At 35.9% G+C, this 57,671-nt stretch carries 44 protein-coding genes (1 of these 44 running past the window's edge); 23 read left to right on the top strand and 21 right to left on the bottom strand.

Features of this window, described 5'->3' with window-relative positions; all coding sequences use genetic code 11:
• The 7 genes from B0A80_RS09365 to B0A80_RS09335 all read right to left on the bottom strand — a co-directional run.
• Positions 1-433, bottom strand: the start of a protein-coding gene (locus tag B0A80_RS09365; protein ID WP_017498807.1) for a TonB-dependent receptor. It extends 2,114 nt beyond the left edge of the window; the window shows 433 of its 2,547 coding nt (coding positions 1-433); it begins with the start codon at positions 431-433; its stop codon lies off the left edge, out of view.
• A 251-nt stretch (positions 434-684) separates the two neighbouring features.
• Entirely contained in the window at positions 685-1,098 is a 414-nt protein-coding gene (locus B0A80_RS09360; RefSeq protein ID WP_070908800.1) for an RrF2 family transcriptional regulator, read from the bottom strand.
• Positions 1,099-1,234: 136 nt separating this feature from the next.
• Positions 1,235-2,062, bottom strand: a complete 828-nt coding sequence (locus tag B0A80_RS09355) for a TPM domain-containing protein (protein ID WP_017498656.1) — start codon at positions 2,060-2,062, stop codon at positions 1,235-1,237.
• Between the two features lie 3 nt (positions 2,063-2,065).
• Positions 2,066-2,503 carry a TPM domain-containing protein gene (locus tag B0A80_RS09350; RefSeq protein WP_070905536.1) on the bottom strand — a complete coding sequence of 146 codons (438 nt, stop codon included), beginning with the start codon at positions 2,501-2,503 and terminating at the stop codon, positions 2,066-2,068.
• Between the two features lie 56 nt (positions 2,504-2,559).
• Complete coding sequence (locus B0A80_RS09345) at positions 2,560-3,147, bottom strand: LemA family protein (protein ID WP_017498654.1); 588 nt, start codon at positions 3,145-3,147, stop codon at positions 2,560-2,562.
• A 40-nt stretch (positions 3,148-3,187) separates the two neighbouring features.
• Positions 3,188-3,520, bottom strand: coding sequence for a MerR family transcriptional regulator (locus B0A80_RS09340; protein ID WP_017498653.1), 333 nt, complete (start codon positions 3,518-3,520; stop codon positions 3,188-3,190).
• Positions 3,521-3,568: 48 nt separating this feature from the next.
• The gene (locus tag B0A80_RS09335) at positions 3,569-4,546 is read right to left on the bottom strand and encodes a M23 family metallopeptidase (protein WP_070905535.1); all 978 of its coding nucleotides are present in this window, start codon (positions 4,544-4,546) and stop codon (positions 3,569-3,571) included.
• A gap of 264 nt (positions 4,547-4,810) precedes the next feature.
• On the opposite strand from B0A80_RS09335, the gene alaS reads away from it, so the two are divergent.
• From alaS to B0A80_RS09320, 3 genes are all read left to right on the top strand, one after another.
• Entirely contained in the window at positions 4,811-7,441 is a 2,631-nt protein-coding gene (gene alaS, locus B0A80_RS09330) for an alanine--tRNA ligase (RefSeq protein WP_089077109.1), read from the top strand.
• A gap of 114 nt (positions 7,442-7,555) precedes the next feature.
• On the top strand, positions 7,556-7,933 hold the full coding sequence (locus tag B0A80_RS09325; protein ID WP_089077108.1) for a GxxExxY protein: 378 nt from the start codon (positions 7,556-7,558) through the stop codon (positions 7,931-7,933).
• Positions 7,934-8,082: 149 nt separating this feature from the next.
• On the top strand, positions 8,083-8,835 hold the full coding sequence (locus B0A80_RS09320; RefSeq protein ID WP_089077107.1) for a hypothetical protein: 753 nt from the start codon (positions 8,083-8,085) through the stop codon (positions 8,833-8,835).
• A 225-nt stretch (positions 8,836-9,060) separates the two neighbouring features.
• Here the strand turns inward: B0A80_RS09320 and B0A80_RS09315 are convergent, their stop codons facing one another.
• Entirely contained in the window at positions 9,061-10,806 is a 1,746-nt protein-coding gene (locus B0A80_RS09315; protein ID WP_017498648.1) for an ABC transporter ATP-binding protein, read from the bottom strand.
• A gap of 376 nt (positions 10,807-11,182) precedes the next feature.
• Here B0A80_RS09315 and B0A80_RS09310 point away from each other — a divergent pair, with 376 nt between their 5' ends.
• The 4 genes from B0A80_RS09310 (at position 11,183) to tamL (ending at position 21,185) form a co-directional block, all read left to right on the top strand.
• Positions 11,183-11,938, top strand: coding sequence for a hypothetical protein (locus tag B0A80_RS09310; protein ID WP_070905531.1), 756 nt, complete (start codon positions 11,183-11,185; stop codon positions 11,936-11,938).
• Between the two features lie 635 nt (positions 11,939-12,573).
• A complete protein-coding gene (locus B0A80_RS09305; RefSeq protein ID WP_089077106.1) occupies positions 12,574-13,530 on the top strand; it encodes a GSCFA domain-containing protein in 957 nt (318 codons plus the stop codon).
• A 262-nt stretch (positions 13,531-13,792) separates the two neighbouring features.
• A complete protein-coding gene (locus B0A80_RS09300; RefSeq protein ID WP_165769239.1) occupies positions 13,793-18,883 on the top strand; it encodes a translocation/assembly module TamB domain-containing protein in 5,091 nt (1,696 codons plus the stop codon).
• Entirely contained in the window at positions 18,867-21,185 is a 2,319-nt protein-coding gene (gene tamL, locus B0A80_RS09295) for a translocation and assembly module lipoprotein TamL (RefSeq protein ID WP_089077104.1), read from the top strand. Before B0A80_RS09300 ends, tamL begins: the two co-directional genes overlap by 17 nt.
• 91 nt (positions 21,186-21,276) lie before the next feature.
• On the opposite strand, the gene B0A80_RS09290 is transcribed toward tamL, so the two are convergent.
• Genes B0A80_RS09290 through B0A80_RS09280 form a run of 3 tightly spaced genes read right to left on the bottom strand, consistent with a single transcriptional unit; the run spans position 21,277 to position 28,788 of the window.
• A complete protein-coding gene (locus B0A80_RS09290; RefSeq protein ID WP_089077103.1) occupies positions 21,277-23,214 on the bottom strand; it encodes an OmpA family protein in 1,938 nt (645 codons plus the stop codon).
• 11 nt (positions 23,215-23,225) lie between these two features.
• Complete coding sequence (locus tag B0A80_RS09285; protein WP_089077102.1) at positions 23,226-24,149, bottom strand: PorP/SprF family type IX secretion system membrane protein; 924 nt, start codon at positions 24,147-24,149, stop codon at positions 23,226-23,228.
• A gap of 58 nt (positions 24,150-24,207) precedes the next feature.
• Complete coding sequence (locus tag B0A80_RS09280) at positions 24,208-28,788, bottom strand: Ig-like domain-containing protein (protein ID WP_089077101.1); 4,581 nt, start codon at positions 28,786-28,788, stop codon at positions 24,208-24,210.
• 548 nt (positions 28,789-29,336) lie between these two features.
• On the opposite strand from B0A80_RS09280, the gene B0A80_RS09275 reads away from it, so the two are divergent.
• The gene (locus B0A80_RS09275; protein ID WP_089077124.1) at positions 29,337-29,966 is read left to right on the top strand and encodes a DUF4230 domain-containing protein; all 630 of its coding nucleotides are present in this window, start codon (positions 29,337-29,339) and stop codon (positions 29,964-29,966) included.
• A gap of 243 nt (positions 29,967-30,209) precedes the next feature.
• Here the strand turns inward: B0A80_RS09275 and B0A80_RS09270 are convergent, their stop codons facing one another.
• The 7 genes from B0A80_RS09270 to B0A80_RS09240 form a co-directional block, all read right to left on the bottom strand.
• The gene (locus tag B0A80_RS09270; protein ID WP_089077100.1) at positions 30,210-31,967 is read right to left on the bottom strand and encodes an aromatic amino acid hydroxylase; all 1,758 of its coding nucleotides are present in this window, start codon (positions 31,965-31,967) and stop codon (positions 30,210-30,212) included.
• Positions 31,968-32,107: 140 nt separating this feature from the next.
• The gene (locus B0A80_RS09265) at positions 32,108-32,548 is read right to left on the bottom strand and encodes a hypothetical protein (RefSeq protein ID WP_070905524.1); all 441 of its coding nucleotides are present in this window, start codon (positions 32,546-32,548) and stop codon (positions 32,108-32,110) included.
• A gap of 107 nt (positions 32,549-32,655) precedes the next feature.
• Positions 32,656-33,042: a group III truncated hemoglobin gene (locus B0A80_RS09260; protein ID WP_070905523.1), complete on the bottom strand. Its 387-nt coding sequence runs from the start codon at positions 33,040-33,042 to the stop codon at positions 32,656-32,658.
• A gap of 141 nt (positions 33,043-33,183) precedes the next feature.
• Positions 33,184-34,428, bottom strand: coding sequence for a threonine ammonia-lyase IlvA (ilvA, locus tag B0A80_RS09255; protein ID WP_089077123.1), 1,245 nt, complete (start codon positions 34,426-34,428; stop codon positions 33,184-33,186).
• A gap of 322 nt (positions 34,429-34,750) precedes the next feature.
• Positions 34,751-35,290 carry a DUF4136 domain-containing protein gene (locus B0A80_RS09250; RefSeq protein ID WP_017496687.1) on the bottom strand — a complete coding sequence of 180 codons (540 nt, stop codon included), beginning with the start codon at positions 35,288-35,290 and terminating at the stop codon, positions 34,751-34,753.
• Between the two features lie 129 nt (positions 35,291-35,419).
• On the bottom strand, positions 35,420-37,396 hold the full coding sequence (locus tag B0A80_RS09245; RefSeq protein WP_089077099.1) for a urocanate hydratase: 1,977 nt from the start codon (positions 37,394-37,396) through the stop codon (positions 35,420-35,422).
• A 413-nt stretch (positions 37,397-37,809) separates the two neighbouring features.
• Complete coding sequence (locus B0A80_RS09240) at positions 37,810-37,989, bottom strand: DUF5522 domain-containing protein (RefSeq protein WP_066032608.1); 180 nt, start codon at positions 37,987-37,989, stop codon at positions 37,810-37,812.
• A 112-nt stretch (positions 37,990-38,101) separates the two neighbouring features.
• Between B0A80_RS09240 and B0A80_RS09235 the strand changes: the two genes are divergently transcribed.
• The 5 genes from B0A80_RS09235 to B0A80_RS09215 all read left to right on the top strand — a co-directional run bounded on the left by B0A80_RS09235 (position 38,102) and on the right by B0A80_RS09215 (position 44,359).
• The gene (locus B0A80_RS09235) at positions 38,102-38,443 is read left to right on the top strand and encodes a hypothetical protein (protein ID WP_089077098.1); all 342 of its coding nucleotides are present in this window, start codon (positions 38,102-38,104) and stop codon (positions 38,441-38,443) included.
• A 3-nt stretch (positions 38,444-38,446) separates the two neighbouring features.
• On the top strand, positions 38,447-39,343 hold the full coding sequence (locus tag B0A80_RS09230) for a 1-aminocyclopropane-1-carboxylate deaminase/D-cysteine desulfhydrase (protein WP_089077097.1): 897 nt from the start codon (positions 38,447-38,449) through the stop codon (positions 39,341-39,343).
• Positions 39,336-40,232, top strand: a complete 897-nt coding sequence (locus B0A80_RS09225) for a glucosaminidase domain-containing protein (protein WP_089077096.1) — start codon at positions 39,336-39,338, stop codon at positions 40,230-40,232. The genes B0A80_RS09230 and B0A80_RS09225 overlap by 8 nt, the downstream gene beginning before the upstream one ends.
• A gap of 88 nt (positions 40,233-40,320) precedes the next feature.
• Positions 40,321-41,607, top strand: a complete 1,287-nt coding sequence (hemL, locus tag B0A80_RS09220; RefSeq protein WP_089077095.1) for a glutamate-1-semialdehyde 2,1-aminomutase — start codon at positions 40,321-40,323, stop codon at positions 41,605-41,607.
• A 277-nt stretch (positions 41,608-41,884) separates the two neighbouring features.
• A complete protein-coding gene (locus tag B0A80_RS09215; RefSeq protein ID WP_089077094.1) occupies positions 41,885-44,359 on the top strand; it encodes a zinc-dependent metalloprotease in 2,475 nt (824 codons plus the stop codon).
• 49 nt (positions 44,360-44,408) lie between these two features.
• Here B0A80_RS09215 and B0A80_RS09210 read toward each other — a convergent pair whose 3' ends face one another.
• The gene (locus B0A80_RS09210; protein WP_089077093.1) at positions 44,409-44,846 is read right to left on the bottom strand and encodes a hypothetical protein; all 438 of its coding nucleotides are present in this window, start codon (positions 44,844-44,846) and stop codon (positions 44,409-44,411) included.
• 241 nt (positions 44,847-45,087) lie between these two features.
• Between B0A80_RS09210 and B0A80_RS09205 the strand changes: the two genes are divergently transcribed.
• From B0A80_RS09205 to B0A80_RS09190, 4 genes are all read left to right on the top strand, one after another.
• Complete coding sequence (locus B0A80_RS09205; RefSeq protein ID WP_089077092.1) at positions 45,088-46,011, top strand: DUF4274 domain-containing protein; 924 nt, start codon at positions 45,088-45,090, stop codon at positions 46,009-46,011.
• A gap of 78 nt (positions 46,012-46,089) precedes the next feature.
• Positions 46,090-46,506, top strand: coding sequence for a hypothetical protein (locus B0A80_RS09200; protein ID WP_089077091.1), 417 nt, complete (start codon positions 46,090-46,092; stop codon positions 46,504-46,506).
• Between the two features lie 88 nt (positions 46,507-46,594).
• Positions 46,595-47,620 (top strand): 2-hydroxyacid dehydrogenase, encoded by a 1,026-nt coding sequence (locus B0A80_RS09195; RefSeq protein WP_089077090.1) that lies wholly within the window; start codon positions 46,595-46,597, stop codon positions 47,618-47,620.
• A gap of 56 nt (positions 47,621-47,676) precedes the next feature.
• On the top strand, positions 47,677-48,279 hold the full coding sequence (locus B0A80_RS09190; RefSeq protein ID WP_089077089.1) for a hypothetical protein: 603 nt from the start codon (positions 47,677-47,679) through the stop codon (positions 48,277-48,279).
• A 111-nt stretch (positions 48,280-48,390) separates the two neighbouring features.
• Here the strand turns inward: B0A80_RS09190 and lysS are convergent, their stop codons facing one another.
• Entirely contained in the window at positions 48,391-50,091 is a 1,701-nt protein-coding gene (lysS, locus tag B0A80_RS09185; RefSeq protein WP_070905511.1) for a lysine--tRNA ligase, read from the bottom strand.
• Between the two features lie 270 nt (positions 50,092-50,361).
• Here lysS and B0A80_RS09180 point away from each other — a divergent pair, with 270 nt between their 5' ends.
• From B0A80_RS09180 to B0A80_RS09155, 6 genes are all read left to right on the top strand, one after another.
• On the top strand, positions 50,362-51,117 hold the full coding sequence (locus B0A80_RS09180; protein WP_089077088.1) for a hypothetical protein: 756 nt from the start codon (positions 50,362-50,364) through the stop codon (positions 51,115-51,117).
• A gap of 5 nt (positions 51,118-51,122) precedes the next feature.
• The gene (gene lipB / locus B0A80_RS09175; protein ID WP_089077087.1) at positions 51,123-51,821 is read left to right on the top strand and encodes a lipoyl(octanoyl) transferase LipB; all 699 of its coding nucleotides are present in this window, start codon (positions 51,123-51,125) and stop codon (positions 51,819-51,821) included.
• 28 nt (positions 51,822-51,849) lie between these two features.
• A complete protein-coding gene (locus tag B0A80_RS09170; RefSeq protein WP_089077086.1) occupies positions 51,850-52,671 on the top strand; it encodes a helix-turn-helix domain-containing protein in 822 nt (273 codons plus the stop codon).
• Positions 52,672-52,753: 82 nt separating this feature from the next.
• Positions 52,754-53,344, top strand: a complete 591-nt coding sequence (locus B0A80_RS09165) for an NAD(P)H-dependent oxidoreductase (RefSeq protein WP_089077085.1) — start codon at positions 52,754-52,756, stop codon at positions 53,342-53,344.
• Between the two features lie 94 nt (positions 53,345-53,438).
• The gene (locus B0A80_RS09160) at positions 53,439-54,020 is read left to right on the top strand and encodes a Crp/Fnr family transcriptional regulator (protein ID WP_070905507.1); all 582 of its coding nucleotides are present in this window, start codon (positions 53,439-53,441) and stop codon (positions 54,018-54,020) included.
• A 67-nt stretch (positions 54,021-54,087) separates the two neighbouring features.
• Positions 54,088-56,463, top strand: coding sequence for a TonB-dependent receptor (locus B0A80_RS09155; protein ID WP_089077084.1), 2,376 nt, complete (start codon positions 54,088-54,090; stop codon positions 56,461-56,463).
• A gap of 105 nt (positions 56,464-56,568) precedes the next feature.
• Here the strand turns inward: B0A80_RS09155 and B0A80_RS09150 are convergent, their stop codons facing one another.
• Complete coding sequence (locus B0A80_RS09150; RefSeq protein ID WP_089077083.1) at positions 56,569-57,579, bottom strand: OmpA family protein; 1,011 nt, start codon at positions 57,577-57,579, stop codon at positions 56,569-56,571.
• Positions 57,580-57,671 lie beyond the last annotated feature (92 nt).

Genomic DNA, 57,671 nt, shown 5'->3' with positions numbered 1-57,671 from the left:
CTTTAATTCGGTTCACATTAAAAGCTCCGGTTTGTTCTGCTTGTTTACCGGTAATTACCGATACGGCGATTGGCACGTCCTGAACTTTTTCGATTCTTCGTCGCGAAGAAACCACTACTTCAATAAGTTCGTTTTCTTCTTTAATAGTTATTTGTAGGGGGGCTATAGGTAAATCGGTAAGTTCGATCTCAGTAGTTTTATAGCCTACATATTGAACTAATAAGGTTAGCGGAAGTTTTCCTCTGCTGTCGATGCTGAATTTTCCGTTTTGATCGGAAGTAGTATTTGAGGTTGTCCCTTTTATAACAATGTTTGCCGCTTCTAAAGGGATGTTTTCACTTGTTTTAACAACACCTTCAATGTTTTGTGCAAATGCTATAGAGAAGGTTAAAAAAGATAAGATTGTAAGTATATTTTTTGTCGAATTTTTCATTTTTACATTAAGTATATGTGATTAGTAGAATTTAAAATAAATTTTTTTTACCAACACATACACATTGTAGAAGAATAGTTTTTCACAGTTGTGAATGGAATAATATAATTTCTTTGCAAAAGATTTTTCGATACATCGATTGGTTGTGAATGTACTCTCATAGTTAAAACTTTAGTAAATGATTTGTTAATTATTTTTTGCAAATATATATATAAATTCTATCGATTTACTAGGAATTAGAAAATATTTTTTTATTTCTTGATGAGAGAGGCGATTGTGATGCCTTGCATGGCCTTAAGAGTCTCATCACGAATGATCATTAAACCATGTCTTAAGCTGCATTCTTCCTCGGTTTTACAATCAGAACATGGTTCGTAAAAGTTTAATGATGCACAAGGCAATAAGGCAATTGCACCGTCAAATAAACGGTGAATTTCTGCCAGAGTGATGTCATTTTTGGAGCGTATCAGATAATATCCGCCAAATTTTCCCTGCTTACTGCTTACCAAACGTCCTCGTTTCAGGTCTAATAAAATCTGCTCCAGGAACTTTTTAGGAATATTGGCTCCATCAGCGATTTCAATAGTTCTTGAAATGTGATTTTCTTCTTGTTCTGCTAAATAAAGTAAGGCCTTAAGGGCGTATTTTGCTTTATGTGATAACATCTTTTTTTAATTATGAATTATAAATTGTGAGTTGTAAGTTGTGGGTTTTGAGTAGTTAAATTTAAATTTTATTTTAAAATTTAAATTTAAGGGGAAACCTGAAACCTGAAACCTGAAACCTGAAACCTGAAACTGTTTACCAGCCTCCGCTAGAACCTCCTCCAGAGAAGCCTCCTCCGCCAAAACCTCCGCCAAAGCCACCTCCACCTCCGGATGATCCTCCGCCGAAGCCTCCAAATCCGCCTCCGCCGCTTCTTCCAAGATTGCTTAGAATGATGACATCGAGCAGGCTGGGGCCGCCGCCTCCGCTATTATTGCCTGAATTACCTCCGCCGCCTCTTTTGTTTCGGGACAGTAAAATTAATACAATTACGACAATTATAATAAAAGGCAGGATTGGAAAATCTTTTCCTTTGGTTTGTTTGCGCTCGCCTTTGAATTTTCCTTTAAAAACATCAATGATAGCATCTGTTCCTTTGTCAAGTCCGTTGTAAAAACTTCCGGCTTTGAATTCCGGAATAATTATATTTCGGATGATTGTTCCGCCAATTCCGGCAGTCAATCGGTCTTCGAGACCATAACCGGGATTTATGGCAATTTTTTTCTCCTTTTTTGCCAGCAGGATAATAACACCATTATCGTCTTTTGCAGTTCCTCCAATTCCCCAGGTTTGTCCCCATTTGGTTGCTAACTGACTTACATCTTCGCCTTTTAAACTTTCGATCGTAATCACTACAATTTGAGTAGTAGTGGAGTCAGAATAACGAATTAGTTTTTGTTCCAGCTGAGATTTTTCAGATGCATTTAAGATGTTGGCATAATCGTAAACCGAAGTTTGTAAACTTGGTTTTTCAGGTATTGTAAATTGTGCAAAAATACTGTTGCAGGTAACAAGCGCGATAAACAAAAGAGTAAACTGAAAAATTCTGTTGGAATTTGAGATTTTGTATTTTGAAATTTTCATTATTTATCCTTTTGATATTTCGTTTGATAATTCATTGCTGTCACCTTCAGACCACGGAAAGTACTTTTTCAATTGTTCGCCGGCATTCAAAATGCCATCAACAATACCTTGTTTGAAGTTTCCTGATTTAAATTGTAGAATCATGGCATCTTTGGTACAGTCCCAAAAATCAGGAGTAACCACATCATTTATACCTTTGTCTCCACAAATTGCAAAATTTTTATCAGCAACGGCAAAGTAAAACAAAACCCCATTTTGAAGCTGGGTTTCGTGCATTTTTAATTCATGAAAAACTTCCAAAGCCCTGTCAAAAGGAGCTTTAGAAGTTGTTTGTTCTATATGTACTCTAATTTCGCCAGAAGTATTATTTTCGGCCACACGAATAGCTTCAACAATATCTTGTTCTTCTTCTTTGGATAAAAAATCTTCTACTTTTGACATTGAAATAATTTTAGAGTTTAGATTGTTGATTTTAGATTATGATCTAAAAAATGTTTTTAGAATTTTACTTCAACCGGTTTGTCTGCACCTTCAACAGCATTAAAGTATGCTTTTTCTTTAAATCCAAACATACCTGCAAATAAACTATTTGGGAATGTTTTGATGTGGTTGTTGTATGGTTTTACCGCTTCGTTGAAACGTGTTCTTGCCGTTAAAATCTGATTTTCAGTACTAGCCAGTTCGTCTTGTAATTTCAAGAAGTTTTCGTTTGCTTTTAATGTTGGATATTGCTCAACAGAAACCAATAATCTTGATAAAGAAGAAGATACGCCGCTTTGAGCTTTGTTGAATTCAGCAAGTTGTTCCGGTGTAATATTCGTAGGATCTACGGTTACGCTTGTTGCTTTTGCACGAGCTTCGATAACAGCTGTTAAAGTTGATTTTTCGAAATCGGCAGCGCCTTTTACGGTGTTTACTAAATTTCCAATAAGGTCATTACGTCTTTGGTAAGCTGTTTGAACATCTCCCCAGGATTGCTCTACAGTTTGGTTTAATGTTACCGCAGTATTGTTAATCCCTTTAACCCAGCTGTAAATTCCAATAAGTACAACTGCTCCAATAATCCAAGGCAAAAATCTTTTCATGTGTATTTAATTTAAGTTTGTTTCTGATTTAATTAATAGGTTATAATTCGTTCTTAATATCGATTAATTGTGTTTTGATGGTCTCTAATTTACGTATTATTTCGAATTTATCTAATGTTTTCTTTTGTCCTTCTTTCAAATGTGTTTTGGCCCCTTCAAGCGTAAAACCTCTTTCTTTAACCAAATGATAGATCAATTGTAAGTTGGTGATATCTTCGGGCGTAAACATTCTGTTGCCTTTGGCATTCTTTTTTGGTTTCAAAATGTCAAATTCGCTGTCCCAAAACCGAATCAATGATGCATTGACATTAAAAGCTTTGGCTACTTCGCCAATGCTGTAATATCGTTTATCTTTTGAAAGCTCAATATGCATGTTTCTTAATTTTCTATATTTATTCCAAAAATACTACTTTTTGCAGTATTAATCTAATGACTGATTTTCCTGGTTTGCCATTTGTGAAATGGCCACATATTCGACTGCCGAAATATTGCCGTAATAGAAGTTCAGCGGATTTACGACTTTGCCGTCTTTGTGTACTTCATAGTGACAATGCGGTCCTTCAGATCTCCCTGTGCTTCCCACATAACCAATAACATCACCTCGTTTTACACGTTGTCCGGGTCTGCAATTGTATTTGCTTAAATGCGCATATAAACTTTCGTAGCCAAAACCATGCCTGATGACCACATGATTTCCAAATCCTGATGCCGAATTATCGGCCCGCTCGATAACGCCATCTCCTGTAGCATAAACGGGAGTGCCTGTTTTGGCGGTGAAATCCATTCCGTTATGCATTTTTCGTACTTTCGTGAACGGGTCGGTTCTGTATCCAAAACCTGAAGCCATACGTATTAGATTCTCATTTCGTACAGGCTGAATGGCCGGAATTGCCAGCAATAAAGTGCCTTTTGTACTGGCTAATTTTAAAATTTCATCTAACGATCGAGACTGAATCGCTAATTCTTTAGAGAGACGATCTATTCGTTTTGTGGTGTTTAAAACCAGTTGAGAATTGTTGTACCCCTCTAAATCTTTGTATTTTCTGGAATCTCTAAAACCTGCTTTTCGAATAGAATCCGGAATCTCGGCTTTATTAAAATAGACTCTGTAAATGTTATTGTCTCTGTTTTCCAATGTCTCGGCTACAGCATCGATTTCATCCATTTTTCTGTTTAGAATGGCGTATTGTAATTTCAGATTTTCAATTTCGCGTGCCTGTAAACGATCTTTTGGCGTTTCAAAATAAGGAGTATTGATTAAAAGTATAAAAACTAAAAAGCCAAATAATGCCGAAGCCAATAAAAACAGCAATGCATAGCCAACTTTAGCCCTTTTTCGGGTCTTTATTTTTGTATAAGCCAGATTTTCTGAGTCGTAATAATATTTTACTTTCGCCATATTTTAAAATACCCTATTTTTGCAGCTTGTAAAATAAGTTAGTCGAACAAATTTAATAAATGTTTCATGATGTTCGAAGCTTTTTTCAGGAATAAAACAGTTAGATAATGTGTCAATTTGATAATTAGATAATGTCTTAAATGCGAAATTTATTGTTTGGAACTTTAATTTTTGTATTAAAAAGAGGTAAGTATCACATTTTCAGATTAACATGTTTCTAATTAAGTATCACATTTTCAAATTGACACATTTTCTAATTTTAATATGAAATCACAAGACGTACGTAAACAATTTTTAGATTTTTTTGAGAGTAAAGGACACACTATTGTTCCTTCGGCTCCTATTGTACTTAAAGACGATCCAACCTTAATGTTCAACAACTCGGGAATGGCCCAGTTTAAAGAATACTTTTTAGGAAACGGAACGCCAAAAAGTCCAAGAATTGCCGATACACAAAAATGTCTTCGTGTTTCAGGAAAGCATAATGATTTAGAGGAAGTAGGTATCGATACCTATCACCACACCATGTTTGAGATGCTGGGGAACTGGTCTTTTGGAGATTATTTCAAAAAAGAGGCTATCAACTGGGCTTGGGAATTGTTGACAGAAGTGTACAAAATTCCAAAAGAAAATCTTTATGTTTCGGTTTTCGAAGGAAGCAAAGAAGATAATGTGCCGTTTGATCAGGAGGCTTGGGATATCTGGAAAGAATTAATTGATGAAGATCGTATTATTCTGGGAAATAAAAAAGACAACTTCTGGGAAATGGGAGATCAGGGACCATGTGGACCTTGTTCTGAAATTCATGTTGATTTGCGTACTCCGGAAGAAAAAGCAGCCGTTTCAGGTAAAAGTTTAGTAAACAACGATCATCCTCAGGTGGTTGAAATCTGGAATAATGTATTCATGGAATTCAATCGTAAAGCTGATGGTTCGTTAGAAAAACTTCCTGCACAACACGTTGATACCGGAATGGGATTTGAGCGTTTGTGTATGGCATTACAAGGAAAAACATCCAATTATGATACCGATGTTTTCATGCCTTTGATTAGAGAAATTGAAACTATCACCGGGGCAAATTATACCGTTAAAGCATCAAACGAAGCGGAAGAAAAAGTAAATATTGCGATTCGTGTAATTGCAGACCACGTTCGTGCGGTAGCTTTTGCTATTGCGGATGGACAGTTGCCGTCAAATACCGGTGCAGGTTATGTAATTCGTCGTATTTTGCGTCGTGCTATTCGTTACGGATTTACTTTCCTGAATATAAAAGAAGCTTTCATCTACAAATTAGTAGAAACTTTAAGTGAGCAAATGGGAGATTCTTTCCCGGAAATCAGAACTCAAAAAGCACTTTGCTCGAATGTGATTCGTGAGGAGGAAAACTCTTTCTTACGTACTCTTGATCAGGGATTGGTACTTTTAGATGCTGTGATTCTGAACAATTCAGGAGATACTATCGATGGTAAAAAAGCTTTTGAATTGTATGATACTTACGGTTTTCCGATCGATTTAACAGCTTTGATTCTTTCTGAAAAAGGATTGAAATTAGATGAAAAAGGATTTCAGGAGCAGTTGCAATTGCAAAAAGAGCGATCCCGTGCCGCTTCAAAAGTAACTGCAGGGGACTGGAATGTTTTGGTAGAAGATGATATTCAGGAGTTTGTAGGTTACGACAGATTATCACATCAGGTAAAAATTACGAAGTACCGAAGAGTAGATAGTGTAAAAGATGGTGAAATTTATCAATTGGTTTTCAATGCGACTCCATTTTATGGTGAAAGCGGAGGACAAACAGGAGATAAAGGATATTTGGAAGCTCAAAACGGTGATATCGTTTACATTATTGATACTAAAAAAGAAAATAATCAAACAATTCACCTGGCAAAATCGTTACCTGAGAATTTAACAGGAACATTTAATGCGGTTGTGGATGCCAATCAAAGAGCAAAAACATCGTCAAATCACTCGGCTACGCATTTATTGCACCAGGGATTGCGTAAAATATTAGGAACACACATTGAGCAAAAAGGATCTATGGTTCGAAATGCTTCTTTGCGTTTTGACTTCTCTCACTTTTCAAAAGTATCCGATGAGGAATTAAAAGAAGTAGAAAATTTTGTGAATGCAAGAATCCGTGAAAGTTTACCTTTAATCGAAAAAAGAGCCATTCCAAAAGATCAGGCTCTTGAAGAAGGAGCAATTGCTTTGTTTGGAGAGAAGTATGGTGATCTGGTTCGTATGATTAAATTTGGTGATTCTGTCGAATTATGTGGAGGAACTCACGTGGCAAATACGGCTGATATCTGGCATTTCAAAATTATTTCAGAAGGAGCTGTAGCGGCAGGAATCAGAAGGATCGAAGCTATCACAAGTGAAGCTGCAAAAGATTATTTTGAGTCTCAATTGCTTTCTTATGAAGAAATTAGAGAGACCTTGAAAAATGCTCAGGATCCTGTGAAAGCGATTCAGTCTTTACAGGAAGAAAATATTCAGTTGAAAAAACAATTGGAAATCTTGTTGAAAGATAAAGCCAAAAACATGAAAGGTGATTTGGCTAAAGAATTGCAAGAAATCAATGGTGTTCAGTTCTTAGCAAAACAAGTAGATTTAAATCCGGAAGGAGCAAAAGATTTAGCTTATGAATTGGGTAATTCTTATAATAATCTGTTTGTAGTTTTTGCAACTGCACAGGAAGGAAAACCTATGTTAACTTGCTACATCTCTAAAGAAATTGTCGCAGAGAAAAATCTAAACGCAGGACAAGTAGTTCGTGAATTAGGAAAATACATCCAGGGAGGAGGAGGAGGACAGCCTTTCTTCGCTACCGCAGGAGGTAAAAATGTGGATGGAATTGATGAGGCGCTGGCTAAAGCAGTTGATTTCGTGAAGTAATTTTTTTAGTCTCGGAAAGACACAGAGTCGCAAAGTTTTTTTAAGCTTTGCGACTTTTTTTTTAACGGAATAATCTTTTATAGGTTTTTTCTTTGATTTTGCAAAAAGGAAAAAATGACAGAGAATGAAATTTCAGCTATCGTAGTCGATGTTTGTTATAGAATACATGTAAAACTTGGACCAGGATTATTAGAATCAGTTTATGAAGCAATTTTGTATTATGAATTAACGAAGAGAGGTTTACGTGTGGAAAGGCAAAAGCCCTTACCCGTAGTTTGGGATCAAATGAAATTAGACATCGGATTTAGAGCTGATTTAATAGTAGAAAACAAAGTGATTTTAGAAATTAAATCAATTACACAGATTTCTGATGTTCACGCAAAGCAAGTTTTGATTTATCTCAAAATCACGAAAATGAAATTAGGATTATTAATTAACTTTAACGTTCCAATTATTAAATATGGTATTAAAAGAGTAGTGAGTAATCTGTGATAAAAAGCTTAAAAAAACTTTGCGACTCTGCGTCTTTTCTAGATTAGCGCATTCAAAAATAAGAGTTTTTTTATAGATAAAAAGAGATAGGTTTTTAAGTTTTGTTTTGCTTTATTTGTGGGATTAATGAACAAATAAATTTACCACACATGAAAAGAATTCTATGTTTTTTTAGTATTTTATCACTTATTTTAGCTTCTTGCTCCAGTAATGTTGAAAGTGCTGTCAATGCAGAAAATGTACTTTTGCCCATGACAGAAAAATACACAAATGCCTCTTATCCGGAAGATAGCAGTACTGTGACTTATGCTTATGATGGAAACAAAATTACCAGTTTAACATACGACAATGGATCTGCAGTTGTATTTACGTACACCGGTAATTTAATCACAAAAGCAGTATATACAGAAACTTACGAAGGTACAACTCATACAAGTACCACTACTTTTACATATGAAAATGATAAACTTAAATCTACTTTAAAAGTTAACTCGGGAAATTCTTTGCATAAAAAAAGAACTTATAGCTACAATGCAGACGGAACAATTTCGACGATTACACTTCTAATTAATCCACAAACCCTTGAAGAAACTGAAGATTCATCCAGCATTCTTACTTTGGATGTTAATGGTAATATTATTAAACAAGAATCAGACGGTTTTACAACTGTAGTAGAATATGATACTAAAAACAGCCCTTTCAAAAGTATATTAGGATATAGCTCGTTGCTGGATTCCGATGTTTTTGATCAGGATGCTAACTCTTCAAATAACCTGACAAAAGTGACTGATATATCTGGCGATGGTAGTCAGGATATAAACACTTATGTGAATACATACAATAGTGATAATTATTTAACTAAATCGGTAAATGGCAGTGAAACAAAAGAGTATACCTATTAAAAAAACAATTAGAAAAATAGAAGTACTCTCACAAGCTTATTTGAAAACAAACGAGTTCCGGTAAGAAAAAAGTAAATCCGACAGATTTTTAAAACCTGTCGGATTTTATATTTTATAGTATTTCGGGCGAAAAGAGAAACCCTAGTTCGAAATGACAAATAGTTTTCTTTAATAATGATTTAAGAAAACTCAGAACCTTAGCAGCTTAGTACCTTAGCCCCTTAACTATTTTCGTTCCCCAATCTGCTGGCGCCACATCGCATAATAAAGCCCTTTTTCAAAAATTAAATCTTCGTGTTTTCCTTGTTCGATGATTTTTCCTTGCTCCAGTACAAATATTTTGTCCGCGTGCATTACGGTTGACAGACGGTGCGCAATCAGAACCGTGATCCTGTTTTTATCGGATATATTACGAATAGTGGTATTGATTTCTTCTTCGGTAATAGAATCCAGGGCAGAAGTGGCTTCGTCAAAAATCAATAAATTCGGATTTCTTAAAATAGCACGGGCAATCGACAAACGTTGTTTTTCACCACCGGATACTTTAATTCCGCCTTCACCAATTGTGGTGTTTAAACCGTCTTCGGCACGTTGCAGCAGTTTTTCGCAGCTCGCTCTCTTCAAGGCATCGTATAAGTCTTCATCGGTAGCGCTAGGTCTTACGAATAATAAATTCTCGCGAATTGTTCCTGAGAATAACTGAGCGTCCTGAGTAACGAATCCTAATTGTTTTCTTAGATCCAGTAAATCAATTTCTGTAGAGTCGATGTCGTTGTAAAATACCTGACCTTCAGCTGGGGTGTACAATCCAACCAGTAATTTAACCAAAGTTGTTTTTCCTGACCCTGACGGGCCCACAAATGCAACGGTTTGTCCCTGTTTAATTTCGAAATTGATATTCTCAACCGCTTTAAATTTAGCGGTTTTGTGTTGAAAACTTACATTGGAAAAGAGTAAAGACTGAATAGCTCCGACATGCTTTGGGTTTTTCGGACGAAATTCTTTCGGAGCGCTCAATAAGGTCTTAAAATTCTCCATCGAAACCTTAGTTTCATTTAAGGCAATAATGAAATTTCCAAGTTCCTGAAGCGGTCCGAAAATGAAAAAAGTAAAGAAAACCATCGTTAGCAAATCACCCACAATAATTTTTCCTCCAAATAAGAAATAATACAAAGTAAAAACCACACAAGTTCTCAAAAAGTGTACGGTCGTTCCCTGAATAAAGCTCAAACTTCTGATGAAACGGATTTTTTGAAGTTCCAGCTGTAGAATTTTAAACGTATTTAAATTCAGACGTTTTTCTTCCTGATAGGTCAATCCAAGACTTTTTACAAGTTCAATGTTTCTTAAACTTTCAGTGGTGGAACCGGCTAAAGCATTGGTCTGATTTACGATTTTTTTAGAGACAATTTTGATCTTTTTACCCAGATATGAACTAACCAGAGCTATGATTGGCGCCGTGATCAAAAAGATAATCGAAATACGATAATCGATTCTGGCAACATAAACAATCACAAATACAAAACCAATCACGGTCTGAAAGATTAAAGAAATCGATAGTGTGATTAATTTCTCAGAATCGGAGCGTACTTTGGTGAGTTTGCTTAACGTTTCACCGCTTCTTTGGTCTTCAAATTCGGCAAACGGCAGGTCCAGTGATTTTTTAATTCCGTCTGTGTACATCTGCGCTCCGGTACGCTGAATGACAACATTGGTAAAATAATCCTGAAAGTTTTTGGTAATTCTCGATACCATGGCCGCACCAAGCGAAAGTCCTAACCAGAATGCTAATGATTTGATAAAACCAACTGGGTTTCCGTCATATTTATGTAAACCAACACCACAATCCTGCATTAATTTACCGGTAATAATAGAGTCTGATAAACTGAAACAAATATTGATCGAAGCCATAATCAAAGCAAAAAACAGTAACATTTTATGTTTGATTATATAAGAATACAGTAATTTCATAAGTGAATTTGAATTTATGGAAGATGTAAAAGTAGTGAATTGTTTAACACTGTTAAATGGATTTTTGTTATTAAAAATGTAAATTTTTTTACAGTTGAAATTGCTGGTGTTTTTTTAGATGTAGCGTGTTTTAATTTTCTGCAAGACCTCTTTTTTATAGGAGAACAAAATGGAAACTTAAGAAAAAAGCTAAGTATTGATCTCGCATTTTAGTTTTTTATTAAACTTTATTATTAATGGATTTGCTATATCTTTCTTGTTACTAATGTGTTGGAGACTGTTTTTGATTATGGTGTGTTTTTAAATGTGGAATCCCGTAAGGTTTTAGTTTTGGGGTGTATTAAGTTTGCAGCAAAATAAATTTAACCAAATCAAAATGAAAAAAATTTTATGCCTTTTTAGTGCTTTGGCTCTAGTAGTTTCTTCTTGTTCAAGTGATGATGCCGCAGATGCATCAGCTTCAGTAAAACCATCAAAAATTGCTTTTTCTTACTCTGATCCTAAAGAGAATTATTTTACTGAGGTGAAATATGAAGGAGATAAATTAGTAAGTGAAACAGATGATGACGGTTACACAATTAAATATTCTTATGTAGGTGATTTAATCGCAAAAACAGAAGAATTCGGAGCAGATAAAGTACTTAAAACGACTACTGAATACAGCTATTCTGCAGGAAAGCTAGCTTCTGAAACTGTAAAAAATGTGGGTGCAACTCAATTTTACAAAACGAAATATACTCAAAATGGAGACGGTACTGTTTCTTTTGAAGAGTTTAATATAAATGCTGCAACTGGAGCTGAAGCAGAAGGTGGAAAAGTTGGAAAATATACGTACAAAGACGGTAACTTAGTGAAGTATGAAAGTTCTTATTATGGTAAACCTAATTCTACGTATACGTATGAATATGATTCAAAAAAGAATCCTAATACTAACGTTACTGGTCTTAAACTTTTAACTGGTATGGAAGAGAGTGCTTCAGCTAACAATGTTGTTAAAATAACAGGTACTTCAACAGGATTAGCTTCAGTTAGTACTTTCTCTTATCTTTACAATAACAATAATTTTCCAACTGAGAAAAAACATTTTAGTGACAATGGAACGTTAACGGAGACAGCTCAGTTTACATACTAAAAGCAAAATTACAATTTATATGAAAAACCAAATACTCTTGTATTTGGTTTTTTTATTGCCCAAAACGGGCAAAACTCGTGTTCAAATTAAACCTCATGTAATTCAGAGCACCCTTTCCAATTTTTTTAGCCGCGGGGAATAAGCAAATACAAGAAAATAGCTAGGTATTTATACGGTTTTTTGTTTTTTAGTTATTTTTTTTCTAAAATGTTTTTTAGTGTATGTTGTTTATTATCAGTGTCTTAGATTTATTTTGGATTGAGTTCTGTGTTTTCGATGTGGAATCCCGTAAGGTTTTGATTTTTAGGTGTGTTACGTTTGTAATGCTAAAAATAATACTGCTAAGAATATTTTAGGATTTGATAAAATTTCTTTTGTGGATGGAGAAGGAAGCGGAGTTTTTGACAATGAAATTGCAGATACTTTAGAAAGAATATATGTTCTATCTATAAGTTAGGCGTATAATACAGCCGGATATCCTGAAAAAAGCATTGATAATGCTGAAGGATTAAAAATATACATCTGAATATTTCTATTAGTAGAAAGTTTAAAATTTGGGGGCGAAAAGTCGGGGACATTTTGTTTTCGGCTTTTTTGTTTGTGAAAAATAATCGAAATTTACACAAAACAACTTCATGCAATTCAGAACCCAGATTCCAGTTTCAAAAAGCAGTAATCCAATCGATTATCATTCGAAGATCATTTCTATGGGATCTTGTTTTGCGGAAAACATGGCAGAGAAATTTGATTATTTTAAGCTTCAGAACGAAACCAATCCATTTGGAATTATCTTCAATCCGGTTTCCATTGAGAAAGTGATTCAGAGAGTGGTTAAACAAGAGTTTTTTACGGAGAAAGATGTTTTTTTTCATAACGAACGCTGGCATTGTTTTGAAGTTCATTCAGATTTGAGTCATTCCGATCGACAGGAGTTGTTGCAAACACTTAACGAAGCAATTACCAAAACAAACAAACAAATCAAAGAGGCTACTCACATCATAGTAACCTATGGAACCTCATGGATTTACAGAAATACTGAAAGTAACGAAGTAGTCGCCAATTGTCATAAAGTACCGCAAAGACAATTCACGAAAGAATTATTGACTGCTGATGTAATTCAGAAAAGCATTCAAAATACAATCCGCTTAATTCATGGTTCAAACCCGAATATAAATTTCATTTTTACCATTTCACCAGTGCGCCATATCAAAGATGGTTTTGTAGAAAATCAATTGAGTAAGTCACATCTGTTTACGGGGCTTCACCAAAATCTGCAATCTAAAATTGAGAATCAGCAATTAGGATATTTTCCTTCTTACGAAATTATGATGGATGAACTTCGTGATTATCGCTTTTATGCCGAAGATATGCTGCATCCGAATGTTGTAGCAATTGACTATATCTGGCAGAGATTCAGTGAAAATTATATTGCAGAGAATAGTATTCCGACCTTGCAGGAAGTAGGAGAAATTCAAAAAAGTCTGCACCATCGAAGCTTTAATCCGGAATCTGAGCAGCATCAGAAATTTTTAGTCAAGCTACGTCAAAAAATAAAAAGTGTAGAAGAAAAATGGCAGCATATTAAGTTTTAAAACCTTCAGGATTTTTAAGACGTTTTGATATTCAGAGCATTGTAAAAATTTGCTAAAATTTAAAATATCAATTTCAACAGAGCAGAATTCTTTACGTTTCCGCTCGGTAACTACAATACCAAACGTAAGAAAATAATTATTTGTTGCTAAATTTTAGAATAATTACAGGTAATTATGTAAATTGTTTGAGTTTAAATTTTACAAATTTGTTTTTGCAGATTTGTCCAAATCAAACTTTAATCTAAATGTGTTTTATTGACGTATGAATAAGAAAATCATTCATTTTCTAAAAAAAACACTTCGTGTACTGCTTTGGTGCATGGCTTCTGTAATTACACTTTTACTGCTTCTTATTGTCTTAATTCAGGTTCCTTCCGTCCAGAATTTCGTAAAAGATAAGGCCATTACTTATCTGCATAAAAAGATAAAAACTAAAGTTTCGTTAGATCATATTTCGATAAAATTTCCGAAAGACATTGTTTTGGAAGGATTTTACTTTGAAGATCAAAAAAAAGATACTTTGTTAAGCGGAAAACGTCTGGAGTTGGATGTTGATTTATTTAAATTGATCAACAGTGAATTGGAGATTAATTCGGTTTCACTGCAAAATACCGCAGTCCGTATTTCAAGGGACAAAAAAGGAGCTTTTAATTTTGATTATATTATTAAAGCATTTGAGTCTAAAGAACCAAAGGTTGAAGATCCGAACAGCAAACCTTTTAAAATTTCGGTTGTAAAAATAAATCTGGATAACGTCAGGTTTGATTTTAAAGATGATTTTTCTAAAAATGACACTCGTGTAAAACTTACGCATTTTGATACCAAATTCAGGGAATTCGATTTAGATAAAATGAATTTCAATATTCCGGATATTAATCTAAGAGGATTAAAGGTGGTTTTGAATCAGGATGTGGTCGAAAAGATCGCTGAAACATCAGTGCAAACGATAGATACCGTCTCGAAAAGAGCAGATTTCAATTTGAAGTTAGGAAACATCAGATTAGCAAAAATTGATATTGTTTACGACAACAAAGATTCCAAATTGGATTCCGGAATACAACTGGATCAGTTGAATGTAGCTGTAAACAAAATTGATTTGAACCGTCAATTATTGGATTTCGAAGCTTTCGAACTTAAAAATTTAAAAGGGAATCTACGTTTGGGCGCAAAAGACAAACAGCTTCAAACTCCTGATTTAGATACTACTGCCATAAAACAGGCAGGATGGAAAGTAAAGTTGAATGTTATAGACATCCAAAATATAGCGTTCAAATTTGATGATATGCAGTCAAAACCAATTTCGAAAGGAGTTGATTACAGTCATATGGATCTGAGTAAAGTTAATTTTAAAGCAGAAAAATTGTATTATGGGAACGATACAATTTCAGGAAATATAAAAACGCTGACCTTAAACGATAAAAGCGGCTTGCAGCTTCAGGCTTTAAAAACCAATTTCTTTTACGGGCCAAAGAACGCGTACCTGAATGATTTGTATTTAAAAACGCCACAGACACTTTTTCAGAATGGTATTAAAGTGGGTTATCCTTCTATCGCTTCTGTTTCCAAAGATTTGGGTAATCTTACTTTAGAGGCCAATTTAAATCAGTCCAAAATAGGTTTTAAAGATATCCTGCTTTTCGCTCCCGATTTACAGAAATCCAATCCGTTTAAGAGTAATCCAAATGCCGTTTTGAAGGTCAATGCACGTTTGAGTGGGAAGATAAAAGATCTGAATATTGCACAGTTCGAAATGAGCGGAATCGGAGCTACAAAAGTTGCTGTTTCAGGAAAGATAAAAGGGATGCCTGATGCACAAAAAGCGGATTACGATTTAGATATCAGAAAACTTTCAAGCACGTCAAAAGACATTTATTCGTTTGTAGCTGCGGGAACTGTTCCAAAGAATATTCAATTGCCTTCACAGCTGAATTTACAAGGTAAGTTTAAAGGTTCTGTTGTTAATTTTAAAACCAAGCTGGCTTTCAGTAGTAGTTTCGGAAATGCAAAAGTAGATGCTTTGTTCGATCAGCGAGTGAAGAAAAAAGAAAAGTACGATGCGACTGTTTATTTGCTGGATTTTGATTTAGGAAAATTGATTAAAAACGATTCAATAGGAAGAATTACGCTTAAAACAAAAGTAAAAGGCAAGGGATTAGATCCAAAAACAGCACAGGCAGAATTTGACGGATTGGTTCAGAAGGCTGTTTTCAATAAATATACCTATAAAGATCTGACTTTAAAAGGGAATATCGAGAAAGGATCTTTTGTTCTAAACTCTGGAATGAAAGACCCTAACCTGCATTTCGATTTAACGGCCAGTGGAAATACCGAAGAAAAATACCCTTCCATTCAGTTAAAATTAAACCTGGATATTGCCGATTTGGAAAAATTAAATCTGCATGCCGGTCCAATGAAACTGCGTGGAAATGTTGATGCAGATATTGCCAACAGTAATCCTGATTTTTTGAACGGAAAAGTATTTCTTTCCAACATTCAGATTGCGCAGACAGCGGAACCTATTGTTCTCGATTCGATCAGATTGATTGCCTTTGCCGATCAAAATCGAAACAATATCAAAGTTTCTTCTCAGTTTTTAAATGCGGAGGTTGATGGGAAATACAAACTGACGACTTTAACGGCAGCATTAAAAAAATCACTGTCAAAGTACATCGATTTAAAAAGTCCAAAAGTAAAAGGAGAAACGGATGAGCAACGATTGACTTTTACAATAAAGATTGATAACGATCCCGTGTTACTGAAACTGCTTCCTGAATTAACGGGGTTGGAACCTGTTACTTTATCAGGAAAGTACAATAACGTGTCAGATTCTTTGGAAATAAAAGGAAGTATTCCGAGAATTGTATATGCCGCTAACACCATTGCCGACGGGAAAATCAATATCGAAGCCAAAGAAAATGGGTTAGAATACAATGCTTCTTTTGGAACAATTGAGAGCGGTTCTTTAAAAAATCCATTTACAAGCTTATCCGGAAAAATTGAAAATAATGTTTTGGATTATGCACTTGAAGTAAAAGATGCTAAAGAGAAACAACAGTATTTTATTGCGGGAGACTTAAAACACGACGGTTCAAAAAGCAGTTTCAGAATTGATGCTCAAAATTTTATTCTGAATTATGATAAATGGAATATGGATCCGGAAAATGTGGTGGAGTTTGGAGACAAGAGATTGTATGTTAATAAATTTAATTTAGAAAATTCGGGTAATGAATTAAGAGTTCAATCCCTCGGAGATCAGGATAGTGCACCTTTACAGATTGATTTTGTAAATTTCAAAATAGAGACGATTATGAACATCGTCAAAAAAGATCAATTGTTAATGCAGGGTCTGATTAATGGGCATGCACTGGTTGAAAATGTAATGACCAAACCTACTTTTACCTCGGATATAAAAGTAGATCAATTTGCTTTCAAAGGAGAACCTGTTGGAGATATTACAGTAAAAGTAGACAATAAAACCAATAATCTGCTGGCAGCCAATGTTACTCTTAGCGGAGAAGGAAATGATGTAAACCTGACCGGAAATTATAAAATCGACGATGGAAATCTGGATTTTAATCTGGATCTGAACAAATTAAATATCAAAAGTATTCAGGGATTCAGCATGGGCAATCTGACTGAGGGAACTGGATTTTTAGCAGGGAATTTTAAAATTACCGGAAATGCTGCCGCGCCAAAAGTAAACGGAGCACTGGAATTTAAAGAGACAGGTTTCAGAATAACAAAATTTAATTCCTACTACAAAACAGCTGACGAAAAAATAACACTTCAGGATGATATTATCACTTTTGATACGTTTACTTTTCAGGATGAAAACGACAATGAACTGATTGTAAACGGAACCATTAAAGCAACAGATTATACCAAATTTGACTTTGGCTTAACTGTAGTGGCAGATAATTTCAGAGCGATACATTCGCAGGAAAAAGACAATGATTTGTTTTATGGAGATTTGGTGTTAGACAGCAAGCTGAATATCAAAGGAACGCTCGAAAATCCTGTAGTTGGCGGAACTATTAAAATAAATAAAGACACTAAGTTTACAGTTGTGATGCCGCAATCAGATCCTTCAATCGCCGATCGGGAAGGGATAGTTGAATTTGTAGACGAAGACAATCAATATCTGAAACAGACTGTTGCGATGGAGCAAAAACTCAATCAGTCGCGGTTAGTGGGTATGGACGTCAGTGTGGCTATTGCCATCGACAAAGAGGCAGAACTTACTTTGGTTATCGATAAAGGGAACGGTGATTATCTGAATCTAAAAGGAGAAGCCGAACTTACCGGTGGAATCGATCCGTCAGGGAAAACAACTTTAACCGGTAAATATGAGTTTTCAGATGGGGCTTATGAGATGAATTTCAACATGATCCGACGAAAATTTGATATTCAGAAAGGGAGTTACATCATTTGGAACGGTGAACCTACCATGGCCAATCTGAATATTACGGCGATTTATAAAGTAAACACCGCACCAATAGACTTATTGGGCAATCAATTGCCAACGGATAACCCTACTGAGCGAAACACCTATAAGCAGAAAATTCCGTTTCAGACCTTGTTGAAAATGAACGGGGAGCTTTTAAAACCGGAAATCACTTTTGATATTGTACTTCCGGAGGGCAATAATGATGTTTCTGCAAATGTAGTATCACTTACCAAAGCAAAACTCCAGCAGTTAAGACAAGAACCGGCGGAATTGAACAAACAGGTTTTTGCTCTTTTACTATTGAACCGATTTATTGGTGAAAACCCATTTTCGAGCGAAAGCGGGGGAACCAGTGCAGAATCTCTCGCACGCCAAAGTGTGAGTAAAATTTTGTCACAGCAATTAAATGATCTTGCCGGAGAATTAATCACCGGAGTTCAGTTAGAGTTTGATCTCGAGTCAACAGACGATTATACATCCGGTAACAGAGAAAACAGAACCGATCTGAACGTCGGGGTTTCCAAAAAGTTGTTAAACGATCGATTAAAAGTTACCGTAGGGAGCAGTTTTGCCGTTGAAGGTCAGGAGCGAGCCAACGAGCAAAGTGCCAATATTGCGGGAGACGTGGCATTGGATTATCAATTAACCAAAGACGGCCGTTATATGGTTCGGGCTTACCGAAAAAATGAATATCAGGTGGCGGTCGAAGGTCAGGTAGTTGAAACCGGTGTTGCTTTTATCATCACGATGAGTTACAATAAATTCCGTGAACTTTTTCATCGAAGTGCAGCCGAAAAAGAAATGATTAGAGAAGAAAAATTACGCAACGAAAAAAAGAAACTGAAAGAGAAAGAGGAGAAGCAAAAAAAGGAAAATCAAATAGAAGGGAATGAGCAAAAAACATAACAATATAAGAATGAAATATGTCAGATATTTTGTTGTGCTGTCCTTATTTTTTGTTTTTGGATGCAGTAACACAAAATATTTGCCGGAGGGAGATTTATTATACACAGGAGGTTCGGTAACCGTAAAAGATTCAATTCTTAAAAAGAAAGAACGAAAAGAACTGGAAAATGAACTGAATGATTTACTGCGTCCTAAACCCAATAAACAATTCCTGGGATTACGTCCTAAGTTATGGTTTTATAATATCGCCGGAGAACCTAAAAAACAAAAGGGAATCCGATATTGGCTGCGTACTAAAGTGGGAGAACCTCCTGTACTTTTTAGTAAAGTTGATTTAGAGTATAATGCATCCGTCCTTCGCAATTTTACAGAAAACAGAGGGTATTTTAAAACCCGTGTCAGTGCCGATTCAACTGTTAGCCATAAAAGAGTTACAGCAGAATATACAGTGGTACCCAAAAAGCAATACATTATTAAAAGCGTGATTTTTCCTGACGATTCATTGGCCATGTCCAGAATAATCGGAAGGTCAAGCCGAAGAAGTCTCTTGAAAGTGGGGCAGCCGTATGATTTGGATGTTATTAAAGCAGAACGCGAACGTATAGACGCCAGATTGAAGGAGAAAGGGTATTATTATTTTAACCCCGATTATCTTTTGGCACAGGTAGACAGCAGCAAAGGCGATCATGAAGTAAAAATTAGATTGGTAATTAAAGCGGATACGCCTCCAAAAGCGCTTACAGCCTATAAGATCAATAAAATTGTAGTCTACCCGAATTTTACCATTTCAAAAGACAGTGTAAAATATCAGCCGAAAGATATTATTCAATATAAAGACTTCACCATTATTGATACAGCTGACAGTTTTAAGCCAAGAGTTTTTGATCGCGCCATTCACTTCAAAAAGGGAGATTTCTACAACCGTAAAGACCACAATCTGACCCTAAATCGTTTCGTAAATTTGGGAACGTTTAGTTTTGTGAAAAATGAATTTAAGCCTTCAGATAGTTTACCCAATGCGTTGGATTCGTATTATTATTTGACGCTTTTACCGAAGAAATTTATTCGTGTAGAAGTTTTGGGAAAAACGAACTCGGCCAGTTATACCGGTAGTGAGATTAATATCAACTGGAACAACAGAAACTTATTTCGAGGGGCAGAATTGTTTACGGTTTCCATTTTTGGTGGTGCCGATTTTCAGCTTTCAGGAGCCAATAACGGGAAAAACATTTATAAGCTGGGAACAGAAACCAGTTTGACCTGGCCAAGATTTATCGTTCCGTTTTTTCATATTGAAGGTTCCAGCGAATATGTGCCGAGAACCAAAGCAACAGTAAGGTATGAATATCAAAACAGAACACAATTGTATGCTTTAAACTCTTTTAAAACGTCTTTTGGATACCAGTGGAAAGAGAATATTCGAAAAGAACATCAACTGAATGTAATTGATGTGACCTATGTAAGCCCCAATCACGTGACGGCTGAATATTTAGCAGATATTCAAGAAGACCCGTCATTAGAAAAGATAATTGAAAAACAATTGATTTTTGGGCCAACTTATACGTATACCTATACCAATACGATGCAAAAGCGTAGAAAAAATACGTTTTATTTTAGTGGTGATTTAGATTTGGCAGGAAACGTTACAGGTCTGGTAACAGGAGCAAATGTTAAAGATGGGAATCAGAAAAATATTTTTGATGTTCCTTTTAGCCAATATGTAAAAATGAGAGGTGATCTAAGACATTATTTAAAACTGGGTAAAGAAAGTGAATTGGCCAGCAGGATTATTTTAGGAATAGGACTTCCGTACGGAAATTCAAGGGCTTTGCCAACGGCTAAACAATTTGTGGTAGGAGGAACCAATAGCATTCGGGCTTTTAGAGCCAGATCACTCGGGCCGGGAAGTTATCTTAATACACAAACGACTAATAATTTTCTTCCGGATCAGTCAGGCGATTTGAAACTGGAGTTTAGTACCGAATACAGAGCCAAACTTTTTAGTATTGTTCGCGGAGCGTTATTTGTAGATGCCGGAAACGTTTGGCTTTTAAATGCCGATCCCAATAAGTCTGGTGGAGAAATTACCAAAGATTTTATGAAAGACATTGCCGTAGGAGCCGGAGCCGGCTTGCGTTTTGATTTGTCTTTTTTAGTTTTAAGAACCGATTTGGCATTTCCGTTGAGAAAACCCTATTTACCGCAAGGTCAGAGATGGGTAATCGATGATATTAATTTTGGAAGTGGTCCCTGGAGAAAAGAGAACTTGATTTTAAACATCGCCATTGGATACCCGTTCTGATTTTATGTTTTTAGAACAGACAGAATAAAATAACCGCAGGAATAGAAAGCTTACTTTAAACTTTTATTCCTGCGGTTTAGAACAATTATTTTTACAATCCGGAAATAATAAATTCGCTTCTTCTGTTCATTTGATGCTCTTCTTCCGTGCAATTTTCATTATCAGAACAATGGTTTACAAGTTGTGTTTCACCATAACCTTTGCCCGTTAATCTGTTTTTATCAACCCCATGTTTAATAAGCCAGTCGATAGTAGATTTAGCTCTTCTATCAGACAGTAGCTGATTGTATTTATGCGTCTGACGGCTGTCTGTATGAGAACGAATATCTAATTTCATTTTTGGATAAAGGTTTAGTACATCCAGTATTTTTTCAAGGTCTAAAGCAGCTTCTTTACCAATATTGAATTTGTCCAAATCGAAGTAAATCGTTTTGATACCAAAAACTTTACCTAAATTATCCCCAACGGTTACCTGGTAGCGGGATTTTTCAAGTGGAATCGGTAAATAGGCTTTTGGACGGTCTTTTGATACCAGTATTTTTTGTTCCCAGGTGCTGTAGTTTTCTTTTTCGGCCCTAATATAATAAGGAGTTTCAGGATCTAAAATGAAACTATAATTTCCCTTCTCATCGGTGAGAGTTGAATCTTTTACTTTCATGTCCTGATCATACAAGGTGATTTTGGCATTTGGTAAAATTTCATTCGTGTCCAGATCAGTCACAACTCCATATAATTGGTAGTCAGTATTTATTTTTTTTGTCTCTAAAAATTTATAAATATCATCCGATCCTTGTCCGCCTTTTCTGTTCGATGAAAAAAAGCCTCTTCGGGATTTGATGTCAATAATATAAGCAAAATCATCATTAGGAGAATTGACATCTGCGCCTAAATTTTGAATATTACTAACTCCGGCATCGTTTATTTTTCCAACAAAAACATCTAAACCGCCAAGTCCCGGATGTCCGTCTGAAGCAAAATAAATTTCATTTTCATCGGTTACGAAGGGAAATGTTTCTTTTCCTTCGGTGTTGATTCCGGGGCCTAAATTTTGAGGGGAGCTGTATCCTCCGGTACTTAGGATTTTGACCTTGTAAATATCAGATTGTCCTATTGTTCCGGGCATATCTGAAGCAAAATATAAAGTCTTTTCATCCGGACTGAGAGTAGGATGTGCTGTACTGTAGTTATTACTGTTAAAAGGTAATTCTGTGATATTGTCCCACTCCTTCTTTTGATTAAGAGTGGCTTTGTATATTTTTATAAAGGTGGTTTTTTGTTCATTTTTCCCTTTTTTTCCATCCATATAATTATTGCGAGTAAAATAAACAGTTGTTCCGTCTTTTGTAAAAGTGGGAGTGGATTCGTGAAACTTACTATTGATTTTTGATTTTATTTTTTTAGGTACGCTTGGATTGAAGTTTTCATCCAGGACAGCTTCATAAAGGTTGGTGAAACTTTCACCTGTCCATTTATGTCTTTGTTGTCCCAGTCCTCCTGTATCTCTTGCGGTGGTGAAAACAATTTTATTTTGGAAAAATGTTGTTCCGTAATCCGAAAATTTACTGTTTATCCCTGAATCTTCAATCGTATAGCGTCCGGAATTGGCTTTAATCAAATCCAGATAGTTTTCATTTTTTTTGTACAGTTTCCCCCTTGTATCATTCTTTGAATACTGAAAGAATAAATCAAGCATTTGATTGGCTTTCTCTGTGCGATTTGTCGATTTTAACGATTGTGCATATCGGTAATAGTATTCGGGCTCTACATCGTTAGTTATGGCAAATAACTCGTCATACCATTTTGCAGCTTTATCAAATTCAGCATTAAAGTAAAAAGAGTTGCCCAGTTTTTTGAACATGTCTGCAGACTTGTAGCCCTTTGAAGCTACTCTTTCATAGGTTTCAATCGCATTAATATAAGCGTAGTTGGCATATTGTTTGTCTGCCGTAGCTATTTTATTCTTTTGAGAATAAGTATGAAATGAAAAAAAACTTAGTATTAATAGATAAAAGGGTATATAATTCTTCATAGTAAATAATTTTAAAAGAAACGAGGGGTTGTCATTCTGCTTTGTTTTCTGATAAACTCAAAACGCAGGAATACTTCATGCGAACCATTACTGTAATTGTTTAGTTTTGAAGATTCAAGGTCATAACCGTAACCGATGTACATACCATCTGTAAGCTGAAAACCGGCCATGGTACTGAAAGCGGCATCCCATCGGTAGGCGATTCCAACCATAAATTTATTGTTGAACATAAAATTGGCGGAGGCATCCACCTGCAATGGAGCACCTTGTACTACTTTTGCGAGCACTGCAGGTTTGAATTTTATATTATTGTAAGGACTTAAATTGAATACATATCCCCCTATTAAGTAGTAGTTAATTTTGTTTTTGAATATGGCTACTTCATTATTGTCATAATAATTGGTCACTATAAAATCCGGTGCCGATAAACCGATGTAAGCTTTGTCAGAATGCCAATAGATCCCGGCTCCTATATTTGGAGATATGACATTATTTAAATTTTGTAAATTCGGATCGTCCAAATCTGCGGGATTGAGCCTACTAGTGTCCAGATTAAATAGACTAACAGTTCCTTTAAGCCCGAATGAAAGTTTAAAATTATCTGAAGTCTGAACCGTATAAGAAAAGTCAGTCGATAAAGAGCTTTTATCAGAAGCGCCAATTTTGTCATTTACAAGAGAAACACCGATACCTAAATTACTGTCGTTTATAGGGGTGTTAATTGAAAAAGCGCTGGTTTTTGGAGCTCCTTCAAGGCCTACCCATTGCGCTCGATACAGCGCAAAAGTACTTAGCATACCTCTTGATCCGGCATAAGCAGGATTAATATTTATGGTATTGTACATGTATTGTGTGTATTGAGCATTTTGCTGAGCCGCCATATTTATTACATTGAAAAGCAATAAGAACCTTAAAAAAATTAAACTCTTTTTCATTTGTATATTTATTTTTAATGAAATTTCTTTGGGAGAGGACGTTGAAATCTTCTTTGTTTTATCTGGAAGTAAGATGTAAGTATCCGCTTTTTTCTGTCATCAGCGCACCGTTTCCATAGGAAAGCACATAAAAGTAGGTTCCTGGGGGTAATCCTACATTTTGGTTTACCGTTGCTCTTCCTTCAGAAATTCCACGAAAAAAATGATCGTTTGCACCATAATTAGTAGTATCAAACACTATGACTCCCCAGGAATTATATATGGTTACCGAATTATTTGGATACCGTTCCAGACCCCTAATCTCGAAGTAATCATTTTTGCCTTCTCCATTTGGAGAAACCATGTTGAAAACAATTACCTCCGGATTTGTAATGCCCGCCTGCGCTTTATTATTATTCGGATTGTGATCTTCCGGAGTTGAATTTTCCAGAAAAGCAATGTTCAGATAATCGCCTGTTGCTTTTACTTTTGCTGTTATCGTCAATGTTTCTGTTTGTTTGGCTAACAATTCAGGCAAATTCCATAGTCCGGTTGTTATATTATAATCTCCTGAAGAAGTTTTGGATGAGGTATACATATATCCAGATGGAAGTATATCTCTAATTTGAACATTGTTGAAATTATTTCCTCCCAGATTCTCAGCAGATATGGTAAACACGACCTGTTGACCGATGTTTGCCATTGGGTTATTTATAGTTTTCCTTATCTCAATATCTGCATCTTCATTAGGCTTTAAACAGGACTTTATCTCTATAGAAAAATTAATATTTACAAGAGGATTGCATTTAGTTTCATCAATATAATTGACTTCTACAGCCCCTTTTCCGGCATTATTCCACAAAACTGTTACAAAATCATCTGATTGCTGACCTCCATTTACGATAGTGCCTTCATTTGAAACGAGCCAATTGTAGGACGACATTCCGGCCGCAGTAGTGTAGGTTACTTTTTCTGAAATACAGGCCGACGTAAGCCAATCAGGATCTTTATCAGGAAGATCATTTTTAACAATTGCAGTAACGGTTAAACGGTTTGTACTCTCACATGTACCTGACTTTGCCGCTGCGTAATAGTTTTTACCATCCATTAATAGTGTTGTGGATGGAATAATACTTCCTCCTGTTAAGGCATCGTACCAGATAACACCGGTTCCGGAGGCTGTTAAGTCTGCTACTGTAGCGTTTGTTGTTGCACAGAATTGTTGCGTAGCAGCCCCAGTTGGTGTTACTGGATCAGCGATGCTAACGGTAATGGTTAAACGATTTGTACTCTCACATGTACCTGTCTTTACCGCTGCGTAATAGTTTTTACCATCAATTAATAGTGTTGTGGATGCAATTATATTTCCTCCTGTTAAGGCATCGTACCAGATAACACCGGTTCCGGAGGCTGTTAAGTCTGCTACTGTTGCTTTTGTTGCTGCACAAAATTGTTGCGTAGCAGCACCCGTTGGTGTTTTTGGATCACTGATACTAACGGTTACAGCTAAACGATTTGTACTCTCACATGTACCTGTCTTTGCTGTTGCGTAATAAGTTTTACCATCCATTAATAGTGTTGAGGACGGAATTATATTTCCTCCTGTAAATGCATCGTACCAGATAATACTGGTTCCGGAAGCTGCTAAGTCTGCTACTGTAGCGTTTGTTGCTGCACAGAACTGTTGCGTAGCAGCACCCGTTGGTATTTTTGGATCACTGATGCTAACGGTTACAGCTAAACGATTAGTACTCTCACATGTACCTGTCTTTGCTGTTGCGTAATAAGTTTTGCCATCCATTAATAGTGTTGAGGACGGAATTATATTTCCTCCTGTTAATGCATCGTACCAGATAATACTGGTTCCGGAAGCTGCTAAGTCTGCTACTGTAGCGTTTGTTGCCGCACAGAACTCTTGCGTAGCAGCACCCGTTGGTGTTTTTGGATCACTGATGCTAACGGTTACAGCTAAACGGTTTGTACTCTCACATGTACTTGTCTTTGCTGCTGCGTAATAAGTTTTACCATCAATTAGTAATGTTGCAGACGGAATTATATTTCCAGCTATAGCTGCATCGTACCAAACAACATTAGTTTCTACAGTAATTAAATCTGCTACAGTGGCTTTAGCAGCAGCACAAAATTGTTGAGTAGAATTTCCTGTTGGAGTTGGCAGACCTCCAAGTGTAATGTTGATAGATTCGGTGAAATAACATCCTCCGAAAGAATTAATCTCTACTTTGTAAGTACCAATTTGGGCAGCCGTTACATTATTGATGTTTAATTCAGGGGCATCAATTTGGGTACCGTCTGGCAGTGTCCATTTTATCGAGTTTATCGGTCCCATTTGTATGATAGACAATTTGATATCACCTCCGATACAAACAGCCCTGTCCCCACCATTTATTAATTGTGAAAATGAACTTCTTAAAATTAGAGGCTGTAAGACTTCATAGCAGGCTGTTTTTGCTTTTACAATATAATTTCCCGGTGTCAGTCCTTTAAATACAGGGCTTGATTGTCCTGTTGACGGAAAATCGGAATCTGTTTCTTTTTTTATAAAGTAAGTGACCGTTTCGGTGACCTGATCTACCTGGGTATAAAGATCTCCTGTTGTATTTCCCAAACAGACAATTCCGCCGGATTTAGATAAATCAAACGCAGGGAAATTAGGTTGAACATCTACAAAAGCAGTTTGAGTGTTTTCAATTAATTCGCTTTGCAAGAGAGGTCTTCCACCTATAAATTTTCTGGCTATCCCTATTTCATATTTTCCTGCTATATCCTGAAAAAAAGAAAAATTACTGATTCCCTCTTTTAAAGAATTAGAACCTAAAATGGCATTAAAAGTTCCCATGCCTGCAGGTCCACTGACAATTCCGGGGAAAATTTGGTTATTTCCATAAAAACTGGCCAATGTACTGTTTATTGCACCTGTACCGACAGCTGATACTTTTATAGTTACATTTTTGTTATAACGATCACATCTTGAGGCGCCTGGATTAAAACTAACGTTGGTGATTTCAATTTTTGTAAAATAACTGTCTAAAACCACTTGAAATTCTTCATCAAAACAAGCCGAATCTTTTATTCTTATGGTATAAGTTCCTGGAAGTAATTCATTTCCTAATCCGAAAATAGGTTCTTTGTAGGTTACTGCCAGTGGTGACGGACCGTTTACAAGACTTACGGTAACTTTACCTTGCAAGCCTACATAACCGGGAGTGGCCATAGGAGGATATACTGCCAGTGCACATTTACCAAAAAATGTAGCACTTGGCCCTGTGAAAAATTGTATTTTGGCTTTGATGTCTTTATCGGGAGCAAAATAATTGGGATCAATAAAAACATTTTTAGGATCAGTAATAACAGGTTTTTGAGAAAAAGTGTTGGAGGTATTGTTCGTAAAAGTGTAAGTTTTTATTGCGATTCCTGTATTATCCGTGACTTTTATAGTGTAGCTTTTGCCAATATTTAGTTTACAAATTTCCAAACTGTTTATACCTGTAACGGTATAAGTATTTTTGATACCTGTACTGTTGTCTGTTACTTCTACGGTATAAGGCAGACAGCCCCCCTGATCTTTAGGTACGTTTTTTAGCAGAACTTGTCCCGTGTCATTGCAATTGGTATTCAAAGGATCATCTTCGATACTGAATTCAAAATCAGTAAAAGGTTTGACAGTCCCTATAGTTGATGCTCCATAATCCAGTTCAACAGTTTTTGTTATGTTGCAATAGGTTGCGCTCAAACGGACAATACCCCATTTGGAGCGATCTGAAGGCATTGCATATTTCTTCTTCACATCAGTAAGAGTCAGATTGTCATAAACATCCCAACCTGATCCGTTCTGAATCTCTAATTTGTAAATAAAATTCGGAACTCCATAAAGAGCAGGAAGAGCATTAAAATAAGCGCCGCCAGTACTTACCGCTAATAATCCGTTTGGAAGGGTAGCACTGCTAATACCGGAACAGACATCATTTGGAGTATTATAAATTAAATCAACAGCATTAATGGTTCCTTTATCAAGGTTAAAATTCTTAAGGACTTCATTTGGCGGAAGATTCAATACGGTTACAGGTGAAATTAAAGTACCGCAATTATCTGTAGCCGAAACTTTATATTGGCCACTTGGTATACCACTAAGTTTGACGATACCGGTTGTTGTTTGTACGTTTCTTACAACGGTACCATCTGAAGCATTTAGCAAGTTAACGGTATAGGGAGGGTTTCCTTTTTCGACATTAATAGCAATATCCCCCAGAGGATCAGGATCTGATGCACAGTAAGTATAATTTTTTGCGGTAAAAAGTCCAATAGTTGGAGAAATTGAAGAATAGGTACTGCCTACTTTTATGGTAGTTGCAGCTTTTATAAAAGTATTGTTTTCGTAATAGCCGTAGAAATAATCTCCCGGTTCTAAATGCGTAATCAGAGAATCTGTAGAGGCAATGATATTTGCCGGATCATAAGGAGATTTTGCAACAGCATAGACTATAGGTTCAGAAACATTTTTGACTGTGATCTTAATGGTACCGTCTGCTCTACCATCACCGGTACAAGAAGCATCTGTGGCAACAGCAGAAATTTCTGTTTGGGCAATTGCGGCTAAAGGCAGTATATAGAATAGCACATTTAGTAATTTTGAAAATTTCATAATGAGTCCGTTAAATTGTGTTTTTGGATTGTGGTATAGTTAAGTTTAGAAGGATGACAATTCAGAAGAAAGCACTAAAATTTCGTTTAACTCAATAATGAAATAAGTAGTGCCTTCAAAGCTGAATTGATGGGCGTCATCTTCTATCTTCATCTTAACTTAATGCAAATGTATTTAGGACAATTGAGATAAATAATTCAGATTTAATAATCGGATTATCAATGATATAACTGGTCGTTTTAAGTAACACTTGATTGGCTAAAAGTTCCCGTGTTTTAGATTTTGGCAGGAACAAAAATTCAGATATAAGTTAAAGATTACAAAAGGATCGATCTACAGATGGTAAGGGTGAATTTTTTGGATGAAGATTGAAATCGTATACAGAGCATAATTCCTAAAAGAGCATTAAAACCCAAAATAAAAAACGATTCGATTTTGAGAAATTAGCTTTAAGAAGTAGCACATCAATGAATCTGAAGAAAAAAACCTTACCCAAATAGGGGGCATTTGTAAAAAAAAGAAGTAATTTGGTTTAATAAATGGATAGAATGCAAAATTTAGTAAAGAGAATAATAGTTTTAGGTGTAGCTGTACTTGTCATAGTGCTGGCTTTCAAATATTGTGAATTCAAAAAAGACGACGATTCAACTATTGATTATAATACCAATCTTATTCAGCAGCAAATCTTAAATGTTGGTAAACTGGTAGTTACCGAAGGCCATTTTTCAGAAGTTATTACTTATAAAAACCAGCAGAAGTATTTAATGGACATGGTTTCTTTTGAGAAAAAAGCACTTGTAGTGGTAAACGCAAATGTTACTGTAGCCTACGATTTACACAAAGTGAAATATGATATCGATGAAAAAAACAAAACGATTACCATTTTAAATATTCCAAAAGAAGAAATCACCATCAACCCTGATATACAGTTTTATGATGTTGAACAAAGTAAACTGAATCCATTTACGGGTGACGATTACAACAAGATCAACAAATCGGTAAAAGCAAATCTGGCCAAAAAAATAGAGAAATCTACCTTAAAAACAAATGCTCAAAACCGATTGATCAGCGAATTATCAAAGATTTTAATTCTAACCAATTCAATGGGTTGGAAACTGCAATACAATGGAAAAACAATCCAGTCTGAAAAGGAGTTTAGCGAGGACTTGAAGCTTTAGTTTTTTGAGGTACTAAGAGGCTAAGACGCTAAGGTTCTGAGATTTTTTCAATATTGTCATTTCGGGCGGAAGGAGAAATCTTCGTATGAAGCCTGACAAAGGTTGGATTTCTCCCTTCGCTCTAAATATTATAAAAGCACAAAATCCGACAGGTTTTTAAAACCTGTCGGATTTAATATAATTGTTTTAAAAACTTAGAACCTTAGTATCTCAGAACCTTAGCAACTTAGAATAACTTCTAAACTAAACCGCTTCTTTATCAAAAATCAGATCTAAGCCTCCAGAAATCAAATGTGCCACTTCAGGGCGTTTTTCTTTTAATTGATCCAAATGAACCAGAACTTCCTGTAAAAGTTGTTTCTCATTTGAACGCTCCAAAAGCTCGACGATTTCCACAGCCAATAACCAATCATTAGGATGAGATTCTTTCAGTTTATGAAATACAGTGTTTAACTCAGTTGTAGCACTTTTATTTTCTCTGGTCAGGCGAACGGTTTGATAAAGGATTTCCAGATCGTCACGTTCGGCAGTATGTTGTGCTTTTATAGTAGTTGTTTTGGGTACGGTATCGATCAGGTCAAAACTGTTCACATCAGCCGGACCGGAAAAAGCCGAAATGACTTTTTTACCAATTGCCATATCATAATTTCCCCATTCAGGCTGAAACAAAATGGTTTCGCCATGAGTTACAGTACAATTTCTGAAACTGATTAAAATGATTTCGCCGTGTAAATTTCTTGAACCGGTAATGATTTCACCTTCTACAATAATATCACCTTCAAATTCTAATTTCACAGTTTCATTTTCTACGATAGAGTAAGCCTGTAAATCTTTTGGGCTCATATCTTCGATCGCTAAATTGAAGCCTTTTAGTTTTCCAATCGGACTTCCAAATCCATGAGGATGCGTTAGCGTTCCGTGACCAACTAATTCTTTTTCACGGTAGGATAAAGCCGTTTTCCCGGTAGTCTGAATGTAGATAGGTTTTCCTTCGTCTTCCAGAACATTGGTAAAAACACCTGAAATCTGTAAACCGGTACTCAACTCAATTGTTCCTAAAGCATTAGAGTGAATTAGTTTTTGTATACCGGAAAGACCTCCTGTTCTTAAAGCCATTTTATTGGCAAATTCTTCTAAAACCAAACTCAAATAGGAAAAATTTGGTGTTACAAAAAGTTGAGGCTGTAATTGTGTAATATCAAAGTTTTGATTGGCTGCAGAAATGTTATAAGGGATTTTCTTTACATTATCTGTCATGCACCAAGCGCTCTCCCCAATAGAGGATAGTAAGCCCGCGCCATATATTTTCGGATTTTCAACGGTTCCGATTAAGCCATATTCTACTGTCCACCAATGCAGGTTTCGAATTTGTGCCATTTCAGACAATTCGCCCATATTGTTTTGTAAATCGGCAACTGCTTTCTCCGCTTCGTCTATTTTTTCCTGAGGCGTATCTTCCGCTTCTTTCAAAATAGAAAGTAGTCGAATCGCTTCATACATCTGGTAATCTTTATGAGATGAAATAGCTTTACAGCCAATTTCTCCAAAACGTCTTAAGTACTCCGCATATTCAGGATTAGCGATAATAGGAGCATGTCCCGCACCTTCATGAATAATATCCGGTGCCGGAGTATATTCGATATGTTCCAGTTGACGAATATCTGAAGCAATAACCAAAACGTTATACGCCTGAAATTCCATAAAAGCGTTTGGTGGAATAAATCCATCCACCGCAACAGCTGCCCAACCAATTTCAGTCAGAATTCGATTCATTCCGTACATACTTGGAATAGAGTCAATTTCGATTCCGGTTTTTTTCAAACCGTCCAGATAAGAATGATGCGCAACTCTTGAAAGATAATCTACATTTTTACGCATTACATAACGCCAAACAGCTTGATTAATTGGTGTATAATCACCATAATCCTGAGGTTTAATAAATTGCTTTAAATGTTTAGGCAATCGCTCTAGTAACGGGTTTGTTTCAATACTTGCATTCATTTCGAAAACGTTGTAGATTAGAATGTAAAATTACGGATTTACAGTGCTAATTTTTGCTATTTATATCAATTTTTTTATCCGAAATGTTTTTTAATTGCATTTTTCGTGACTTTTCCCAATAAGAAAAGAAAGCTTGTCTTTTAGCAGTCATTGTTTTCGTAATTAACTTTCTCCAGTTTTTTTTCGTACGATTCGATGTCTTTTTTAGACATACTGGCTTCTTTTAGTACCACTTTTAATTGTTTTTTAGTGTCAGGACTTATCCATAAGCCACTAAAATTGGTGCCTTCTTTCGTTAAAATCATCATACCTGAGAATCCATGTTCTACAAGCGCGAACTGATTTTCGTTTTTTGTGTTTTGCGTAATATTCAGCTGAATCCAACCTCCTGATTTGTCATAACGATAGATTGAAGTGTACATTAGGTCGGCTGTACAGGGATTTTCTTCCGCTTTTATATAAAAAGTGACATTTATTTTTCCGTCAATTGTTCCTTTGTATAAAGTGTTTTTTGAGGATTGTGCTTTAGTAAAATTTAAAAATAAAAGAGAGAACAAAAAAGATAGTACTATTTTTTTCATGTGTAAACGCAATAACAGGTTGGTTAGGATGATTTTATTTGGATTTAAAAGTACGGTATATTTTAGTTAAGACAAACCGTAAAATCCGCTAATTATCAATTAAAAAATTAATGATTTTCGGGATTTCTGAAATAGTCAATTTTATAATTGAACATATAAGCCATGTTGGCTGCCCGCATTTTTGCTTCTTCGGTAATAGTTCCCGAGAAAAGCCCGTCGATAGAAGTATTAAAAAGCAGTACCCAGCGATCGAAATGGGTTTTATCTACCGGTAGTTGTTTGTGTGGAGGAAAAGGGCTTCCTGAATAGGCACGAACATCAAACAAAATAGTTTGCCAAAAGCCGTACATTTTTTCTAAATGCTCCGGCCAGCGATCCTGTAGCTTGTCGTTGAAAATTGATCCCAGTAAATCGTCTTTTCTCACTTTACCATAAAAGCTGTCCACCATTAATTTTATATCTTCTATGTTTGAAATATCTTTAAGCGTTTCCATATTTTTTACTATAAATGAAAGACAAAAATACGATTAACTAATTTGTGATCGCTGATATTTATCATTTCAGATTGTTTGTAAATTCGATTGAAAAGGTTTTATTGTAAAAATAGACAGTTTTAAATCACACCCTTTTTTACATTATCCGATCAATTGTGTAAATAGATCCTGACGGTCATTTAAATATTGAAATTCAAATCCGTTTTTGGTCATGTTCATTTTAATCGCCAGAATGTCTTTTTTGTTCTTTAGTTCTAAACCAACGACTACTGAGCCTACCTCGCGGCTGTTTTTCTTAGCAAATTGGAAATAAGTAATATCATCATCGGGACCTAAGATGTTGTTTACAAATTCTTTTAAAGCACCCGGACGCTGTGGAAACTGAATCATAAAATAATGCATCAGACCTTCGTATAATAAAGAACGTTCTTTTATTTCGGCTGTTCTTTCAATGTCATTGTTACTTCCGCTCACCACACAAACCACTTTTTTGCCTTTTATTTTATCCTTATAAAAATCTAAAGCGGCAATAGTCAGAGCTCCTGCAGGTTCTACAACCATGGCTTCTTCGTTATACAAGCGCAAAATCGTAGTACAGACTTTTCCTTCCGGGACCAGAATAATATCGTCTAAATTAGTTCGGCAGATCTCGAAAGTTTTGTCACCCACTTGTTTAACGGCAGCACCATCCACAAATTTGTCAATTGTTTTTAAAGCCGTGTTTTTATTTGCTTCAATAGAGTTTTTCATTGAAGGAGCACCTTTGGGTTCTACTCCAATAATCTTTGTATTTGGGCTCAGTTGCTTAAAAACTTCAGACAAACCTGAAGCCAGCCCACCTCCGCCAATGGGAACAAAAACATAATCGATAGGTTCTTTGTAACTGTCCAGAATTTCTAATGCTACAGTTCCCTGACCGGCAATTACTTTATCATCGTCAAAAGGATGGATGAACGTTTTTTGATTTTCGGTTGCATCTGCTGTAGCGGAAGCATAGGCATCATCGAAAGTATCTCCGGTAAGTACAATTTCGACAAATGATTTTCCGAACAATTGTACCTGTTTGACTTTTTGTTTTGGAGTGGTTTTAGGCATGTAGATTTTACCTTTTATTTGCAGAAGATGACAGGAGTAAGCTACGCCCTGCGCATGATTTCCCGCGCTGGCACATACAATTCCGTTTGCTTTTTCGGTTTCGGTTAACGAAGAAATCTTGTTGTAAGCTCCTCTGATTTTATACGATCGCACAATTTGTAAATCTTCTCTTTTTAATAAAATAGATGATTTAAACTCTTCCGAAAGGTTTAAATTTTGGGTGAGTGGAGTAGCGGCAACCACATTTTCAAGTTGCTTTTGAGCAGCAAGTACTTCGTTAAATAAATTCATAAGGATTAAATTGTTTTTTGCCATAGATTAAAGGATTTAAAAAGATTTTTAATCTGTGAAATCTGCGGCAAAATGTTTTGTACTTTATTTTTTTTAAAATAAAAAAACCTCCCGTTTTGGGAGGTTTTATAAATTGTATTTTGTTTACTTATTTATACATTACCTCGCCATTATTGCTGAATTGCAATAATAGTAATAGTGATAATAATGTTATTTAAGTTTTTCATTTCAGATAATTGAATCGCAAATGTATTAATTATTTTGAGAAGATTTCAATAACTTTTTTTAGTTTTTGTAAAAAACTGAAAACAGAGATTGAAAACTACTTTTTAACCGGAGGGTATTGTGCCAGAATTTTAGATACAAACTCGGCAACCTTTTCGTCTTTTTTAGCAACGTTTTTGGTTAGTGTTCCAACACCTTCTCCTTGCCAGATCATTTCTTTTTTCTTAGCATCAATCAAATCAATGAATAAAGTTCCTTCGGTAGAAGTAGAAACGGTAGTTTGATTTCCTCCGTACATCATGTAAGGATTCCATCCCCATCCCCAACCGTAACCCCAGCCGGCACTAAATTGATTTACATTGACTTGTTCTCTTGCTTTAGTGAAAATATTAACTAATAAATCGGGGTTTTCGCTTTTGGTAAAACCTTTGGCCTGCATTTGATCATCGATGGCACGTAAAATACGTCTTTTATCCAAATCAGATATTTCAACCTTGTCAATTCCGGGCTTGAAGAAAGCATACGTTTTGTAAGAGGCAAAATTTACGTTTTTGTCGTAATCAGAGTAAACGCTGACTGTGCTGCATGACGCTAGTATTAAAAGCAAAAAAACGGGTACTAATTTGAATGTTTTCATATGTTAAAAATTTAATGTTCTCTTTGATCTGCCTGACTGAGCGCAGCCCGTCAGACGGAGCATAGCTCTGTCAGACTGAGCGGAGTCGAAGTCTCTTTTTTTCAACTCCGCTCAGCTTGACATTACTATCTAAAATAGATTTTCATCTACTATATTAGGTAAGGTCACTTTTAATAAAGGCTGAACTTCCATTGCTCTTTTTATTGCAAAAATAGCCTCGTCATTTCTGGCCCAGCTTCTTCTTGAAATACCGTTGTTAACATCCCAAAAAAGCATTGAGGCTAAACGTTTTGAAGCCTCTTTAGATCCATCAAGAACCATACCAAAGCCACCATTTATAACCTCTCCCCAGCCAACTCCGCCGCCATTATGTATAGAAACCCAGGTTGCTCCTCTAAAGCTGTCTCCAATCACGTTTTGGATGGCCATATCGGCTGTAAAGCGTGATCCGTCGTAGATGTTAGAGGTTTCTCTGTACGGAGAATCTGTTCCCGAAACGTCATGATGATCGCGTCCTAAAACAACGGCTCCAATTTCACCTTTGGCAATCGCCTGATTGAAAGCCTCAGCAATTTTAATTCGGCCTTCGGCATCGGCATATAAAATTCTCGCTTGCGAACCTACAACCAGTTTGTTCTCCTGTGCACCTTTGATCCATTTGATATTGTCCTGCATTTGCTGCTGGATTTCATTTGGAGCTGTTTGAGCCATTTCTTCTAAAACCTGACTGGCAATGGCATCTGTTTTCTGTAAATCTTCCGGTTTTCCCGAAGTACACACCCATCTAAACGGACCAAAACCGTAATCAAAACACATAGGTCCCATGATGTCCTGAACATAACTTGGGTATTTAAAATCAATATTATTTTCGGCCATTACATCGGCACCTGCGCGTGAAGCTTCTAATAAAAAGGCATTTCCGTAATCAAAAAAGTAAGTCCCTTTTGCAGTGTGTTGGTTAATCGCTTTCGCCTGACGACGTAATGATTCCTGTACTTTTTCTTTGAACAATTCAGGATTATTAGCCATCATTTCGTTAGCTTCTTCAAAAGAAATTCCAACTGGATAATAACCTCCCGCCCAAGGATTGTGAAGAGAAGTCTGGTCTGAACCCAAATCAATTTTGATGTTTTCTTTGTCGAAGCATTCCCAAACGTCTACTACATTTCCTAAGTAAGCGATAGATACCACTTCTTTATTGGCTTTTGCTCTAAGGACTCTTTTTACCAGTTCTTCTGTCGAAGTTACGATTTCATTTATCCAGCCCTGCTCATGACGAATCTTGGTGATTTTTGGATTTACTTCTGCACAAACCGTGATACAGCCGGCAATATTTCCGGCTTTTGGTTGTGCACCCGACATTCCGCCAAGTCCTGAAGTTACAAAAAGATTTCCTTCCGGATTTTGTTTGATTTTTCTAAAACCGTTCAAAACCGTAATCGTTGTTCCGTGTACAATTCCTTGTGGTCCTATGTACATATAACTTCCTGCAGTCATTTGTCCGTATTGCGAAACACCTAAGGCATTCATTTTCTCCCAATCATCCGGTTTCGAATAATTTGGGATCACCATTCCGTTCGTTACGACAACTCTTGGAGCTTCTGCATGCGACGGGAATAATCCCATCGGATGGCCTGAGTACATGGTCAAAGTTTGCTCGTCTGTCATTTCAGACAGGTATTGCATCGTTAGTAAATATTGTGCCCAGTTTTGAAAAACAGCTCCATTTCCACCATAAGTAATCAGTTCATGTGGATGTTGTGCTACAGCATAATCCAAATTGTTCTGAATCATGTGCATGATGGCTTTTGCCTGCAATGATTTTCCCGGATATTCGTCAATTGGTCGGGCATACATTCTGTACTCCGGACGAAAACGATACATGTAAATGCGTCCGTAAGTTTCTAATTCTTCTGAAAACTCCTGAATTAATTCGGCATGGTGCTTGGCATCAAAATAACGTAATGCATTTTTTAAAGCCAGTTTTTTTTCTTCTGCTGATAGGATTTCTTTTCGCTTTGGCGCATGGTTAATCGCTAAATCGTATGTTGCCTTTGGTGGTAATATGGTAGGTATTCCTTGTTGTATTTGTTCTTTGAAAGTCATTTTTTTAAGGTACTAAGTTGCTAAGATTCTAAGCTGCTAAGGTTTTGATTTAAGCAAGCTATAATCTGCGATTTATTAAATAGGCTATAAGCTCCATCGGAGCGACATGACAATTAAAGAAATAAAATAATTATCTCATTTTCAAATTGTCACATTTTCTAATTAAAAAATAACTAAGGATAACGGATATCCGACCTGTGATAGGATTTGTGGATGGTAATCCTAAATTTTCGAAACAGAATATCCATAAATAGATTTTTAGATTTTAGATCGTTAGACTTCTTCGATTTTTCTATAAATACTGAAGTCGTGATTATGTAATTTTACAATTATTACTTTGAAAGATTGTTTGAAGTTAGCTTACTCAGATGAAAAAAAATCTAATAATCTAAGAAGTCTAACATTCTAACAAGCTACTTTTTTCTTATTTCCCCTGTTCGTTTGTCAAATCCATACGGACAATGACGACAGCCGCTTTTACAGCAATAACCACGTTTTAAATGGTGTTTTTCAGTAAAGCATTTATAACCTTCGGGGGTATAGTAAAAATCTTCCCCTTCGATTAATTTATTTTCATTACTTTGCTCCTTCATAAATCTGCATTGCGTTCGTGTTCTCCTTTTCTAAAATCAAAAATAATTAATAGATTGTGACTTTAATGAAATTGAACAATTTTCATCTACAAATTTATAAATTTTACAGCTAATGTTTCTGATTGTTGCTAAATATTTAATTCCAAAAGGGTATCGGGGAATGGCTGTGTTTCCGTTTGTGATTTTGAAATATGATGCAGATAAAGCAAATGCTGTTTTTGTCAATCATGAAAAAATTCATCTTCGGCAGCAATTGGAATTATTGATTTTTCCGTTTTATATTTTGTATGTTTTTGAATATGCAATTCGGCTGATACAATACAAAGACAAAGAGCTGGCCTATCGGAATATAAGCTTTGAGAGAGAAGCTTACGCCAATGAAACTCATCTTAATTATTTGAAAAGTCGATCTTTTTTTGGCTTTTTGAATTACTTAACTTTAAAACACCATTAGATTTTGAATCAGGAAATCCAAATCGCTTTTCCAAAGGGTATTTCGTTGACTATAAAACGAGAAGATTTGATTCATCCCTTTGTTTCGGGAAATAAATTCAGAAAATTGAAATACAATTTATTTCAGGCAAAAGCAGAACATCAAGAGACTCTGTTGACTTTTGGCGGAGCTTTTTCCAATCACATTGCAGCAGTTGCTTATGCCGGAAAAGAGCAGGGATTCAGAACGATAGGGATTATTAGGGGAGAGGAACTTTTTGATAAAATAGAAGAAAATCCGACATTAAAATTTGCTCAGGAAAACGGAATGCAGTTTGAGTTTGTGACGCGAGAGGAGTACCGGGATAAAAATGAAGATTTCTTTATAGAAAAACTGAAAGATAAATTTGGTGATTTCTATTTAGTACCCGAAGGCGGGACAAATGAATTGGCTGTAAAAGGATGCGAAGAGATTTTAACTAAAGAAGACGCCATTTTTGATTTCGTTTGTTGTGCGGTAGGAACGGGCGGAACGATATCGGGATTGATTAATAGTGCGTTGCCAAATCAGAAAATTTTAGGATTTCCAGCGTTAAAAGGTGACTTTTTAACCGATGAAATTCGTATTTTTGCAAAGAAAGATAACTGGGATTTAATTTCTGACTATCATTTTGGAGGTTATGGGAAGGTAAATTTGGAATTAATTGAATTTATCAATACTTTTTTTGAAGAAACTAAAGTGCCTTTGGATCCAATTTATACGGGAAAGATGGTTTTTGGCGTTATAGACTTAATACATAAAAATTACTTTCCTGAACATTCAAGAATTTTACTCATTCACACCGGCGGATTGCAGGGAATTGCGGGGATGAATATTAAATTGAAGCAGAAAAAATTACCAATACTTAAAAGCAATGGTTAAAAAAATATTAGCACTTTTAATTCTGGCAACTATAGTAGGCTGCTCCTCAAGTAAACCTACTATCGCGACGACCAAAAAAGCGGCGGCGGTCCAGAGGCCCAGAGTGGCAACAACCAAAAAGCCAACTTACACCAAACCAATTGGCAAAAAATACCCTTCTACAAATAATACAACTGAGGTTATTCAGTCTACTTCAAAAACAGTTGTAACCAGCGATTTAATCAATAATTATATTTTACAGTACAAAGATATTGCAATAGGCAATATGCAGAAATACGGCATTCCTGCAAGTATCATTCTGGCACAGGGAATTTTAGAATCCGGTGCTGGAAAAGGAGATTTGGCCCTGGAGGCCAATAATCATTTTGGAATTAAGTGTCATAAAGACTGGCTGGGAGAAAGTGTTCGTCATGATGATGATTCTGCTCAGGAATGTTTCCGAAAATATACAGAAGCTGCAGAATCTTATAGAGATCATGCTTTATTTTTGGTTGGGAAAAATAGATATGCGACTTTGTTTACTTACGAAAAAGACGATTATAAAGCCTGGGCAAAAGGATTAAGAGCTGCAGGTTATGCTACAGATCCCAATTATCCGGATAAATTAATTAGCTATATCGAACGATACAATTTGCATCAATACGATTGTCAGGTTACCGGAAAAAGCTATAAACCTTTTGAAAAATCAGCTCCGGTAAGAAGTTCTTCCGTTTCTTCTACCGCTCCTTCATCTTCTAATTCGAACGATCCAAATCTATATGAAGTGCAGAAAGGAGATACCTTGTATTCGATTTCAAAAAAATTCAATGTATTGGTTGATGATTTAAAACAAAAAAATAATCTTTCGGATAACGCGATTTCGATCGGACAGAAGTTGAGAGTGAAATAGTGTTCCGTCTCAGTAACAGTTTTCAGTTTTGGTTCGAATTCGTTAAAATCTAAAATCTAAATTCAGAAATCTAAAATCTAAAATCATAATGATTTATAAAAGAAGTAGTCAGCTTTTTGCTGAAGCAGAAAAAGTAATTCCGGGAGGAGTAAATTCACCGGTAAGAGCATTTAAAGCGGTTGGTGGAACTCCAATTTTTGTAAAAAGTGCCAAGGGTGCTTATTTGTATGACGAAGACGGAAATAAATTAATCGACTATATCAATTCATGGGGGCCAATGGTCTTAGGGCATGCTTTTCAGCCAGTTGTGGATGCGGTAATCGAAAAAGCAAAACTGGGAACTTCATTTGGTATGCCAACGGAATTAGAAACGGAGATTGCTGCTTTAGCGGTTTCTATGGTTCCGAATATTGATAAAATAAGATTTGTAAATTCAGGTACAGAGGCTTGTATGAGTGCTATTCGTTTGGCTCGCGGATTTACAAAAAGAGATAAAATCATAAAATTTGCAGGCTGTTACCACGGACATTCTGATTCATTTTTGATTCAGGCGGGAAGTGGTGCCGTGACATTCGGATCACCAAACAGCCCCGGAGTTACGGAAGGAACTGCAAAAGATACTTTATTGGCAAAATACAACGATTTAGAGAATGTAAAAACTTTAATCGAAGCTAATAAAGGTGAAATCGCTGCCATTATTATCGAAGCTGTTGCCGGAAATATGGGATGTATTCCACCTCAAAAAGGTTTTCTGGAAGGCTTAAGAGAATTGTGTACGGCAAACGGAATTTTACTGATTTTTGATGAGGTAATGACAGGCTTCCGTCTGGCTCGTGGAGGAGTTCAGGAATTGTACAACATCAATGCGGATATTGTGACTTTCGGAAAAGTAATTGGTGGAGGCTTACCCGTAGGTGCTTTTGCAGCCCGCGAAGAAATCATGAATTACTTGGCACCGCTTGGCCCGGTATATCAGGCAGGAACATTGTCAGGTAATCCTCTGGCAATGGCTGCAGGTTTGGCAATGTTACAGGCACTAAATAATGATCCGGCAATCTTTACTCGTTTAGAAGAAAAAACAGCTTATTTAGAAGCTGGAATCGACAGGGTTTTAAAAGCCAATAATGTTATTTTTACCATCAATAGAGTAGGATCGATGATTTCTGTTCACTTTGATGCAGATCCGGTTGTTGATTTTCAAACTGCTGCGAAAGGCGATAATGAAACGTTTAAGAAATTCTTCCACGGCTTGTTGCAAGAAGGTGTTTATATTGCCCCATCGGCGTATGAAACCTGGTTTATTACCGATGCGCTAACTTATGAAGACTTGGATTTTACAATCAATGCGATCGATAAAGTTTCGAAGACTTTTTAAATCTTAGAAATTTAAAGTATATATTTTTTTTCAATCGAAGGCTCAGTTTTTTTAGTAAAGCTGGGTCTTTTTTTTCACTGTAGTTTTCAGTCGCAGTTTTCGGTCACGGTTTATAGTCGCATTTCACATTTTACATTTCACAATCTTTGACCTCGTTTTGCAGCTTAAACACTAAAATCACAAAGTAGTTAATGAAAAGTTAATAAAAAGGTTTTCCGTCGTATATTCAGGATAAAAATTATTTTTGTTTATTAAATAACCATTAAACCTGCAGTAAATGAAGAAATTTCTCATTTTAACTACAATAGCGGCATTTGTGCTATTTCCCACCTCTCAATTTGCACAATCAAATAAGAAAAAATCTAAAAAAGACGAATCGGCAGCTGCCCCGCCGGAGAAAAAACCGGAGTCAGCAATTAAAGACTACAGCAAGGTAATCACCAAAGACGCTATTTCTGATGACGGACTTTTTAAAGTACACAAAGTCGATAAAAAATACTATTTCGAGATTCCGAATAAATACCTGAACAAAGACATGCTTTTAGTGAGCAGGTTATCCAAACTGCCTTCTAATTTGGGTGGCGGTTATGTAAATGCAGGATCAGAAACTAATGAGCAACTAATTGTTTGGCAGCGTTTTCAGGATAAAATTCTCATCAAGTCAAAATCATACAATGCAGTAGCCAATGATACCTTACCAATTAGTATTTCGGTAAAAGCAAATAACTACGAACCTACTTTATTTGCTTTTGATATTGTAGCTTTTAGTAAAGATTCGGCCAACACTGTTGTGGATGTTACCAAATTTTACAGTACTGATGTTAAGGCTATCAGCGGAATATCGGCAGAAATGCGTGAAGTGTATAAAGTAAAAGGACTTGATGATTCGAGAAGTTTTATTAATACTATCAAGAGTTTTCCGATGAATATTGAGGTCATTCAGGATATGACCTATAATGCTTCAAAGCCATCGATGCTGGAAGATACAGAATCGATTAGTATTCAGATGAACCAGTCGATGATTTTATTGCCTGAAGTGCCAATGAAACCCAGGCTGGCAGATCCAAGAGTTGGTTGGTTTACCGTAAGTCAGTACGACTACGGAAGTAATGAATTAAAATCAGATCTTAAAACCTACATTCGTCGTTGGAGATTGGAACCAAAAGATCCGGAAGCCTATGCAAGAGGAGAACTAGTTGAGCCGGTAAAACCTATCGTTTACTATTTGGATCCTGCGACTCCTGAAAAATTACGCAAGTATATTAAACAAGGAATAGAAGAATGGCAGAAGCCTTTTGAAACAGCTGGATTTAAGAATGCAATTATCGCAAAAGATGCTCCGACAAAAGAAGAAGATCCTGATTTTAGTCCGGAAGATGCTCGATATTCTGTTGTTCGTTATGTTGCAAGTACCACGCGAAATGCAGTTGGTCCGAGTGTTTCAGATCCAAGAAGCGGTGAAATAATCGAAAGTGATGTGATTTGGTACCACAATCATTTACGTTCATACAGAAACCGATATTTACTAGAAACCGGAGCAGCAAACCCAGCAGCCAGAACTTTACAAACCGGCGACGAAGAAATGGGAGAGATGATGCGTATGGTAATTGCTCACGAAGTGGGTCATGCTTTAGGTTTTCCGCATAATATGGGCGCAAGCTGTGCCTATGACGTAGAAAGTTACCGAAATGGTGATTTTACTCAGCAAAACGGAATTTCTGCCAGTATAATGGACTATGCGAGATACAATTATATCGCGCAGCCGGGAGATAAAAATATTCGTTTTATTCGTAAAATGGGGGCTTACGATCACTATGCTTTAAACTGGGGATACAGAGTAATTCCAAATGCAAAATCTCCTCAGGATGAAAAAGCAACTCTGGACAAATGGATTTTGGACAAAGCCGGAAATCCTTTGTATAAATTTGGAAAACAAAGTAGTGCTTTTGACCCTACTTCGCAAACCGAAGATATTGGAAATAATTCAATGAAAGCAAGTACTTATGGACTTAAAAACCTGGAATATGTAGCAGCCCATTTAAACGAATGGACGAGTAACGTGACCAATAATTATGAAGATCTGGACGAACTGTATAAAGAAATGCTGGACGTTTGGAGCCGATATGTAGGTCATGTGGTGACGAATGTTGGCGGAGTTTATGAAAATACTAAAAATCCAAATCAGGCAGGAAGTGTTTATGAAGTAGTACCGAAAGCAAAACAAATTGAAGCAATGAACTGGCTTCAGGCCAATGCTTTTGCATCTCCAACATGGATTGTAAATGTGGCAACTTTAAAGAATACGGATTTTGCAGGTTATGCAGAAAAATTCAGAAGCTTACAGGTAAGACAGTTGAATAGTTTGCTTAGTATTGGACGTATCGGCAGATTGGTAGATAATGAAGTTCTTGGAGGGGACACTTACAAAGCACTGGATTTATTAAGAGATACACGAAAAGGAATCTGGAAAGAAGCCGCAACACCAGGAAATGTTACGATTTACAGAAGAAACCTGCAACGCGGCTATATTGATCGAATGGGAGCCTTAATGACAGAAGAAATAAAGCCATCTGACAGATCAACGGTGTATTATAATGTGGGACAATCTGATGTTAGAGCCCTGGTTCGTGGAGAATTGAATGCATTAAGAAGTACACTTTTAGCAGCAAAAGCAAGACCTGTAAATGCAGAAACCAAATACCATTACGAGGATTGCATTAAGAGAATTGACTTAATTCTTAATCCGAAATAAAAACTTATAAAAAAAGAGGCTTTTGGGCCTCTTTTTTTTATGAATGATATTAGTTATTTGCTTTTTTGTATTCTCTCACTTTCTCTTTTGCTTTTTCTTTTTTTTCGTCTTGTAAAGCTGTCCATTTTTTGTATTGGTCGGCATTTAGAATCGATTTCATTTTGGTATCGTTAGCCGTTTTTTCATCCATTATTTGTTTTTTAAAAGCAGCCTTTTCTTCTGTTGTTGGCTTTGTACCATTGTCTTTTCTGTTTTTACGGTCTTCTCTAAACTTTTCAGCGTTAGCACTTCTGTCAGTCAGAAGCTGTTTTATCTGAGTTTGCTGATTGGCATCTAAATTTAGTTCAGAAGTAAGTTTTTTTAACTGTCTGTCATTGCGTTGTTCCGGAGTTAGTCGCTCTCTTTGTGGTTGAACAGTCTGATCCGCTTCTTGTGCAAAACTCGCTATTCCAACGAATAGGAAAGCTGCAATAATTAATTTTTTCATGAGGTAAGTTTTTTAATTGTTTATAGCATTTAGACTTTATCGGATGAAAGAGGTTTAACGAGCTTGTCGTAATTATAGTTTATTTAACAAAACTAGCAGTGAAAAAGGTTTATGGCTTGACCTTTAGTGTTTTAATAATGGTTTTGTCAGTCTATGTTTTTTATCATGTTTTTATAAGAAAAGGTTAATTAAATTTGTTTTCATAATAGAAAGAAGAGACACTTATCATCAGAATCAAAAAATGGAAGAATTATTTAGCAAAAAAAATAAAAACCGGGTTTTAAAAGCGGTAAACGGAGAGATGTCTTATCAGAAGTTAACTGCAGCAGAGTGGCATCAGTTTGTTCAAAACTGGAATTATGATGATGGGATCGAACCTTTTGAGTGGATTGTCAAACAAAAAACACTTGATAAGGGAACAGTTCTTTGTATGTATTGGCTGTTGCAGCCCGATTATTTTAGCAGGTTTAAAAGTGAAGATGAGGCAAGAGAAGATTTGTATTTCGAGCAATATAAATTGTTGAAGGAAATTGAAAGAAGGTATACAACAGGTTTTTATCAGGATGAGAATTTTTCCTTTGATCCTAAAGAAAGTTTTGTGGATGAAAATTCCAATCTTGAAGGTATTCCGTCTGAAATGTTGACTAAGACAAAAGGAGTAGCTTTCGAACGATTAGATATTGAGTTTGCTTTTTTAAGAAATCCAAACGAAAAAGAGCTGAAAACGATTACCAACCGTATAGCAGATGCCATAAAGATTATTCAGCTTTCAAAAACCGATTTTGTTTACGATAATACAGATGTAGCAGTAAGCGTCATTGTTGAAAGTGTCGAATACTGGAAAAACAATGAACTAGGGAAGATCAAAATTAAAAATTTGTCTTATTTATGGATGGATTGTATGCATAAAAAGCACAATTGGGAGTGGATTGTCTGGGATTGGGAAACCGGAAATAATCTAGGCGTCACAAATAGTACAAAAGAGTTGACCTGTTTGGCAGATACGATTATCAATCATACCATAGACGGATTTCAACCTGCTTCGATCATTTCTGATTTGTACAAAGAGATGAAGGGAGTAAATAATTTTTATGATTTAAAGAGAGATCCTTACAGCGGAATCGGATTATTGTTTAGCACCGATCATTTGAAGTTTAGAGGATAACAAGCAGAAAGGATTTTTTGGCTAAAAAAGAGAGACGAAGAGATCGTTTGGTTTTTCAAAGGGTAACATTTTACACGTATGGGATTAAGAAAAATTACAGTTGAAGAGAATGTTTATTGGTACAAAAGCGTTACTAAATATGCACTTGAAACAGAAGCGGCAACATTCGAAATAACGATATTCCTGGAAGGTCATAAACAAACTCCATTGAAAATCAGTTTTGTTACATGGGAAGATTTGTATGCTGGAAACCCTTTAAATACCGGAGTAGTGTTAACCAGAGTATCTGATAAAGAAGCCGAAAGCGTCAATTTAAACCGGCCAAAATATATCAGAGAATGCATTTTATACGGATTGAAAAAGGGATGGAATGGTGGCAATAAAGTAGCAGTTATAGATGGTTTAGAGATTCTTAAAAGTTTAGGTTATGATGTTTCCTGTCTTTGCCCAAAAGACGGATTGGTTGTTGCACATGGAAAAGAATATTTAAAGTAAGTTGATTTTTCAGGATCAGAAGTTACTTCAGAAGAATTGTTTAATTTAGTAGAACAGGAAGTTAAAAATCTCAAAAATAGTAATCAAGATGAGTTTAAAGGATACAGTAAATACAAATAAAATAGCTTTTTTTTCAACGCAGCCTTACGATAAAACGTTCTTCAATAAATACAATGATGCTTTTGGGTTTGAATTGGATTTCTTTGAAACACAATTAAATCCTCAAACGGCTGGATTGATTGAAAAAGCATTGATTGTTTGTGTTTTTGTGAATGATATTGTCAACGAGACTGTATTGAAGCAATTGGCAGAAAAAGGAGTGAAAATTATTGCTTTGCGTTGTGCGGGTTTTAATAATGTTGATTTGGATGCTGCTAAAAAGTACAATTTGAAAGTTTGTCGCGTTCCGGCTTATTCGCCTCAGGCTGTTGCAGAGCATGCAATGGCAATGATTTTAACGCTGAACAGAAAAACGCATAAAGCTTACAATAGAGTTCGGGAACAAAATTTTTCACTAAACGGATTACTAGGATTTGATTTGTTTGGGAAGACCATCGGAATCATCGGAACGGGAAACATTGGAAAAGCTTTTGCAAAGATTGCGATAGGATTTGGCTGTAAAGTTCTTGCGTATGATATCGTAACAAGCGCAGAAATGGAAAAAGACGGTGTTCGGTTTGTTTCGTTGGACGAGATTTTCAAATCCAGTGATATTATCTCCTTACATTGTCCTTTAAACGATCAGACGAAACATATTGTTAACAAGGAGTCTATTATTTTAATGAAAGACAGCGTGATGATCATCAATACCAGTCGTGGAGCTTTGATTGAAACAGCGGCTGTTATCGAAGGTTTGAAAGAAGGTAAAATAGGCTATTTAGGAATTGATGTTTACGAACAGGAAGAAAAACTATTCTTTAGAGATCTTTCGGCTGATATTATTCAGGACGATGCGATTCAGCGTTTGATGAGTTTTCCAAATGTTTTGGTGACCGCACATCAGGCGTTTTTTACCAATGAAGCGCTAACACAGATCGCTTTGGTGACCTTTAACAATATAAAGTCTTTATTGACAGAGAATGATATTGAAAATAAAACTGCCTTGTTAGTTTAAATTGACAGACCCGACAGGTTTTCAAACGGAATCGTAAAAATTAAAAAAGAGAAAACATGAAAAGAAAAATTTTAATGGCATTTGTAATTTTAGGAATGATTTCGTGCCAGAATAAAGAAAAAACAGAAAAAGAGAATGTTGTGGAGGCCATTGCAACTGACACCATAACAAAAACAGCAACCGGAACAGCAGCTGTGAGTGAGGCTCCTGTAAAAGACGATAAAACGCTAGAGTTAATCAGAAAGCAGCTTCTGGTATTGCTGAAGAAAGATTTGCCAGCACTGACAAAAGAGGATAGGTTTTTTTATTATGATGCATTTGATTTAAATAATGATCAGAAAGAGGAGTATTTTGTAGGTTTTTCTAATTCCTATTTTTGTGGAAGTGGTGGCTGCTCAGGATACATTTTAAATAATGACGGAAGTCTGATTAATTCTTTTACAGTAACTGATTTTCCAATTTATGTAACCACTTCAGTATCTGAAAAATTTTATAATCTAATAGCTGTAAGTGGAGGGGAATTTCATCTTCTAAAACTGAAAAACGGAAAATATCCGTCAAATCCATCTGTTCAGGAAGTTGTCAAAGAGGACGCTTCAAGAGAAAGTGCAAAGGTTTTGGATATTGATGGGAAGAAGTTGGAGAAGTACTCGTTTTAATCAAATTGTATTAAATAGTAAACCCGACAGTTTTTAAAACCTGTCGGGCTTAAATTATTATAAATCAGTTTTGGAATTTGGATTTTCCAAAATTTGAATTTTTAAAAAAAATTATCCTACCAACTCTACAAATTTAAACTCACCTTCAACAGCGACTTTAGTCAAACCGTGTTTAGATAAGTTTTTCATGGAAGCGTCCCATTTTTTACCGCTTAAATTAGCAGTAATTTTTAGTTGCTGAAGATCCATTTTGTTTTCATTTCCTTTCAATAAATCAACGATAAATTTCTCTTCGTCTGATAATTCCACAGTCTGTTTTTTCTCCGGACGCATTTGCGGGAATAATAAAACTTCCTGGATTGATGCATTATTGGTTAAATACATAATCAAACGGTCCATTCCAATACCCATTCCTGATGTTGGAGGCATACCATATTCTAAAGCTCTTAAGAAATCCTCGTCGATGATACCGTTTGCTTCATCATCACCTTTTGCAGCCAGACGCATTTGGTCTTCAAAACGCTCGCGCTGATCAATTGGGTCGTTTAATTCTGAGTAAGCATTCGCAATTTCTTTACCACAAACCATTAGTTCAAAACGTTCGGTTAAGTCTGGATTGTCGCGGTGTTCTTTACATAACGGAGACATTTCTTTTGGATAATCCGTGATGAAAGTAGGCTGAATGTAATTTCCTTCGCATTTCGCGCCAAAAATTTCATCGATCAGTTTTCCTTTCCCCATTGTTTTGTCAACTTCGATTCCCATTCCTTTTGCAGCTTCAAACAGTTCTTCTTCCGTTTTTCCTGAGATATCAAAACCGGTAAAATGTTTGATCGAATCCGTCATCGTAACACGGGCGTAAGGCGCTTTAAAGTTGATTTTGTGCTCACCAAAAGTAACTTCGCTTGTTCCGTTTACGGCAATCGCACAATGCTCAAGCAAGCCTTCTGCAAATTCCATCATCCAGTTGTAGTCCTTGTAGGCTACATATATTTCCATTGCAGTAAACTCAGGATTATGTGTTCTGTCCATTCCTTCATTACGGAAGTTTCTGGAAAACTCATAAACACCTTCAAATCCACCAACAATTAATCTTTTTAAATACAACTCGTTTGCAATACGCATGTAAAGCGGAATATCAAGCGAATTATGGTGCGTAATAAAAGGTCTTGCCGAAGCACCACCGGGAATCGATTGTAAAACCGGTGTGTCGACCTCAAGATATCCGGCATCGTTAAAATAACCACGCATAGCGGTAAACAACTTGGTACGTTTGATAAACGTTTCTTTAACATGCTGATTCACCGTTAGATCTACATAACGCATTCTGTAACGCAATTCAGCATCATTAAAAGCATCGTGTACATTTCCGTCCTCATCAACTTTTGGTAAAGGAAGCGGACGTAATGTTTTACTCAAAAAAGTAAACCCGCTCACACGAATACATTTCGCTCCAACCTGAGTCGTGAACAATTCTCCTTCGATACCGATAAAGTCTCCTAAATCGGTTAATTTTTTAAAAACCTGATTGTATAACGTTTTATCGTCACCTTCGCACAAAACATCGCGATTTACGTACAATTGAATACGCCCTTCACTATCCTGCAATTCAGCAAAACAAGCTTTTCCCTGATCTCTCACACTCATCAAACGCCCCGCAACGATCACCTTCTTACCTTCTTCAAATGACTCCTTTATCTGCTTTGAAGTATGATTTACAGGAAAAAGATTAGCTGGATAAGGATTGATTCCTAAGTTGCGTAAGTTTTGAAGTTTTTCTCTTCGGATGATTTCTTGTTCTGATAATGCCATTTTGTGCTCTTTTTTAAGTGTGCAAAGATAAAGAAAAGAATGTAGATTTCAGAATGCTGATTTTAGATTTTTTGAAGCAGTAATTTTCAGGTTTTCAAGGTAGTTTTGTTCCGCTATCCACTTGTATCTTTTCTAAGGATCTAAGATTATGAGGTTCTGAGAATCTAAGGATCCAACAAAACGGTTAAACGATTAAACAGTTAAGCGATTAAACAAATCACCATTTAAACAATCCACGAAACTTCGTATCTTTGAGAAAAATTAACCACGATGAAATTATATAAGTTACTCAGTTTTTCTTTTTTATTCGCCACTCTGGCAAGCTGTACTTTTACCGAAAATATTTATGTAAGTGATAACGGAACCGGAAAATTTTCTTTAGATATGGACGGCTCTGCTTTAATGGCAATGGCAGGAGATCAGATTGGTGATCAATTGGGAGCGAATAACAAAAAAAATATGGATTCTACTTTTACCTTCAAACAACTGTTGGCAGATAAAGGGGAAAGCATTTCAAAATTATCTCCGGAAGTTCAAAGTGAAATAAAAAAATTGGAAGACCTTGTGGTTAATATTAAAGTGAATGAGGAGAAGAAAGAATTTCTGATGATATTTTCAGAAGACTTTAAAAAAGTAAATGACTTACATGACATATTACAATCGGTGAATACACTTCAAAAGCTGGTTGGAGGAGCAGATGCTTCAACACCCTTTGTAGGAGGTTTGGGAGACAACAACAGTAAAGTAAGCTTCAATTACGACGGAAAGAAATTTACCCGTAAAGCGACAGTCGACAAACAAAAACAAGCCGAGAAAGTGAAAGATACAACAGCCGAAATGTCAAAAATGGTTTTTGCATCTTCTACTTATGTTTTAAAATACCATTTCCCAAAACGCATTAAAAAAGTATCAAATCCGACTGCTTTATTTAGTGAAGACCGAAAAACAATTACAATTCAATACCCTTTCACGGATTATATGGAGAATCCTGACAAACTTAACTTTGATGTTGAGTTTGAAAAATAATTAAGATGAATAAAAAAATCCAACTTCAGGATTTAGGAAGCAGAGACTATAAATCGACCTGGGAATATCAGGAAGAACTGTTCAAGGATATAGTCGACCTAAAAATCAGAAACAGAAGAGAAGAGCTCGATCTGGAAACTCCCAATTATTTGTTGTTTGTAGAGCATCCGCACGTCTACACATTAGGCAAAAGCGGGGATTTTGAAAATTTACTCTTGAACGAAAAACAGCTTGAAGCCAAAGGAGCTACCTTCTATAAAATCAATCGTGGTGGTGATATTACGTATCACGGGCCGGGACAAATTGTAGGGTACCCAATTTTGGATTTGGAGAATTTCTTTACCGATATTCATAAGTACTTACGTTTTCTGGAAGAATCTATTATCCTCACTTTAGAAGAATATGGTTTAAAGTCCGGACGAAGTGACGGTGAAACAGGAGTCTGGCTAGATGTTGGAACTCCGTTTGCCAGAAAAATTTGTGCGCTTGGTGTTCGTGCGTCACGCTGGGTAACCATGCATGGATTTGCTTTAAATGTAAATGTCGATTTGGGCTACTTTGATAACATTATCCCATGCGGAATCCGTGGTAAAGGAGTTACTTCCTTACAGGTAGAGCTTGGTGTCGAAAAAGTTGATGAAGAAGAAGTAAAAGCGAAAATCATCAAACATTTAACCGATTTGTTTGAAGCGGAGTTTGTTTAAAAAAAGAGCTTTTGAAATATAAAATAGTATGATACATGCTGAAGAAAATAACAATTATAGAATTGCTGTTCCTTCAGCATTCGATACTGTTTTTTCACATTTTTATTTTGCAGAGAATAAAGGCAATATTCCTGTAACGAAAACATTATTGCCTACTTTTCAGACCATTCTGGTTTTTATTTTTGGAGAAGGAGCTTCTTTAAAATCACAGCAAAATACAACTCTTGAAGTGCAGAAATGTGTTGTTTTAGGACCAATAAAACAAGCTTTTGAATACACTTTAAATCCTGATTCGGAGATTTTAGTTGCCAATTTTAAAGAAGATGCATTTTATAGATTTTTTGGGAATGCACTTCTTACTCATTCTTTACCTGTTGATCCCGATACTTTGATTGCCGAAAATTGTTTTTCCCTTTTATGGGAAGAACTTAACGAGCTCTCTGATCCAAACGAACGTGTTGACCATATTTTAGAATTTTGCAAACCTTATTTGCGAGAACAACATGCCATGATTTCTCTTTTGACTGATTTTAGAGAAAAAAACATAGATCCCATAAAAGCAGTCGCATCTCAAACAAATCAATCAGAGCGAAATGTTCAGTTGAATCAAAAGAAGTTTTTTGGCTATACAATTAAAGAAATTAGTCGATACGAGCGTTTTTTAAAAGCCGTTGAAGTAATTCAGAAAGATATTTTACGGGATTCCAAAACAGACTGGCTTGCTGTTGTAGAGCAATGCGGTTATTACGATCAGAGTCAGTTGATACATGATTTTAAACATTACATGAATATCTCTCCAACCAAATTTCTGAAATTTCAAAGCGATATCTGTAGTTCAAAGAAGCTTTAGAAGTCTGCTTTTCGTTTTCTTACAATTGTCATGAGACCCTTGGATTTACATTTGTCATGTTCAATCTTAAAAAACAGAAAACATGAAAAATTTAATCGTTTACGCACATCCAAATACAGGAAGTTTAAATCACTTTTTCAAACAAATTATCACGGAGAATCTTGAAAAATCAGGGCAGGAAGTTATCGTGAGAGATTTAAATGCAATCAACTTTAATCCCGTCTTATCTCTGGCAGATATGAAGGGTCAGAGAGTAGGCGAAATTGCGGAGGAAGTTAAAACCGAACAGGATTTTATCGCATGGGCTGATCGCATTGTTTTTATATATCCAATTTGGTGGACAGGAATGCCCGCGATTATGAAAGGTTATATTGACCGTGTTTTTAGTTATGGATTTGCTTATCGATACGATCAGGGAATTCAGAAAGGTTTATTGACAGGGAAAAAGGCAATCATAATCAATTCACACGGGAAATCAAATGCAGAATACGAATCAATAGGAATGGATAAAGCTTTAACACTAACGTCAGATATCGGAATTTTTAATTATTGCGGACTAGAGGTTCAGAAGCATTTTTATTTTGATAAAGCCGACAGAGTTTCTGACGAGAATGTTTCTGGATGGAGCAATCAGATTAAAGAAGTGTTTCAGGAAAAGGCTTTGCAGGTCTAATTTGTTATATTTCTGTTTTATAGCTGTTTAAGGCAATTTTTTGGAATTGTTGAAGTTATTTATAAAACCACTTTTTTCTAAAAAATAACCAATCATGCAAAATGTAATAACAGACCTGTCGCGATTTATGCAATTTAATGAAGCGGAAAGTATGGCTTTTAAAAACATACTAAGGCTAAAGAAAATCAAAAAAAATGAGCACCTTTTAGTCGAAGGAGAGGTGTGTAATTTCGGAGTTTTTATTGCGGAAGGCTGTATTCGTTACTATTACTCACTTGATGGAGTAGAGTCTACCGGAAACTTCTTCTTTGAAAATGACTGGTATTCTGATTTTGAGAGTTTTCTTTACGGAAAGCCTTCATTGCTCAATATAGAAGCTCTGGAAGATTGTGTGTTGTATCTGGCGTACAAACATGATTTTGAAAAACTGGTTGCTGAATACCCTGTATTCAATTCCTTTTTACGAATTATGATGGAAAGAACCATAAAAGGTCTCACCGGCAGAAATATGGCAATGTCTTTATTGTCGCATGAAGAACGTTATTTGCGATTTTTAAAGTATTGTCCCAAAGTGGTCGAAAGGGTTTCGTTAAAATACATTGCCAGTTATCTGGGAATCCAACCCGAAAGTTTAAGCCGAATCCGAACCAGAATTACATTGAACAGTAAATCTTAACTCAAGTCAATTTTTAAGAAAATTCGGCTCTTTATTTTTGCTTCTATAACTGTAAAGCAAAATAAAAATGAAAAGAATATTCTTGATTATTATAAGTCTTTTTGGGTGGATTACCTATGCTCAAACGGGTACTGTAAAAGGAAAAATAATTGACAAACAATCTGAAAAACCACTTATCGGAGTTGCTATAGTATTAATTGGCGATGAGAAAAAAAATGCCATTTCAGATGCCGAAGGTAGTTTTAAATTAACCAATATTCCGGTTGGTAGACAGAGTTTGAGTTTTAGTTTTGAGGGTTATGAAAACACTTCTGTTTCGGACCTGGATGTTACGACAGGAAAAGACAATCTGCTGACGGTTTCGATGATGGAGAAGTTTAATACACTGGATGAAATTGTAGTGACTTCGGGTTTAAGTAAAGCGAAATCCATTAATAAAATGGCGTTGGTATCGACTAAACAATTTACGACAGAAGAAGTCAATCGGTATGCAGGAGGAAGGAGCGATGTGGCACGTTTGGTTTCTAATTTTGCGGGAGTTTCTACCGGAGATGACAGTCGAAACGATATTGTGGTACGTGGAAATTCACCATCGGGAATGTTGTGGAGAATAGAAGGAATGCCGGTTCCGAGTCCCAATCATTTTTCGACATTGGGAACGACTGGAGGCCCAATTTCGGCTCTGAATCCAAATCTTCTGGCTAATTCTGACTTTTTAACATCTGCTTTTCCGGCGGAGTATGGAAATGCAATTGGAGGTGTTTTTGATCTGAGTTTCCGAAAAGGAAATCCCGATGATTATGAGTATATGATTAGTGCCGGAGCTTATCCGGGTGTCGAATTTATGGCCGAAGGCCCGCTTGGTAAAAAAGGAGGTTCCTTTGTAGCGTCGGCAAGATATGGTTTTGTCGGGGTTTTAGGTTTAGCGGGTACAGATGCACAGCCTAATTACAGAGACATTAGTTTTAATGTAGATTTAGGAAAAAGTAAAATGGGTAATTTCTCGCTTTTTGGAATCTACGGAACATCGGATATTGATTTTTTAGGAGATAAAATAGATAAGGAAGATCCTTTTGCTGCACAGGATGAGGATGCCTATGTTAAATCGGGATTTGCTTCTTTTGGATTAAAACACAATTTGGAAATTGGAACAAAATCATATTTGAAAACAATTGTCGGTTTTTCAAATTCGAGCAACTCCTATGAGAATTTCCGCTATTATAATTTCAGTACGCCCGCAGTAAATCGTTTGCCTTTTACGGATATTAGTAACAATGAAAACAGAGTTACTTTCTCGACTTTGTTCAATTCTAAAATCAATAAAAAAACAACTTTCAGAGCTGGTTTACTTTTTGAGAATTATACGCTCGATGCTAAAATGGCTACCCGTGACAGACAACAGGACAATAACGGAGATGGTTATCCGGACTTTGTACAGCTCATAAATAATAATGGGAATTACAATATTATTCAGCCCTTTGCTCAGGGACAATTTCGTCTGACCGAAAAACTAACATTTAATGCGGGGATACACGGACAGTATTTTTCTATAAACAAAGAGTTTGCTTTCGAACCCAGAGCCGCTTTGGCTTATGCGGTAAATCAAAGGAATATCATTAGTTTTGGTTATGGATTGCATCATCAAAGCGTTGCGGCTCCAATATTATTTCTGAATGAATGGGTAAATGGAAATCAGGTTCAAACTAACAAGAATCTCGATTTAGTTCAAAGTCAGCATTATGTTTTGGGTTATGATGTACGATTGGCCAGAAAGTGGCGAGGGAAAGTAGAAATTTACTATCAGGATATTAGTAAGGCAGGAGTTCAGTCCTTCCCAAGCAGTTATTCTACCTTAACAGAAGGTGCTGATTTTGGTTATTCAATTGATAAAACGTCTTTAGTAAGTAAGGGAAGCGGATACAATCAGGGGATTGAATTTACAGTTGAGAAATTCTTTAGTGAAGGATATTATGCTTTGTTTACTACTTCGTTTTTTGAAAGTAAGTATAAAGGGAGCGACGGTATAGAACGTAATTCACCTTTTAATAATGGATATGTCATCAATCTGTTAGGGGGGAAAGAATTTAGAATAGGAAAAGCAAAGAAAAATGTCTTTTCTATTGATACCAAATTTACAACTGCGGGAGGGCGTTATTACACGCCGGTTGATCTGGCTGCTTCCAACAATGCGGGTTATGAGATTAGGGATGATGCCAATGCCTTTAGCAAAAAGTATGATCCTTATTTAAGGTTGGATGTAAAGTTTGGAATTAAATTTAACAGTAAAACAAAAAAGAGGTTTCATCAGTTTTATATCGATTTCCAAAATGTAACCAACCATACCAATATCTTTACGAAGGAGTATAATCGTTTAACGAATAGTGTAAATCAGAAGGATCAGATTGGATTCTCTCCTGATTTTGGATATAAATTTCAGTTTTAAAATTATTAAGAGTTTAGTTTACAGAACAAATGCAGACAAAAGATCACCTATTGTCTGCATTTTTCGTAGTTTAATATTCATTCCGGATCTAATCGGGGATCAGTATTATAATTTTACAATTTCTACCCTGCGATTTTTTGCTTTATTTTCTTCGCTTGTATTCTCAACAATTGGTTTGTCAGAACCCCAGCCTTTTGTTTGTAGTCTTGAGGAATCTATTCCTTTAGAAGTTAGTGCCGCTTTTACAGCATTTGCTCTCTGTTCTGAAAGTTTTTTATTGTGGGCTGCGTCGCCACTATTGTCTGTATGACCTTCAATAGCAATTTTAAGATTGGGATTAGCCGTTAGCAATTTCTGAATCTCATCAATTATAGGTGCAGATTCTGTTTTTATAGTAGCCTTATCGGTATCGAAATTAATATACAAAGCAATGTGTCCTTTAGTATCAAGTTCTTTTTTTATGGCATCCGCTTTGATAAGAGAGGCGGTAATCTTAAAAGGTTTTGTTTCCAAAACCATCCATCCCGCCGAAACGGCATCGTCATAAGGAGTAAGCTGAATCCAGATATTTCTGTCTGCACGTCGAATTAAATAGGTAGTGGTGATGGCATTTGCCATGAAACCGTAACCATTCATATATTTTACCCGATTGTTGTCTGGAATTGTATGTGAAGAATCTGCTGGAACTTTCATTTCAGAGATTTTTACTCCGTCCACACTTTTAATCAATTCATCTAAATTTCGTGCTACTTCGAGATCGCTATAAGATTTCCCTTCTTTTGCTTTAATTCTGGAATAGAAAATTTTTCCTTCCGGTTTTTCGAAATGATCTTTTACCCAAAAATAAGCAACGTCATAATCAGCAATAGTGTTCTTTGAAGTGTCTTCGTAATTGTCAGGCAGATTAAAATATGGGAATGCACCGAGGCTTTTGTCTGAAATCGGAATCGAATTGATATCAAATTTTTTAGCCGACGACGGTCCGGAAGTGGTTTCGGTAGCTGGGGGCGTTACAAGAGAATCTGTGGTATCCGTCACATCATTCTGCTTTTTATTGGAATTACAGGCTACGATCATGTATGTAATTAGAAGTAATGTTAAAGCTTTGATTTTCATTTGGTTAGTTTTTAGAGAATCAAAGATAACAAAGCAAAGAGATTTTAACAAAGAAAAATACTCCGTTTAATCGATTTTTTTTTTTTTTTTTT

This window comes from Flavobacterium tructae, from assembly GCF_002217475.1.
GTDB lineage: Bacteria > Bacteroidota > Bacteroidia > Flavobacteriales > Flavobacteriaceae > Flavobacterium > Flavobacterium tructae.
The sequence above is the reverse complement of the archived record's forward strand: the minus strand, read 5'-3'. Positions and strand labels throughout refer to the sequence as shown.

Excerpts from the sequence above, each read along its gene's own strand:
- tamL (WP_089077104.1), top strand. The coding sequence starts at position 18,867 with ATGAGCAAAAAACATAACAATATAAGAATGAAATATGTCAGATATTTT.
- B0A80_RS09285 (WP_089077102.1), bottom strand. The coding sequence starts at position 24,149 with ATGAAAAAGAGTTTAATTTTTTTAAGGTTCTTATTGCTTTTCAATGTA.
- lysS (WP_070905511.1), bottom strand. The coding sequence starts at position 50,091 with ATGGCATTATCAGAACAAGAAATCATCCGAAGAGAAAAACTTCAAAAC.
- B0A80_RS09355 (WP_017498656.1), bottom strand. The coding sequence starts at position 2,062 with ATGAAAATTTCAAAATACAAAATCTCAAATTCCAACAGAATTTTTCAG.
- B0A80_RS09190 (WP_089077089.1), top strand. The coding sequence starts at position 47,677 with ATGAAAAGAAAAATTTTAATGGCATTTGTAATTTTAGGAATGATTTCG.
- B0A80_RS09200 (WP_089077091.1), top strand. The coding sequence starts at position 46,090 with ATGGGATTAAGAAAAATTACAGTTGAAGAGAATGTTTATTGGTACAAA.
- B0A80_RS09350 (WP_070905536.1), bottom strand. The coding sequence starts at position 2,503 with ATGTCAAAAGTAGAAGATTTTTTATCCAAAGAAGAAGAACAAGATATT.
- B0A80_RS09235 (WP_089077098.1), top strand. The coding sequence starts at position 38,102 with ATGTTTCTGATTGTTGCTAAATATTTAATTCCAAAAGGGTATCGGGGA.
- B0A80_RS09150 (WP_089077083.1), bottom strand. The coding sequence starts at position 57,579 with ATGAAAATCAAAGCTTTAACATTACTTCTAATTACATACATGATCGTA.
- B0A80_RS09165 (WP_089077085.1), top strand. The coding sequence starts at position 52,754 with ATGAAAAATTTAATCGTTTACGCACATCCAAATACAGGAAGTTTAAAT.
- B0A80_RS09250 (WP_017496687.1), bottom strand. The coding sequence starts at position 35,290 with ATGAAAACATTCAAATTAGTACCCGTTTTTTTGCTTTTAATACTAGCG.
- B0A80_RS09310 (WP_070905531.1), top strand. The coding sequence starts at position 11,183 with ATGAAAAAAATTTTATGCCTTTTTAGTGCTTTGGCTCTAGTAGTTTCT.
- B0A80_RS09280 (WP_089077101.1), bottom strand. The coding sequence starts at position 28,788 with ATGAAATTTTCAAAATTACTAAATGTGCTATTCTATATACTGCCTTTA.
- B0A80_RS09245 (WP_089077099.1), bottom strand. The coding sequence starts at position 37,396 with ATGACTTTCAAAGAACAAATACAACAAGGAATACCTACCATATTACCA.
- B0A80_RS09160 (WP_070905507.1), top strand. The coding sequence starts at position 53,439 with ATGCAAAATGTAATAACAGACCTGTCGCGATTTATGCAATTTAATGAA.
- B0A80_RS09240 (WP_066032608.1), bottom strand. The coding sequence starts at position 37,989 with ATGAAGGAGCAAAGTAATGAAAATAAATTAATCGAAGGGGAAGATTTT.
- B0A80_RS09305 (WP_089077106.1), top strand. The coding sequence starts at position 12,574 with ATGCAATTCAGAACCCAGATTCCAGTTTCAAAAAGCAGTAATCCAATC.
- B0A80_RS09270 (WP_089077100.1), bottom strand. The coding sequence starts at position 31,967 with ATGAATGCAAGTATTGAAACAAACCCGTTACTAGAGCGATTGCCTAAA.
- B0A80_RS09340 (WP_017498653.1), bottom strand. The coding sequence starts at position 3,520 with ATGCATATTGAGCTTTCAAAAGATAAACGATATTACAGCATTGGCGAA.
- B0A80_RS09300 (WP_165769239.1), top strand. The coding sequence starts at position 13,793 with ATGAATAAGAAAATCATTCATTTTCTAAAAAAAACACTTCGTGTACTG.
- B0A80_RS09260 (WP_070905523.1), bottom strand. The coding sequence starts at position 33,042 with ATGGAAACGCTTAAAGATATTTCAAACATAGAAGATATAAAATTAATG.
- B0A80_RS09210 (WP_089077093.1), bottom strand. The coding sequence starts at position 44,846 with ATGAAAAAATTAATTATTGCAGCTTTCCTATTCGTTGGAATAGCGAGT.
- B0A80_RS09215 (WP_089077094.1), top strand. The coding sequence starts at position 41,885 with ATGAAGAAATTTCTCATTTTAACTACAATAGCGGCATTTGTGCTATTT.
- B0A80_RS09170 (WP_089077086.1), top strand. The coding sequence starts at position 51,850 with ATGATACATGCTGAAGAAAATAACAATTATAGAATTGCTGTTCCTTCA.
- lipB (WP_089077087.1), top strand. The coding sequence starts at position 51,123 with ATGAATAAAAAAATCCAACTTCAGGATTTAGGAAGCAGAGACTATAAA.
- B0A80_RS09225 (WP_089077096.1), top strand. The coding sequence starts at position 39,336 with ATGGTTAAAAAAATATTAGCACTTTTAATTCTGGCAACTATAGTAGGC.
- B0A80_RS09180 (WP_089077088.1), top strand. The coding sequence starts at position 50,362 with ATGAAATTATATAAGTTACTCAGTTTTTCTTTTTTATTCGCCACTCTG.
- B0A80_RS09325 (WP_089077108.1), top strand. The coding sequence starts at position 7,556 with ATGACAGAGAATGAAATTTCAGCTATCGTAGTCGATGTTTGTTATAGA.
- B0A80_RS09315 (WP_017498648.1), bottom strand. The coding sequence starts at position 10,806 with ATGAAATTACTGTATTCTTATATAATCAAACATAAAATGTTACTGTTT.
- B0A80_RS09195 (WP_089077090.1), top strand. The coding sequence starts at position 46,595 with ATGAGTTTAAAGGATACAGTAAATACAAATAAAATAGCTTTTTTTTCA.
- B0A80_RS09275 (WP_089077124.1), top strand. The coding sequence starts at position 29,337 with ATGCAAAATTTAGTAAAGAGAATAATAGTTTTAGGTGTAGCTGTACTT.
- B0A80_RS09320 (WP_089077107.1), top strand. The coding sequence starts at position 8,083 with ATGAAAAGAATTCTATGTTTTTTTAGTATTTTATCACTTATTTTAGCT.
- B0A80_RS09360 (WP_070908800.1), bottom strand. The coding sequence starts at position 1,098 with ATGTTATCACATAAAGCAAAATACGCCCTTAAGGCCTTACTTTATTTA.
- B0A80_RS09335 (WP_070905535.1), bottom strand. The coding sequence starts at position 4,546 with ATGGCGAAAGTAAAATATTATTACGACTCAGAAAATCTGGCTTATACA.
- alaS (WP_089077109.1), top strand. The coding sequence starts at position 4,811 with ATGAAATCACAAGACGTACGTAAACAATTTTTAGATTTTTTTGAGAGT.
- B0A80_RS09265 (WP_070905524.1), bottom strand. The coding sequence starts at position 32,548 with ATGAAAAAAATAGTACTATCTTTTTTGTTCTCTCTTTTATTTTTAAAT.
- B0A80_RS09205 (WP_089077092.1), top strand. The coding sequence starts at position 45,088 with ATGGAAGAATTATTTAGCAAAAAAAATAAAAACCGGGTTTTAAAAGCG.
- hemL (WP_089077095.1), top strand. The coding sequence starts at position 40,321 with ATGATTTATAAAAGAAGTAGTCAGCTTTTTGCTGAAGCAGAAAAAGTA.
- ilvA (WP_089077123.1), bottom strand. The coding sequence starts at position 34,428 with ATGAATTTATTTAACGAAGTACTTGCTGCTCAAAAGCAACTTGAAAAT.
- B0A80_RS09155 (WP_089077084.1), top strand. The coding sequence starts at position 54,088 with ATGAAAAGAATATTCTTGATTATTATAAGTCTTTTTGGGTGGATTACC.
- B0A80_RS09345 (WP_017498654.1), bottom strand. The coding sequence starts at position 3,147 with ATGAAAAGATTTTTGCCTTGGATTATTGGAGCAGTTGTACTTATTGGA.
- B0A80_RS09290 (WP_089077103.1), bottom strand. The coding sequence starts at position 23,214 with ATGAAGAATTATATACCCTTTTATCTATTAATACTAAGTTTTTTTTCA.